This window comes from Aeribacillus sp. JST-2 (assembly GCF_056032925.1).
The window spans coordinates 57,672-115,013 of sequence record NZ_JBVVUU010000005.1 but is presented as its reverse complement, the minus strand read 5'-3'; the positions used below and the strand labels follow the sequence as shown (position 1 = coordinate 115,013).

At 41.2% G+C, this 57,342-nt stretch carries 61 protein-coding genes, 1 riboswitch and 1 other annotated feature (2 of these 63 running past the window's edge); of the genes, 44 read left to right on the top strand and 17 right to left on the bottom strand.

Going from position 1 to position 57,342, the window contains the following annotated elements; genetic code table 11:
* Positions 1-1,321 carry the 3' portion of an ATP-dependent chaperone ClpB gene (gene clpB, locus AC0KTX_RS04640; protein WP_474251070.1) on the top strand. 1,268 nt of this gene lie to the left of the window's left edge, so the window shows 1,321 of its 2,589 coding nt (coding positions 1,269-2,589); its start codon lies off the left edge, out of view; it ends in the stop codon at positions 1,319-1,321.
* A 35-nt stretch (positions 1,322-1,356) separates the two neighbouring features.
* Here the strand turns inward: clpB and AC0KTX_RS04635 are convergent, their stop codons facing one another.
* The gene (locus AC0KTX_RS04635; RefSeq protein WP_474251069.1) at positions 1,357-1,548 is read right to left on the bottom strand and encodes a YjzD family protein; all 192 of its coding nucleotides are present in this window, start codon (positions 1,546-1,548) and stop codon (positions 1,357-1,359) included.
* A gap of 147 nt (positions 1,549-1,695) precedes the next feature.
* On the opposite strand from AC0KTX_RS04635, the gene AC0KTX_RS04630 reads away from it, so the two are divergent.
* From AC0KTX_RS04630 to AC0KTX_RS04620, 3 genes are all read left to right on the top strand, one after another.
* The gene (locus AC0KTX_RS04630; RefSeq protein WP_474251068.1) at positions 1,696-2,433 is read left to right on the top strand and encodes a hypothetical protein; all 738 of its coding nucleotides are present in this window, start codon (positions 1,696-1,698) and stop codon (positions 2,431-2,433) included.
* A gap of 89 nt (positions 2,434-2,522) precedes the next feature.
* On the top strand, positions 2,523-3,329 hold the full coding sequence (locus AC0KTX_RS04625) for a hypothetical protein (protein ID WP_474251067.1): 807 nt from the start codon (positions 2,523-2,525) through the stop codon (positions 3,327-3,329).
* A 171-nt stretch (positions 3,330-3,500) separates the two neighbouring features.
* A complete protein-coding gene (locus AC0KTX_RS04620; protein ID WP_474251066.1) occupies positions 3,501-4,451 on the top strand; it encodes a BMP family ABC transporter substrate-binding protein in 951 nt (316 codons plus the stop codon).
* A gap of 61 nt (positions 4,452-4,512) precedes the next feature.
* Here AC0KTX_RS04620 and AC0KTX_RS04615 read toward each other — a convergent pair whose 3' ends face one another.
* The gene (locus AC0KTX_RS04615) at positions 4,513-4,779 is read right to left on the bottom strand and encodes a hypothetical protein (protein ID WP_474251065.1); all 267 of its coding nucleotides are present in this window, start codon (positions 4,777-4,779) and stop codon (positions 4,513-4,515) included.
* Positions 4,780-4,945: 166 nt separating this feature from the next.
* On the opposite strand from AC0KTX_RS04615, the gene AC0KTX_RS04610 reads away from it, so the two are divergent.
* The 5 genes from AC0KTX_RS04610 (at position 4,946) to AC0KTX_RS04590 (ending at position 10,786) form a co-directional block, all read left to right on the top strand.
* Positions 4,946-5,878, top strand: coding sequence for a beta-ketoacyl-ACP synthase III (locus AC0KTX_RS04610; RefSeq protein WP_474251064.1), 933 nt, complete (start codon positions 4,946-4,948; stop codon positions 5,876-5,878).
* Positions 5,879-5,943: 65 nt separating this feature from the next.
* Positions 5,944-7,185: a beta-ketoacyl-ACP synthase II gene (fabF, locus tag AC0KTX_RS04605; RefSeq protein ID WP_474251063.1), complete on the top strand. Its 1,242-nt coding sequence runs from the start codon at positions 5,944-5,946 to the stop codon at positions 7,183-7,185.
* 199 nt (positions 7,186-7,384) lie between these two features.
* The gene (locus tag AC0KTX_RS04600; RefSeq protein ID WP_474251062.1) at positions 7,385-8,170 is read left to right on the top strand and encodes a DUF2268 domain-containing putative Zn-dependent protease; all 786 of its coding nucleotides are present in this window, start codon (positions 7,385-7,387) and stop codon (positions 8,168-8,170) included.
* Between the two features lie 97 nt (positions 8,171-8,267).
* Positions 8,268-9,929, top strand: a complete 1,662-nt coding sequence (locus AC0KTX_RS04595; RefSeq protein WP_474251113.1) for a peptide-binding protein — start codon at positions 8,268-8,270, stop codon at positions 9,927-9,929.
* A 107-nt stretch (positions 9,930-10,036) separates the two neighbouring features.
* Positions 10,037-10,786, top strand: a complete 750-nt coding sequence (locus tag AC0KTX_RS04590; protein ID WP_474251061.1) for a DUF3603 family protein — start codon at positions 10,037-10,039, stop codon at positions 10,784-10,786.
* A 123-nt stretch (positions 10,787-10,909) separates the two neighbouring features.
* Here the strand turns inward: AC0KTX_RS04590 and trpS are convergent, their stop codons facing one another.
* Positions 10,910-11,899: a tryptophan--tRNA ligase gene (gene trpS, locus AC0KTX_RS04585; protein WP_474251060.1), complete on the bottom strand. Its 990-nt coding sequence runs from the start codon at positions 11,897-11,899 to the stop codon at positions 10,910-10,912.
* Between the two features lie 45 nt (positions 11,900-11,944).
* Positions 11,945-12,159, bottom strand: a binding site (T-box leader).
* A 340-nt stretch (positions 12,160-12,499) separates the two neighbouring features.
* Here trpS and spxA point away from each other — a divergent pair.
* Positions 12,500-12,895, top strand: a complete 396-nt coding sequence (gene spxA / locus AC0KTX_RS04580) for a transcriptional regulator SpxA (RefSeq protein ID WP_474251059.1) — start codon at positions 12,500-12,502, stop codon at positions 12,893-12,895.
* Between the two features lie 38 nt (positions 12,896-12,933).
* On the opposite strand, the gene AC0KTX_RS04575 is transcribed toward spxA, so the two are convergent.
* Complete coding sequence (locus AC0KTX_RS04575; RefSeq protein WP_474251058.1) at positions 12,934-13,596, bottom strand: TerC family protein; 663 nt, start codon at positions 13,594-13,596, stop codon at positions 12,934-12,936.
* 265 nt (positions 13,597-13,861) lie between these two features.
* On the opposite strand from AC0KTX_RS04575, the gene mecA reads away from it, so the two are divergent.
* The 5 genes from mecA to pepF all read left to right on the top strand — a co-directional run bounded on the left by mecA (position 13,862) and on the right by pepF (position 19,946).
* Positions 13,862-14,521, top strand: coding sequence for an adaptor protein MecA (gene mecA / locus AC0KTX_RS04570; RefSeq protein WP_474251057.1), 660 nt, complete (start codon positions 13,862-13,864; stop codon positions 14,519-14,521).
* A 102-nt stretch (positions 14,522-14,623) separates the two neighbouring features.
* Positions 14,624-16,135, top strand: a complete 1,512-nt coding sequence (cls, locus tag AC0KTX_RS04565) for a cardiolipin synthase (RefSeq protein ID WP_474251056.1) — start codon at positions 14,624-14,626, stop codon at positions 16,133-16,135.
* A gap of 446 nt (positions 16,136-16,581) precedes the next feature.
* Complete coding sequence (locus AC0KTX_RS04560; RefSeq protein WP_474251055.1) at positions 16,582-16,716, top strand: hypothetical protein; 135 nt, start codon at positions 16,582-16,584, stop codon at positions 16,714-16,716.
* Positions 16,717-16,863: 147 nt separating this feature from the next.
* Positions 16,864-18,048: a competence protein CoiA gene (locus AC0KTX_RS04555; RefSeq protein ID WP_474251054.1), complete on the top strand. Its 1,185-nt coding sequence runs from the start codon at positions 16,864-16,866 to the stop codon at positions 18,046-18,048.
* 86 nt (positions 18,049-18,134) lie between these two features.
* On the top strand, positions 18,135-19,946 hold the full coding sequence (pepF, locus tag AC0KTX_RS04550; protein ID WP_474251053.1) for an oligoendopeptidase F: 1,812 nt from the start codon (positions 18,135-18,137) through the stop codon (positions 19,944-19,946).
* Between the two features lie 50 nt (positions 19,947-19,996).
* Here pepF and AC0KTX_RS04545 read toward each other — a convergent pair whose 3' ends face one another.
* From AC0KTX_RS04545 to AC0KTX_RS04525, 5 genes are all read right to left on the bottom strand, one after another.
* Positions 19,997-20,170: a hypothetical protein gene (locus tag AC0KTX_RS04545; protein ID WP_474251052.1), complete on the bottom strand. Its 174-nt coding sequence runs from the start codon at positions 20,168-20,170 to the stop codon at positions 19,997-19,999.
* 347 nt (positions 20,171-20,517) lie between these two features.
* Entirely contained in the window at positions 20,518-21,417 is a 900-nt protein-coding gene (locus tag AC0KTX_RS04540) for a ClpXP adapter SpxH family protein (RefSeq protein WP_474251051.1), read from the bottom strand.
* Positions 21,377-21,796, bottom strand: coding sequence for a globin domain-containing protein (locus AC0KTX_RS04535; protein ID WP_474251112.1), 420 nt, complete (start codon positions 21,794-21,796; stop codon positions 21,377-21,379). The genes AC0KTX_RS04540 and AC0KTX_RS04535 overlap by 41 nt, the downstream gene beginning before the upstream one ends.
* 203 nt (positions 21,797-21,999) lie before the next feature.
* Complete coding sequence (locus tag AC0KTX_RS04530) at positions 22,000-22,614, bottom strand: lytic transglycosylase domain-containing protein (protein ID WP_474251050.1); 615 nt, start codon at positions 22,612-22,614, stop codon at positions 22,000-22,002.
* On the bottom strand, positions 22,611-23,204 hold the full coding sequence (locus tag AC0KTX_RS04525) for a CYTH domain-containing protein (RefSeq protein WP_474251049.1): 594 nt from the start codon (positions 23,202-23,204) through the stop codon (positions 22,611-22,613). Before AC0KTX_RS04525 ends, AC0KTX_RS04530 begins: the two co-directional genes overlap by 4 nt.
* A 134-nt stretch (positions 23,205-23,338) precedes the next feature.
* On the opposite strand from AC0KTX_RS04525, the gene AC0KTX_RS04520 reads away from it, so the two are divergent.
* The 12 genes from AC0KTX_RS04520 to thiD all read left to right on the top strand — a co-directional run bounded on the left by AC0KTX_RS04520 (position 23,339) and on the right by thiD (position 34,202).
* Positions 23,339-23,710: a UPF0738 family protein gene (locus tag AC0KTX_RS04520; RefSeq protein ID WP_474251048.1), complete on the top strand. Its 372-nt coding sequence runs from the start codon at positions 23,339-23,341 to the stop codon at positions 23,708-23,710.
* Positions 23,711-23,724: 14 nt separating this feature from the next.
* Positions 23,725-24,378, top strand: a complete 654-nt coding sequence (gene yjbM / locus AC0KTX_RS04515) for a GTP diphosphokinase (protein WP_474251047.1) — start codon at positions 23,725-23,727, stop codon at positions 24,376-24,378.
* Positions 24,375-25,166 (top strand): NAD kinase, encoded by a 792-nt coding sequence (locus AC0KTX_RS04510; RefSeq protein WP_474251046.1) that lies wholly within the window; start codon positions 24,375-24,377, stop codon positions 25,164-25,166. The genes yjbM and AC0KTX_RS04510 overlap by 4 nt, the downstream gene beginning before the upstream one ends.
* Positions 25,167-25,185: 19 nt before the next feature.
* Positions 25,186-26,082, top strand: a complete 897-nt coding sequence (locus AC0KTX_RS04505) for an RluA family pseudouridine synthase (protein WP_474251045.1) — start codon at positions 25,186-25,188, stop codon at positions 26,080-26,082.
* Between the two features lie 111 nt (positions 26,083-26,193).
* The gene (gene mgtE, locus AC0KTX_RS04500; RefSeq protein WP_474251044.1) at positions 26,194-27,546 is read left to right on the top strand and encodes a magnesium transporter; all 1,353 of its coding nucleotides are present in this window, start codon (positions 26,194-26,196) and stop codon (positions 27,544-27,546) included.
* 28 nt (positions 27,547-27,574) lie between these two features.
* Positions 27,575-29,425, top strand: a complete 1,851-nt coding sequence (locus AC0KTX_RS04495) for a monovalent cation:proton antiporter family protein (RefSeq protein WP_474251043.1) — start codon at positions 27,575-27,577, stop codon at positions 29,423-29,425.
* Between the two features lie 58 nt (positions 29,426-29,483).
* A riboswitch (TPP riboswitch) is annotated at positions 29,484-29,593 on the top strand.
* A gap of 56 nt (positions 29,594-29,649) precedes the next feature.
* Entirely contained in the window at positions 29,650-30,279 is a 630-nt protein-coding gene (gene tenI / locus AC0KTX_RS04490) for a thiazole tautomerase TenI (protein WP_474251042.1), read from the top strand.
* Positions 30,266-31,381, top strand: coding sequence for a glycine oxidase ThiO (thiO, locus tag AC0KTX_RS04485; protein WP_474251041.1), 1,116 nt, complete (start codon positions 30,266-30,268; stop codon positions 31,379-31,381). Before tenI ends, thiO begins: the two co-directional genes overlap by 14 nt.
* Before the next feature lie 6 nt (positions 31,382-31,387).
* A complete protein-coding gene (gene thiS / locus AC0KTX_RS04480) occupies positions 31,388-31,591 on the top strand; it encodes a sulfur carrier protein ThiS (protein ID WP_474251040.1) in 204 nt (67 codons plus the stop codon).
* A 6-nt stretch (positions 31,592-31,597) separates the two neighbouring features.
* Positions 31,598-32,365 carry a thiazole synthase gene (locus AC0KTX_RS04475; protein ID WP_474251039.1) on the top strand — a complete coding sequence of 256 codons (768 nt, stop codon included), beginning with the start codon at positions 31,598-31,600 and terminating at the stop codon, positions 32,363-32,365.
* Positions 32,362-33,375, top strand: coding sequence for a ThiF family adenylyltransferase (locus AC0KTX_RS04470; protein ID WP_474251111.1), 1,014 nt, complete (start codon positions 32,362-32,364; stop codon positions 33,373-33,375). Before AC0KTX_RS04475 ends, AC0KTX_RS04470 begins: the two co-directional genes overlap by 4 nt.
* 14 nt (positions 33,376-33,389) lie before the next feature.
* Positions 33,390-34,202, top strand: coding sequence for a bifunctional hydroxymethylpyrimidine kinase/phosphomethylpyrimidine kinase (thiD, locus tag AC0KTX_RS04465; RefSeq protein WP_474251038.1), 813 nt, complete (start codon positions 33,390-33,392; stop codon positions 34,200-34,202).
* Positions 34,203-34,377: 175 nt separating this feature from the next.
* Here the strand turns inward: thiD and fabI are convergent, their stop codons facing one another.
* The gene (fabI, locus tag AC0KTX_RS04460) at positions 34,378-35,157 is read right to left on the bottom strand and encodes an enoyl-ACP reductase FabI (protein ID WP_474251037.1); all 780 of its coding nucleotides are present in this window, start codon (positions 35,155-35,157) and stop codon (positions 34,378-34,380) included.
* A 409-nt stretch (positions 35,158-35,566) separates the two neighbouring features.
* Here fabI and AC0KTX_RS04455 point away from each other — a divergent pair, with 409 nt between their 5' ends.
* From AC0KTX_RS04455 to AC0KTX_RS04440, 4 genes are all read left to right on the top strand, one after another.
* Entirely contained in the window at positions 35,567-35,956 is a 390-nt protein-coding gene (locus AC0KTX_RS04455) for a CotO family spore coat protein (RefSeq protein WP_474251036.1), read from the top strand.
* An 88-nt stretch (positions 35,957-36,044) separates the two neighbouring features.
* On the top strand, positions 36,045-36,386 hold the full coding sequence (locus AC0KTX_RS04450) for a DUF1360 domain-containing protein (RefSeq protein ID WP_474251035.1): 342 nt from the start codon (positions 36,045-36,047) through the stop codon (positions 36,384-36,386).
* 20 nt (positions 36,387-36,406) lie between these two features.
* Positions 36,407-37,180, top strand: a complete 774-nt coding sequence (locus tag AC0KTX_RS04445) for a sugar phosphate nucleotidyltransferase (RefSeq protein WP_474251034.1) — start codon at positions 36,407-36,409, stop codon at positions 37,178-37,180.
* Positions 37,143-38,429, top strand: a complete 1,287-nt coding sequence (locus AC0KTX_RS04440) for a glycosyltransferase family 2 protein (protein ID WP_474251033.1) — start codon at positions 37,143-37,145, stop codon at positions 38,427-38,429. Before AC0KTX_RS04445 ends, AC0KTX_RS04440 begins: the two co-directional genes overlap by 38 nt.
* Positions 38,430-38,467: 38 nt before the next feature.
* On the opposite strand, the gene AC0KTX_RS04435 is transcribed toward AC0KTX_RS04440, so the two are convergent.
* From AC0KTX_RS04435 to AC0KTX_RS04425, 3 genes are all read right to left on the bottom strand, one after another.
* Positions 38,468-38,665, bottom strand: coding sequence for a hypothetical protein (locus AC0KTX_RS04435; RefSeq protein ID WP_474251032.1), 198 nt, complete (start codon positions 38,663-38,665; stop codon positions 38,468-38,470).
* 25 nt (positions 38,666-38,690) lie between these two features.
* Positions 38,691-38,855, bottom strand: a complete 165-nt coding sequence (locus AC0KTX_RS04430) for a hypothetical protein (RefSeq protein WP_474251031.1) — start codon at positions 38,853-38,855, stop codon at positions 38,691-38,693.
* A 125-nt stretch (positions 38,856-38,980) separates the two neighbouring features.
* Positions 38,981-40,060 carry a glycosyltransferase family 4 protein gene (locus tag AC0KTX_RS04425; RefSeq protein WP_474251030.1) on the bottom strand — a complete coding sequence of 360 codons (1,080 nt, stop codon included), beginning with the start codon at positions 40,058-40,060 and terminating at the stop codon, positions 38,981-38,983.
* 163 nt (positions 40,061-40,223) lie between these two features.
* On the opposite strand from AC0KTX_RS04425, the gene AC0KTX_RS04420 reads away from it, so the two are divergent.
* Together AC0KTX_RS04420 and AC0KTX_RS04415 are read left to right on the top strand one after the other, a co-directional pair.
* Positions 40,224-41,252 (top strand): mannose-1-phosphate guanylyltransferase, encoded by a 1,029-nt coding sequence (locus AC0KTX_RS04420; protein ID WP_474251029.1) that lies wholly within the window; start codon positions 40,224-40,226, stop codon positions 41,250-41,252.
* The gene (locus AC0KTX_RS04415) at positions 41,249-42,352 is read left to right on the top strand and encodes a glycosyltransferase family 4 protein (RefSeq protein ID WP_474251028.1); all 1,104 of its coding nucleotides are present in this window, start codon (positions 41,249-41,251) and stop codon (positions 42,350-42,352) included. Before AC0KTX_RS04420 ends, AC0KTX_RS04415 begins: the two co-directional genes overlap by 4 nt.
* Here AC0KTX_RS04415 and AC0KTX_RS04410 read toward each other — a convergent pair.
* Positions 42,342-43,304 (bottom strand): GDP-L-fucose synthase family protein, encoded by a 963-nt coding sequence (locus AC0KTX_RS04410; RefSeq protein WP_474251027.1) that lies wholly within the window; start codon positions 43,302-43,304, stop codon positions 42,342-42,344. The genes AC0KTX_RS04415 and AC0KTX_RS04410 overlap by 11 nt on opposite strands.
* Positions 43,305-43,311: 7 nt before the next feature.
* The gene (locus tag AC0KTX_RS04405) at positions 43,312-44,493 is read right to left on the bottom strand and encodes a glycosyltransferase family 2 protein (protein ID WP_474251026.1); all 1,182 of its coding nucleotides are present in this window, start codon (positions 44,491-44,493) and stop codon (positions 43,312-43,314) included.
* A gap of 173 nt (positions 44,494-44,666) precedes the next feature.
* Between AC0KTX_RS04405 and gmd the strand changes: the two genes are divergently transcribed.
* Genes gmd through AC0KTX_RS04365 form a run of 8 tightly spaced genes read left to right on the top strand, consistent with a single transcriptional unit; the run spans position 44,667 to position 53,084 of the window.
* Complete coding sequence (gene gmd, locus AC0KTX_RS04400; protein ID WP_474251025.1) at positions 44,667-45,641, top strand: GDP-mannose 4,6-dehydratase; 975 nt, start codon at positions 44,667-44,669, stop codon at positions 45,639-45,641.
* Between the two features lie 12 nt (positions 45,642-45,653).
* Positions 45,654-46,292 (top strand): acetyltransferase, encoded by a 639-nt coding sequence (locus tag AC0KTX_RS04395; RefSeq protein WP_474251024.1) that lies wholly within the window; start codon positions 45,654-45,656, stop codon positions 46,290-46,292.
* An 18-nt stretch (positions 46,293-46,310) separates the two neighbouring features.
* Complete coding sequence (locus AC0KTX_RS04390) at positions 46,311-47,432, top strand: DegT/DnrJ/EryC1/StrS family aminotransferase (RefSeq protein WP_474251023.1); 1,122 nt, start codon at positions 46,311-46,313, stop codon at positions 47,430-47,432.
* Entirely contained in the window at positions 47,429-48,463 is a 1,035-nt protein-coding gene (locus AC0KTX_RS04385) for a glycosyltransferase family 4 protein (RefSeq protein ID WP_474251022.1), read from the top strand. Before AC0KTX_RS04390 ends, AC0KTX_RS04385 begins: the two co-directional genes overlap by 4 nt.
* Positions 48,460-48,960: a hypothetical protein gene (locus AC0KTX_RS04380; protein ID WP_474251021.1), complete on the top strand. Its 501-nt coding sequence runs from the start codon at positions 48,460-48,462 to the stop codon at positions 48,958-48,960. Before AC0KTX_RS04385 ends, AC0KTX_RS04380 begins: the two co-directional genes overlap by 4 nt.
* 26 nt (positions 48,961-48,986) lie before the next feature.
* Positions 48,987-50,621 carry a glycosyltransferase gene (locus tag AC0KTX_RS04375; protein WP_474251020.1) on the top strand — a complete coding sequence of 545 codons (1,635 nt, stop codon included), beginning with the start codon at positions 48,987-48,989 and terminating at the stop codon, positions 50,619-50,621.
* Positions 50,622-50,645: 24 nt separating this feature from the next.
* Entirely contained in the window at positions 50,646-51,356 is a 711-nt protein-coding gene (locus tag AC0KTX_RS04370; protein ID WP_474251019.1) for a sulfotransferase family 2 domain-containing protein, read from the top strand.
* On the top strand, positions 51,357-53,084 hold the full coding sequence (locus tag AC0KTX_RS04365) for a glycosyltransferase (RefSeq protein WP_474251018.1): 1,728 nt from the start codon (positions 51,357-51,359) through the stop codon (positions 53,082-53,084).
* Between the two features lie 21 nt (positions 53,085-53,105).
* On the opposite strand, the gene AC0KTX_RS04360 is transcribed toward AC0KTX_RS04365, so the two are convergent.
* Positions 53,106-53,876, bottom strand: coding sequence for a sulfotransferase family 2 domain-containing protein (locus AC0KTX_RS04360; RefSeq protein WP_474251017.1), 771 nt, complete (start codon positions 53,874-53,876; stop codon positions 53,106-53,108).
* Between the two features lie 106 nt (positions 53,877-53,982).
* Here AC0KTX_RS04360 and rfbC point away from each other — a divergent pair, with 106 nt between their 5' ends.
* The 3 genes from rfbC (at position 53,983) to rfbD (ending at position 56,457) form a co-directional block, all read left to right on the top strand.
* Positions 53,983-54,546 carry a dTDP-4-dehydrorhamnose 3,5-epimerase gene (gene rfbC, locus AC0KTX_RS04355; protein WP_474251016.1) on the top strand — a complete coding sequence of 188 codons (564 nt, stop codon included), beginning with the start codon at positions 53,983-53,985 and terminating at the stop codon, positions 54,544-54,546.
* Positions 54,543-55,520, top strand: coding sequence for a dTDP-glucose 4,6-dehydratase (gene rfbB / locus AC0KTX_RS04350; RefSeq protein WP_474251015.1), 978 nt, complete (start codon positions 54,543-54,545; stop codon positions 55,518-55,520). Before rfbC ends, rfbB begins: the two co-directional genes overlap by 4 nt.
* 94 nt (positions 55,521-55,614) lie before the next feature.
* The gene (gene rfbD / locus AC0KTX_RS04345; protein ID WP_474251014.1) at positions 55,615-56,457 is read left to right on the top strand and encodes a dTDP-4-dehydrorhamnose reductase; all 843 of its coding nucleotides are present in this window, start codon (positions 55,615-55,617) and stop codon (positions 56,455-56,457) included.
* 182 nt (positions 56,458-56,639) lie between these two features.
* Here the strand turns inward: rfbD and AC0KTX_RS04340 are convergent, their stop codons facing one another.
* Positions 56,640-57,342, bottom strand: partial view of a sulfotransferase family 2 domain-containing protein gene (locus AC0KTX_RS04340; RefSeq protein WP_474251013.1) — the 3' portion only. The gene runs 26 nt beyond the window's last position; 703 of the gene's 729 nt are visible here — the last part of the coding sequence; its start codon lies off the right edge, out of view — the gene reads right to left on this strand; its stop codon occupies positions 56,640-56,642.

Here is a 57,342-nt window from a genome sequence, read left to right as displayed (position 1 = left end):
AATAGAAGAAGCGGCATTGAAAAAAGAAACAGATGAAATAAGCCAAATCAGGCTGAAAGAACTGCAAAAAGAGCTTGCCAATTTAAAAGAAAAAGCGGACGAAATGAAAGCAAAATGGCAAATTGAAATGGAAGGCATTCAAAAGTTAAGACGGTTAAGAGCAGATTTGGAAAAAGCACGCAGAGATTTGATCGATGCCGAAAATGAATACGACTTAAATAAAGCGGCTGAACTGCGCCACGGAAAAATTCCGGCGCTTGAAAAACAAATCAAGCAGCTTGAAGAAGAAATGCAAGGAAAAGAAACAAATAAAATGCTCCGCGAAGAAGTAACCGAAGAAGAAATTGCCGGCATTGTGGCAAAATGGACTGGCATACCTGTTGCGAAGCTTGTCGAAGGGGAACGCGAAAAGCTTTTAAAACTTGAACAAACATTAAAAAAACGCGTCATTGGCCAAGATGAAGCCATTGAATTAGTAGCGGATGCCGTTTTGCGGGCGCGAGCCGGCATCAAGGATCCGAACAGACCGATTGGTTCTTTCCTGTTTTTAGGCCCTACAGGAGTCGGGAAAACGGAGCTAGCCAAAGCGCTTGCGGAAACGCTTTTTGACAGCGAAGAGGAAATAGTTCGAATTGATATGTCTGAATATATGGAAAAGCACTCCGTATCAAGGCTGATCGGCGCACCTCCCGGTTATATCGGATATGAAGAAGGCGGACAATTGACGGAGGTCGTCCGGAAGCACCCTTATTCCGTCATTTTGCTTGATGAAATAGAAAAAGCTCATCCGGAAGTGTTCAATATTTTGCTGCAAATGCTTGATGATGGCAGAATGACCGATTCGCAAGGGAGAACGGTCAATTTTAAAAACACGGTGATCATCATGACATCCAACATCGGGTCCAATTATTTGCTATCCGGGGTAAATAACGAAGGGGAAATCACAGAGGAAGCAAAAAACAAAGTCATGGATGAACTCACCATGCATTTTCGCCCGGAATTTTTGAATCGAATCGATGATACGATTTTATTTAAGCCATTGACGATGAAAGAAGTGAAAGGGATCGTGCAAAAACTGTTAAAAGAGCTTCAGGATCGCCTTTCACATAAGTCGATTATCCTCGCCATTACGGATCAGGCAAAAGAATATATAGCGAAAAGGGCATTTGACCCGGTATATGGAGCCCGCCCGCTGAAACGGTTTATTCAAAAATATGTTGAAACTGAACTTGCAAGAGAAATCATCGCCGGAACGATTCATGACCGCGACCATGTGACGATCGACGTTGAAAATGAAAAGATCATTTTAAAGAAAAAATGAAAAAACCCTTCCCGCTTTTGGGAAGGGTTTTTAAATTAATGGTCTTGGGAAGCCTCCGTTGGGATCAACTCGGCGATGACAAAAAGAATCACGGAAAAAATGACAGCAATGACAGCAGCGGTCGAAACATGAAATTCGCTTCCGGTCATTGAAGATATGACATAACTTGCCATATTGATTAATAAAAATGTCCAAAAAAATGTTGCTGCATATCTCACTTTCTTCACCTCATTCATTCTTCTTCATTTATATTATCATAGAAAAATTCTGATGAAAACGGTTGTTCCTTGATTTTTTTCAAGGGTTCTTCTATCCATTTCAACATATCGCACATACATTATAAAAAGATGAACCGAAGGAAAGGTGGTGGGCAAATGGAAGGGGTCACAGAGAGATTTTTTCAAATTGAAGGTGAATGGAATTGTTTGCATCTGCCGGAAAAACCAAATGGATTTGGCATTTTTATAATAGGGGATCGAAACCATTATGTCGAAAGCAAATCAAGCTACTGGCTTGAACATTACGGACGCCGAAAGCTTTTGAATACTTTAAGATCTAATGGGTATACATTGTTTAATTCCAATCTTTACGGAAGGCATTGGGGGAGCCCTGATGCAATGCTTTTAGCGAAACAGCTTTATCACCTGGTCATGAAACAAGAAATTTTAAACAAGAAGATTCATATTCTGTCAGAAGGTATGGGGGCGCTCATCGCTTTGCGCTTGATGGAAGAAATACCGGAGCATATTCGTTCAACCGCAATGATGAATCCTTGCCTTGATATAACTGCTCATTTGCAGCAAGAAAAGGAAAATAAATTTTTCTATAAACAATTGATAAAAGAACTCTCTCTTGCCTACAAACTGGACGAATCGGAAGTTAGTCAGTATTCCTTTGCCCAAATCGATGATTTTCAAGCAACCATACCTGTTCGGATATGGCAAAGGATGAACGGGGGGGATTATGCATATACATTACACAGCAAAAAATACGAAGAATGGAGAAAGCATATAAACGCTCCAATACAATTAACATTTCATTTTTCAGAAGACTTTGATCGGATTCAGCAAATGATCAAACATTTCTTTAAAGAACAAGAAAAGATTTTATAGGATTAGTCCGATCGTACATTTGTATTTAGGACTAATCTTTTCTTTTTTTGCATACGATACAATACCAGTTTTCGGTATGGAGGGATTTGATGTCAGTTGTACAACGAATATTGATCATTGGTGTTCAGCAGTTTATCGGATTTCATTTAGGCATGAAGTATTTGGAAAAAGGATGGGAAGTAGACGGTGTGTTCATTGAACCGAAAGATGTGCGGCAAAAAAAATTGGCTGAGGAAGAAATGATGTGGCTCGGGAGAAACGCTTTTTTCCGTTTATGGCACCGGGATGATTGGCTTGAACACATCATTGGGCGCAAATACCGCTTGATTTATGATTGCGAGACTTTTACTGAGCATTCAGGAAGAAATGAAACGGGGAAACGATTTGAAAAAACGATAAAAGTTTTAGAAAAGAAAGAGGCGCCTATTATTTTTTTGTTTTCTTGCGAATATTGCGATGATCAACTGAAATGCAAGCTGGAACAACAATTGCAAGAACTAGGAATGCCCCATTTATTTGTTCATGTACCAACCGTTTTTGGCGCTTGGCAGCCGCTCAATCATTGGATGACAAAATGTATGCTTGAGAAAACGGAAAACGCAAATGAGAACGTATTTATTTGCGACCTTCTTCATATTGAGGAAGTCATTCAAATTTTGCTGGAAATAGACGACGAGCTTATTTTTGAAAAAAATGTTTTCATTTCTTCGAATGATGAGGGACGAGTGAAAAAAGTGATGGATTTTCTCAAGTTGGATCGTTATTCGTACAGCCCCCCTCCTGCTCAGGAAATGAAGGTTTTAGTTCCAAGAAAAAAAGCGAATATCGAAACGTCATTAAAAAAATTGGATGATTTTTTCGCTGAAATCTCCTTAATATTGGATTTGGAAGAATAATTTGTCTTTACTTCAATCCTTTTGTATAGCAAAATATAAAGTGGATTTATTGATTTGACATTTTTCGATAAAAATCGACGCCGACGAAAGTTGAAAAATAAAAGATTCGTTCGTTTTGCTGTAAAGAATCAAAAAAGCATTTTAAAAGAGGAAAGGATGGAGTTGTATGGAATGAACAAGAATATGATCATGATTTTCGTTCTTTTTTTGCTGCTTGTCGGTTGTGGACAAGTGCCAAAGGAAGGAAACTTAAAAAAAGTAGGCTTGCTCGTTCCAGAGACAATCAATGACCAGGTTTGGGGAACAAAAGGCTACAAAGGCTTATTGGAAATCCAATCGAAACTTGGGGTTGATGTTTTTTATAAGGAAGGGATCAATTCTGAAGCGACCGTAAAACAAGCGGTTGAAGAATTCCATGAAAAAGGTGTAAATTTAATCATTGGGCATGGAAGTGAATATCAAAATTTTTTTAGGGAGATTCAAGATGAATATCCTGATATTCATTTTGTTTTTTTCAATGGCGATGCCAAAGGGAAAAATGTTACAAGTTTAAACTTTGAAGCGCATGCAATGGGATTTTTCGCTGGAATGGTTGCCGCACACATGACCAAGACAAATCATGTCGGAATCATTGCTGCGTTTGAATGGCAGCCGGAAACAGAAGGATTTTATCAAGGTGCACTTTATGAAAATCCGAACGTCAACGTCCATATTGAATATGTCGGCGGCTTTGACAAGGTCGATTTAGCTTTGCAAGAGTTGAATACATTAATTGAAAAAAAAGTAGACGTTGTATATCCTGCAGGCGACAGATATAACGTTCCTGTCATAGAACAAGTAAAGAAAAAAGGAATTTATTCCATCGGCTATGTTTCCGATCAAAGCGACCTCGGGTCTCAAGCGGTTTTGACCAGTACAATACAACATGTTGATAAGCTTTATTTATTGGTGGCAAAAAAATTTAATAAAGGGGAATTGGAGAACGGGAATTTATTTTTTGATTTTCAAGATCATGTGATTGATTTAGGAAAGTTTAGCCCGCTGGTGGATAAACCTTTTAAAAATAAATTGCTAAAGCTTGTGGATGAATATAAAAAGACAGGAAAATTGCCGAACGAATAGGGGCTATAAAGGTTCTCCGTCAAGATATGAGGAATGGGATGCAGATTGGCAAGCATCCCATTTACTCTTTAAAAAATTTTTTTATTTGGCCAATGATCGGTGATATTTCGTTGATGACGGGTTTGAGCTCCACTAGTTTCGTGACAATGTCGTCCACCTGTTCCATTAACTTTGAATAATCAATATGATTGCTTTGCTGTTTTCTCTCCTTTTTCCTATTATGATCCCCGCTTTCACTTTCAATAGGTTGAATTGGTGCTCCGAACATTAATTGGCTGAAAAAATCCGGCTGTTCTTTTTTCACCTCTTTTTCAGGCTGATGATCCATGAACATCCCCGCTTTCTTTTTTCTCTATAGTATGTTTATGTATGAAATACAGGATTGCATGGACTTATGACCAATCATTCGTGTTGATCTTCAGAAAAAAATAAGATAAAATTAGTACCAAGTCATAATATTTGCTGTTAATATTTGTCTAAAGGAGATGTGCTGTATGAAAGCTGGAATCGTCGGCATCGGCTGTTATACACCTGAAAACATCGTTACAAACCATGACTTAGAAAAAATCATGGATACTTCTGATGAATGGATTCGGACGAGAACTGGAATCGAAGAACGGAGAATTGCACCGGATGATATGAAAACGTCGGACATGGGAGTAAAAGCCGCACTTGAAGCCATAAAAGATGCGAATCTTTCAGCTGAAGAGATTGATATGATTTTAGTTGCAACTGTTACACCTGATCAATCATTTCCATCCATGGCATGTGTGCTTCAAGAAAAGCTCGGTGCAAAACGCGCTGCTGCAATGGATATAAGTGCGGCTTGTTCCGGCTTCATGTATGCGATGGTAACAGCAAAACAATTTATCGAAACAGGTGTATACAAAAATGTTCTAGTGGTTGGGGTGGAAAAGCTGTCCAAAATCACCAACTGGGAGGATCGGTCCACAGCCGTCTTGTTCGGAGACGGTGCAGGCGCCGTTGTAATGGGGCAAGTAAGCGAAGATAAAGGCATTCTGTCCTTTGAATTAGGAGCGGACGGCAGCGGCGGCAAGCATTTATATGAGGATGGCCACATTGTAATGAATGGGCGTGAAGTATTTAAATTTGCGGTGCGGCAAATGGGCGAGTCAAGCATCAATGTGTTGGAAAAAGCCGGGTTGTCAAAAGAAGATGTTGATTTTCTCATTCCACATCAAGCCAATATTCGCATTATGGAAGCAGCCAGACAGCGCCTTGAACTGCCGGTTGAAAAAATGTCCAAAACGGTTCATAAATACGGAAACACTTCCGCCGCTTCCATTCCAATTTCTTTATATGAAGAAGTGAAAGCAGGTAAAATTAAAGATGGCGATATCATCGTAATGGTCGGCTTTGGCGGAGGCTTAACTTGGGGCGCCATTGCGTTAAAATGGGGAAAATAGCAACTGGTGATGAAAATGAATTCATTTTTTTCGTAACTATCCGAAAAAGGTGAGGTGCTATATTCATGGAAAAACGAAGAGTAGTCGTGACGGGCGTTGGAGCTGTAACTCCGCTCGGACTAACTGCAAAAGAAAGCTGGGAAAACGCGTTGAAAGGCGTTTCTGGGATTGGCGAATTGACTAGGGTAGATAAAGAATTGTTTTCGGCCAAAGTTGCCGCCGAAATCAATGGGTTTCAACCGGAAAACTTTATTGATCGCAAAGAAGTGCGCAGAATGGATCGGTTCACGCAATTTGCCTTGGCGGCATCTTTCATGGCGGTGGAGGATGCCGGATTAAAAATTACAGATGAAAATAGAGAGCGCGTTGGTGTTTGGATCGGTTCAGGCATCGGCGGGATGGAAACCTATGAACAGCAGTTTGAAACGTTTATGGAAAAAGGCTCGAGACGAGTCAGTCCTTTTTTTGTACCGATGATGATTCCTGATATGGCGGCAGGCCAAGTGTCGATTGCATTAGGTGCAAAAGGGGTGAACTCCTGTACAGTAACCGCTTGTGCAACCGGTACAAATTCGATTGGCGATGCTTTTAAAGTAATTCAACGAGGCGATGCCGACGTCATGATTACGGGAGGAACGGAAGCGCCATTAACTAAAATGGCTTTCGCCGGTTTTGGTGCTGCGAAAGCATTATCGACAAACCCTGATCCGAAAACGGCGAGCCGCCCGTTTGATAAAAACCGTGACGGTTTTGTGATGGGCGAAGGCGCCGGCATCATTGTCATCGAAGAGCTTCAACATGCTTTGAAACGCGGGGCGACGATTTACGCAGAACTTGCTGGATATGGTGCAACAGGTGATGCGTTCCATATTACACAACCTGCTCCCGGCGGGGAAGGCGGAGCAAGAGCTATGAAAATGGCCATTGAAGATGCCGGTTTAACGCCGGAAGATATTGACTATATTAATGCCCATGGAACAAGCACGGAGTATAATGATAAATTTGAAACGCTCGCCATTAAAAGCGTGTTTGGAGACCATGCTTACAATTTAACCGTGAGCTCAACAAAATCAATGACAGGGCATTTACTTGGAGCAGCAGGCGGTGTTGAAGCAATTTTTACCGTGCTGGCAGTGAAAGAAAACATCATTCCGCCGACGATCAATTATGAATCGCCGGATCCTGATTGTGATTTGGATTATTCTCCGAATGCGGCAAAGCAAAAAACAGTGCGCGCAGCGATGAGCAATTCGCTCGGATTTGGCGGGCATAATGCAACACTTGTCTTTAAAAAATATGAAGGATAACCAGAATAAACCGATGCTGCCTGTATGAGGCAGCATCGGTTTTTTTTGCAAATGTTTCGCATCAATTTCGATCGCCATTAAGATATGATCAAAATTCATCTTTTCACAAGGAAAAAAGCTGACTTTCCATCTTTTAATTTAGGCGAAAACACAAAACCTCTTCCTTTTTTTGAATATGGTAAAGAAGGGAGGTGGTTTTTTGGGAGTTATTACTACCGGCAAATGGATAAAAGAAGCGAATGGCGATCCGTTGGCAGTTTGTGAAAACTTAGTAAATTATTTCCCGAATGTTTCGAAGGAAGAAATCCATTCTTTTCTTACCGAATACGGAATGCCACGGTTCAGAATGGACGGAAGTTGGATGGAAAAAGCAAAGGAAGCAAGGTTATGGAAGAAAACGAATGATTATTTTTTGCAATTGAAACGAAATTGGAACGGTTCAGATGTGCCAATTTTTATATTTCCAGTTGAAGAGGGAAGAGGTTTATTCATGAGAACGTTTGATCGGCGCTCTGGCATATCTTTTAATGACAAAATGTTTTTGTTTTTGTCTCCGGAAGTGGAAGATGAAGAGCTGATGGCTTTATTGGTTCATGAATATCATCATGTTTGCCGGCTTCAAAAAAACGAAGAGCAGGACGAACATTTGACCCTTATTGACGCAATCATCATGGAAGGGCTTGCGGAACATGCCGTATTAAATAAAGTGGGCGAACAGCATGTAACCGAATGGTGCAAAAAATATCCGAAAAGACAGCTGAAAAGCTGGTGGAAAAGATTGGTTGCCCCTCATCAGCATGCAAAACAAGATGAACCGATATTTAACCAACTTTTGTCAGGAAAAGGCTTTTACCCGCCAATGCTCGGTTACGCAATAGGATATGATATCGTTGATGATTATTATAAGAAAAATTCATTTTCAATAAAAGACAGCTTCCAATTGCCGGCTAAAACCTTTGTGGAATTGTATGAGGCAGAGGAATAAACGCCTCTGCCTTATTTTTTCATCATAAAATGGACAAACCAAGAATAAGAATCCAGTAAGGAAAATCTTTTTTGAAAAAGATGGGGGAATAGCTTTGGTGCAAAAATGGAAATGGGTTGCTGCCGGTATTCTTGTATTAGCGGTCTTTTTATTTGTCAGCTGTTCCGACAAAAACGAGGAAACGAATAAACGCTTGCCAAGGAGCATGGAAACGATGACACAATCGGAATACAATCAATCCGGGATGGAGCATAATCCTTTCATCATCGGTTCTCCCCAATCTCCGCAAATGTTTAACCCGCTTTTTTCGTTGGATGAGACAAGCTCTGAAATCGAAAACCTGATTTTTGATGGATTAGTAAGGATCGATGAAAACCTGCAGCCGAAACTGCATTTAGCAGAGGACATTCAACAATCGGATGGCGGATTGACATATACAGTGAAAATTCGCAAAGGAGTCAAGTTTCATGATGGGGCGGCATTAACGGCAGATGATGTCGTATTTACTTTCAGCATTCCGTTAAGCCCTGAATATGATGGCAATCGCGGTTCAGATTTTGAAATGATTAAAAGTGTCCAAAAAATGGATGATTATACGGTGCAATTTCGATTAAACCGAAGAAACCCCTCTTTTTTGCCAGTAACATTGACTTATGGGATATTGCCGAAGCATTTATTGAAAAAGACTCCCATTTATCAGCTTGATGAACATCCTCTCAATTTCGAAAAGCCGGTTGGAACCGGTCCATTCCGGTTCGTCAAATGGGAGAAAAACAACTATATAGAATTTGCCGCCAACGATCAATATTTTTTGGGAAAACCCTTCATACAATCCATTAAATATCAAATCGTCCCAAACAAAACCGATCTCATTCAACAAATACAAAATGGGGAGATTCATTATGCATTTGGATTCGATCATAAGGATGCCAAAATGATCAAAAAAAGGAGAGGAATCAATATTCAATCGCAGTGGTCCCATTCATATGCGTTTATCGCCTGGAATCAGAGAAAGGAATTATTTCGAGACAAACGGGTAAGACAGGCGCTGGCGATGGCAATTGACAAAAAATCTATAATCCGCCATATTTTACGCGGAGAGGGAAAAAAAGCTGATATTCCAGAAAGTCCTGTTTCAAACGTATATACGGAGGAAATCGAAGCCCTTCCGCATAAACCCAAAAAAGCAAAACAAATTTTGAAAGAAGCGGGCTGGAAAGATACAGATGGGGACAAGATATTGGATCAAGATGGCAAGAAGTTTTCCTTTACACTAAAAACCAACACGGAAAACGGTATTCGAATGGAAGTGGCAAAAGAAATTAAAAAACAATTAAAGAAAATTGGAGTGGAAGTACAGACCGAATTTGTCCAATGGGAACCGTTAATTGAACAAATATCGCCGCCAAATTGGGATTATGACGCTGTCATTTTAGAATGGTCTTTATCCGCTTTTCCAAACCATTTTCAAATTTTTCATTCCAGCCAGCGAGAGAACGGCCTAAATTTTGTTTGGTGGGAAGATGCCAAAGTTGACCAATTGCTTGAGGAAATAATGAAAACAACCGCCCCGGGGAAAAGAAAAGCACTAAACAAAGAACTCTTTCAATTGATCGCTGATGAACAGCCATACACTGTCCTATACTATCCGAAGGAATATCGGGTGATTCCGAAATATCTAAACGGTTATACGTTTCATCACAAAAATCCCTTTTATAAAATCAATGAATGGGCGTTTGCCGAGAATTTTGAAAAATAGGATGATCGATTCGGAAAAAAGTTTTCCTTTGAAAAGAAAAAAATGGAATAAAAAAATCTCCCCCTGCCAATAATGATGACAAACAGTCTTGAAGTGGGGGTCTTGACATGTTGTACTTGCACGATGTATGGGTGAATTGGTTTGAAGGAGAAGAAAATGGTTATAATGTTTGCTATTTTCATGAATGGAGAAAGGATGATAAGATTGAACTATTGGATCAAGTGCCTTTAATAATGGTCGATCAAGACTTATATGATTATATTGAAAACGATTTAGACGAATTGCCGGAAAAGCTATTAAAAGAAGTGCATCAAAAAGCGTATGTGCGGAAAAATCATGAAAGAATTCAGCTTGACTATTGTTTTATTGCAACAGACGGCAAAGGGATATTGGCAGTAGATACAATCGGCTATTTGACGCCAGTTCGGAAAAGCCGCCTCATCCCTAGGCAAGAACAGCTTGTACTGGATATGGTAAAAGACATAGAGCCGGATTCATACGGGTTTTCGTTTGATCATAAAAAAGAAAAACAATACCATCTGCTTTCTCTTGCACCTAAATTTATGTCTGGTTTGACACGAAAGGAACGGCAGTTGAAACAACTTTTGTTTATGGCACTTGACCAATTGCAATCAACTAAAAACACTGCTGAAATGAAATATTGGTATACGGAGTGGAATCCGCATAAATACGAAGAAATTCAATCGCTTGCGTTTGAAGAAATATGGCAAATGCTTTATGACGAAGCCATCATCGGCTGGTCGGAGAAGCATGAACAGCTTTGTGAACGACTGATAAAGGGACAGCCTTTCTTTGAAAAGCTTTGGGAAATGGAACAAGAACCAAAAGTGAATTAACAACAGGTACTTCTGAAAGTTTCTAAAAAACACCCACAGAATTTTTCTGTGGGGTTAACAGTTTTTCGGCTTTTTTTTTCAAATGCATATGCTTACGCCCGCTTTCTCAAAATGGTAGCCTATTTATCGTTTTTTTCTGCCTAGTCCCATTGCGTTCTCCATTTTTTTCAACATTTTCGAAGCTACCTTGTTTGCTTTCTCCGCCCCTTCATCCAAAATGTCATCTAGTTTGTCCGATTCAATTAAAGAATAATATTTTTCTTGGATCGGCTTCAGCGCGTTGATGACAATTTCAGCTAAATCCGCTTTCAATTCTCCGTATCCTTTTCCTGCGTATTTTGCTTCCAAATCTTGAATCGAAATACCGCCGAGAATGGAATAAATGGATAAAAGGTTTGATACTCCAGGCTTTCGTTCTTTATCATACCGGATGACTCCGTCTGAATCGGTTACGGCGCTTTTAATTTTCTTTTCTATTTGTTTCGGATCGTCAAGAAGCGAAATAAATGATTTTTGGTTTGGATCTGATTTACTCATTTTTTTCGTTGGATCTTGCAGCGACATGATGCGGGCGCCGACTTTCGGAATGCGGACTTCCGGAATCGTGAAAATTTCGGCGTATTTTTTATTAAATCTTTCAGCCAAGACCTTCGTCAATTCCAAATGCTGCTTTTGATCTTCGCCAACTGGAACAAGATCGGTGCTGTATAGAAGAATATCAGCCGCCATCAGCGGCGGATATGTTAACAGGCCGGCAGAAACCGCTTCTTTTCCCCTTGATTTATCTTTAAATTGCGTCATTCGTTCAAGCTCGCCAATGTATGAGACGCATTGCAGCATCCAGCCGGCTTGGGCGTGGGCTGGTACTTCAGATTGGATAAATAAAGTTGATTTTGCCGGATCAATTCCCACAGCCAAATAAAGAGCGGCAAGGCTGCGAATATTTTTTCTCAACTCCAATCGATCTTGCGGAACGGTAATGGCGTGTTGGTCGACAATGCAAAAGAAGCAATTGTATTCGTCTTGCAGCTCAACGAATTGCCTCATCGCTCCAATGTAGTTTCCGAGCGTCAACGTCCCGCTTGGCTGAATTCCTGAAAAAATCGTTTTCATTGATCAAATCACTCCTCTTTAAGAATATAAAAAATCCATCCGTCCGTTAGGGACGAATGGACCGCGGTGCCACCCTAATTATTTCACAAAGCAACTTGTGAAATCACTTTCGCCTTTTATCGCAAGACAAACGCCCAACCTACTTATTTTCAGCTGGGTGCTCAAAAGCCCATTCCATACCGGACAGTGTTTGTTTCCACCAACCACAAACTCTCTGATGACTGCTTTCGGCATGTACTCTTCTTTTTCATCGCACGATTATTCATTTAAACGAAATTATAAAAAAACTTTCCGTTCTTTTCAAGTATGTGACTTTTTAAAGCGAAACTGATATTTTAAAAATGTTATCAGGAAGGTGTTTCAGCATGCACCGAGAAATCTTGGAAACATTGCAAAAGTTCACCGCTAATTGAGAATTTTAATATGAAAATGATCCTCAATTGACAGTTGTAACATTTTTGTAAGGATGCAGAAGAAATTTTTTATATGCGAATTTGTTTTTTTATAGTATAATAATCAATAGCAATTCCTTCTTTAAATTGATTTTAATTTAATATTGAACGATACACCTTTTTTGGTGACAAGGAGAGTGAGAATCAGATGGTAACTTTGTATACATCTCCGAGCTGCACATCATGCCGAAAAGCAAAATCTTGGTTGGAAGAACATCAGATTGAATATAAAGAGCGGAACATTTTTGCGGAGCCTTTAACAATTGATGAAATCAAAGGGATTTTAAGAATGACGGAAGATGGTACGGATGAGATTATTTCTACCCGTTCAAAAGTATTTCAAAAGTTGAAAGTGGATGTCGATTCGCTTCCGTTGCAAGATTTATACGATCTCATTCGGAAAAATCCGGGAATTTTGCGGCGCCCGATTTTGATTGACGAAAAAAGACTGCAAGTTGGGTATAACGAAGATGAAATCCGCCGCTTTTTGCCAAGAAAAGTCCGGACGTATCAATTGCGGGAAGCGCAACGATTGGCAAACTAAAACGGAGAGACAGCCTTCCGGAATGGATTCCCGGGAGGCTAAGTTATTTTTTTGGCCATGTTGCAAAGAAGAGCGTAAAACAAAATCAATAAAGAAGTTAAATAAGGAAGGCCTTGCTTCAATGCGCCATGGCCGAAAAATGAACCGATGATATCATCTGCCACCATCATGCGGCCGGCCGTGAAGGCTAAAATTGCGCCGCCGGCATAGATGAGCGCCGGAAAGCGGGACATGGCTGATATCATGAATTTGCTTCCCAAGATGATGACCGGAATTGAAATGACAAGACCAATGACAACAAGAAGAACATTTCCTCCAGCTGCACCTGCTACTGCAATCACATTATCAAGTCCCATAAATAAATCTGCCAAAACGATGGTCTGAATCGCTTTCCTTAATGAATGATGACTTTTGATGGATGTATGTTCTTCACCTTTTCTTGTTAATAATGATGAAGCGATAAACAGGAGCAACACACCGCCCGCAAACTCAAGAAAAGGTATTTTCAGTAAATGGACAGCTAAAATTGTCAACAAAATACGGCAGCAAATGGCCAGCAGTGTGCCGAACAAAATTCCTTTCTTTCGCTGTTCTTCAGGCAAATTGCGGCAGGCGAGAGCAATGATGATGGCATTATCGCCTCCTAATAATAGATCAATGCCGATAATGAGCAAAAGTGAGAAGATAAATGGCTCTTCCATAATCAACCTCTTTTCAAACGAATTGCTTGTACATTTATATGAAAAATCGAAGCGATTATGCCTTTTAGGTAAATAGCGGTTTTTTCTAATTTCAAGACTTTTTTTATTTCTTTATGAAGAAATTTATCATAAAATAGTAATAGACATTGAACAACTAGATGCTCACGGATAAATATCGTAAGTTTGGGTATAGTGAAGAAAAGTGCAATTCATTCGGGGGTTTATTGTCCCTTCGAAAATCTATACAGAAGGGAAGGTTGTTCAAATGGAAATTGAACGAATTAATGAGCATACGGTGAAATTTTACATCTCCTATGTTGACATAGAAGAGCGTGGTTTTGACCGCGAAGAAATATGGTACAATCGGGAACGGAGCGAAGAGCTGTTTTGGGAAATGATGGATGAGATTAATGAAGAAGAGGATTTTCCGATGGAAGGTCCACTTTGGATTCAAGTCCATGCAAATGATAAAGGCTTGGAAGTGGTGGTGACGAGAGCCCAGCTTTCAAAAGATGGCCAAAAGCTGGAATTGCCCATTATGGATGATAAACTGAAGGAAATCCCAGTTGATGAAAATATAGAATCCTTGTTGGACAAACATTTTAATTCGTCAGGAAGCTCCCATTTTGAAGAAGATGAGACAGTCGAATTGCAATTCGTCCTGAAATTCCAGGATTTTGAAGATTTGATTGCTCTATCAAAGCACCATTTGGAAGGGTTCCAAAACAGCTTATACGTTTATGAACAACAGTACTATTTATTCATTGAATTTTTCGATGCAGAAGACGAACGGGTTGAAGATTTGTTAAGTATCATTCTTGAGTATGGGCAAGAATCAAAAATGACCATTCATGTATTGGATGAATACGGTCAATTAATCATGAAGGACAATGCCTTGGAACAAATCAAATCGCACTTTTCTTAACATTGCCGATTTCAATTTGAAATCGGTATTTTTACTTGATAAGATGAATGCAATACATGAAAACTGTATCTCCACGGTTGAACAGTTGACTGGAGGGACTGTATGAGGAAAATTTTGCAGCTTGCTGTTTTTGTTGTTGGCTTCGCCATCGTGCTTTTTTTGATAAACCACTTTTGGGAGAAGGAACTGTTAGGAGCTCTCTCCATTTTGTTTACCCTTTCCATCATTTTTATTGGATTAGTTATTTCTTTGGAAAACCGCCATCCGACCCAAACTTTGACGTGGCTTGTTGTTCTTGGCAGTTTTCCCTTAATCGGCTTTTTCTTCTATTTGTTTTTCGGACGGAATATAAGGAAGCACAGATTATTTAAGAAAAAAGCGCTAATTGATGAAAAAGCATTCGCCCAATTTGAAACAGGCTTTCGTACATATGAGGAAAAAATTGGGAGAATGAGAAACCACCAGCGCCTTTTATTTAAGCTTGCCAACAAACTCGGACATAGTCCAATCTCCTTTCATACGAAAACGAAAATATTGACAAACGGAATTGAAACATTTGACCAAATTTTTGCAGAATTGAAAAAAGCGAAAGATCATATTCATTTGGAATATTACATTGTCCGGCATGATGTGATTGGCCAAAAGTTGAAAAATTTGCTGATTGAAAAAGCAAAAAGCGGCGTGGAAGTCCGCTTTTTGTACGATTCAGTCGGCAGCTGGAAGCTTTCAAAAAAATATAAACAAGAGCTGATGGAAGCCGGAGTGGAAATGGTGCCTTTTTTGCCTGTGACGCTTCCGTTTTTATCAAACCATATCAATTTCCGCAATCATCGTAAAATCATCGTCATTGACGGAAAAGTCGGCTTTGTCGGGGGACTGAATATCGGCGATGAATATTTAGGCAGAAATCCATACTTCGGTTTTTGGCGCGATACGCATATGATGCTTGAAGGAGAGGGTGTTCGAACGCTTCAGCTCATTTTTTTGCAGGATTGGTATTATATGACGGGCCAAAAGCTGCTGACGGAACGATATATATTGACCCGAACGGAATGGGAGGATCAGGAAGGCGGCGTCCAGTTGATAGCAGGCGGCCCTGATAACAAATGGGAAGTCATTAAAAGCTTGTTTTTCTCGATGATTGTGTCAGCCAAAAGTTCGATTTGGATCGCTTCGCCATACTTTATTCCGGACGAAGATATTAAATCCGCTTTAAAAATCGCCGCCTTAAGCGGAATTGATGTTAAGTTGCTGGTTCCCAAAAGACCTGATAAGCGAATTGTATTTTATGCTTCCCGCTCGTATTTCCCTGAGCTGCTTGAGGCGGGTGTGAAAGTGTACGAATATGAAAAAGGGTTTATGCACAGCAAAATCATTATAGTCGATGGTGAGCTGGCCTCGATTGGAACCGCAAATATGGACATGAGAAGCTTTCATTTAAATTTTGAAGTCAATGCCTTTTTATACAGGACGGAAAGCGTTGAAACCCTTGTCAATGATTACTTGCGCGATCTAGAAAGCTCTCAAGAAATAATTCTGGACGAGTTTCAGCTGCGCCCTTTTTACATTAAGCTATTGGAATCCACCTGCCGCCTGTTGTCTCCGTTGTTGTAAGTTTTCGCATTCAAAAGGAGAGTCCTTTTTGAATGCGTTTTTTTCATCTGGTTCTACATCTACATTTCAAAATGGATTTGAAGCCTGATGAGAAAAATAATTGGACCCCCCAAAAAATCTATATCGTTTAATAGCCGGTTATTCCGTGTTCAAGCGAAAAATGAAAAATTATCATCCTGGCATGAGTGGTCAGAAGGACGTTGTGAAAGCAGGAAATTGTAAAATAGAAAAAAATCCGAACAATTGCTGCAAGAGTGGAATTTGGATGAAAAACAAAAATTGAAGCATATGTCAAAAGAAAACTGTGCAAGACGAAATTGTTGCTTGCAATAGCGAGAAGAACCAGGCTGCTCTTATTAGATGAACTGGACCCGCTTTTAAGAGTCGATAGTGAAAAGCATCGTTTCATATGTTGATTTTGACCGCCAAACGTGTGATCGCTACACATGAAATCGACGAAATGGAATCATTGTTCGATGATGTGGATGATCATGAATGATGGAGAATTTGTTGGGAAAGAGAACGTGGAACGGCTTCGGGATGAAGAGGGGATGTCCGTGGGCAATGGTTTAAACATGTAAAATGAAGCAAGGGAGATAGCTTCCATTTTTTATGAATGGCGGACAGAGCATGGACAAAAAAGCCGGGTTTTGCCGGCTTTTTTAAAGGATTTTTTATATCGTTGGCGAATAGGTATCGTAGCAGTTTAGAAAGGATGTGATAAAGAAATGTTTGTGGCCGTTTTGCCGAACGGTGAAAAAGTGAATGTGACAGATTCTTTTTGGTCGAAAAAGGAGCTTGAAACGTTAAAAAAAGAGCAATCTTTTGTTTGCCCCGCCTGCAGGAAGGAGGTGCAATTAAAGGTCGGCACGATGAAAATTCCTCATTTCGCCCATCTGTCATCCTCTTGCTCAGCAGATGCTGAAGCTGAAAGCTGCTATCATTTGAACGGAAAAAAACAGCTGTATAGGTGGCTTCAGAAACAGCAATTAAAGGCAGAACTTGAGAAATTTTTCCCATTGATCAAACAGAGAGCGGATCTATTTACGTTTTTTCAGCAAAACAAATACGCCATCGAATACCAATGTGCAACCATTTCGTGGGAACAGGTTAAAAAGCGGACGCAAGGCTATCAACAAGAAAAAATCATCCCGCTTTGGATCCTTGGGTGGAATCAAGTAAAGCAAGTTGGTCCTCAAATATACCGCATTACTCCATTTCATTGGCAGTTTCTGAATCCTTTGCAAAACAAACAACCGTTGATCATCAGCTATTGCTCTGACATGAACATGTTCATGCTGCTTTTAACCCCCGTCCCTTTCACCAAACAACTCGTTTTTGCCTCGATTGTCAGGATCACTCCAGATTTCTTAAGGTTTCAAGATTTTTTTACAGGAAAAGAACTTTTGATGAGACCGTTTATGGAACAGTGGCTAAAAAAAATCGACCGCTATCGGCTGAAACCTCCATCCAAAACATCGAAACAAGAACGGATGCTGCAAAAAATGGTGTATGAAGCAAGCGGCTTGTCATTGTCGCAGCTTCCGATTGAGGTGTTTGTCCCGCTTAGAAGCGGTTTTATGATCGATGAAGCGGTTTATATATGGCAAAGCTACGTTTTATTATTTATTCATAAATTACACAGAAATGAAGCGTTTCATGTTGAAAAGCTTGTTTGGTTTTTAAAACATTTGCGAATAAATGGAAGAATTTGCCCCGTACCAGTTGACATAAAAATACCGCTGCTAGAATATTTGAACGTTCTTGCCCGTTTGCAAATTTTAGAGCCGATCGGCCCCTATTCTTTCCGCAAAGCGTCATCTGTTTTTAATCTCGATGATCGGAAGATACGGGAAAAGCGGCTCAAACAATATTTCCTTCAGGAAGGTATGTTTTACGGCCCTGTCGAATAACATAAACATAGTTCTGTTTCTTTGCGTTTCGGCAAAAAATCCAATATGATGAAAATAATCTATTACATTAAAGGGGGAAATCGTCAATGTCCAATGAAACAGCTGTCAAAAGGCTGCCAAAACGGGAAGAGGTTCCTGTCGAGTATACATGGCGGCTCGAAGATATTTTTCCCACAGATGATGATTGGGAAAAAGAATTTACGGAAGTGAAAGAAGCGATTCCGAAAATTGCCGAATACAGAGGGAAGCTTGGGGAATCCGCTGACATTCTCTTTGAAGCGCTGAGCTATCAAGATTCTGTCATGGAACGTTTAGGAAAGCTTTATACATATGCCCATATGCGCTATGACCAAGATACGACAAACTCATTTTATCAAGGGCTTCATGACCGGGCGACGAACCTTTATACACAAGCTTCGAGCATATCGTCCTATATCGTCCCGGAAATTTTGTCGATAGAAGAAGGGACGCTGCAGCAATTTTTGCAAGAGCATGAAAAATTAAAGCTGTATGCGCATGCGCTCGATGAAATCAACCGCCAGCGTCCTCATGTACTTGATGCTGAGCAGGAAGCGATTTTGGCGCAAGCGGCGGAAGCTTTGGGAACCGCTTCAAATACGTTCGGAAAATTAAACAATGCTGATTTGGAATTTCCGGCGATAAAAGATGAAAAAGGGGAAGAAGTGGAAGTGACCCACGGCCGCTATATCCAGTTTATGGAGAGCGAAGACCGCAGAGTGCGCCGAGATGCGTTTTATGCGTTGTACAGCACTTACGGAAAGTTTAAAAACACATTCGCCAGCACTTTGAGCGGAGCAGTGAAAAAAAACAATTTTTATGCGAAGGTTCGAAAATATGAAAATGCCCGCCAAGCGGCCTTGAATGCCAACAATATTCCGGAAGAGGTTTATGAAAATTTAGTAAAAACCATTAACGAACATTTGCCGCTTCTTCATCGTTATGTGAAACTTCGTAAAAAAGCATTGAAGCTTGACGAACTGCACATGTATGACTTATATGCGCCGCTTGTACAAAACGTTGAAATGAAAGTAACATATGAGGAAGCGAAAGATCTCATTTTAAAAGGCCTTGAGCCGCTGGGAGAGGAATATATTTCTATCTTAAAAGAAGGGTTTGACAACAGATGGATAGACGTCATTGAGAACAAAGGAAAAAGAAGCGGAGCGTATTCTTCCGGGGCGTACGGTACAAATCCTTATATCTTGTTGAACTGGCAGGACAATGTCAACAATTTATTTACCCTTGTCCATGAGCTCGGCCATTCGGTGCACAGCTATTACACAAGAAAAACGCAGCCGTATCCGTATGGGGATTATTCGATTTTCGTTGCGGAAGTAGCTTCTACATGCAATGAAAACTTGCTCAATGAATACTTATTAAAAACGATCGATGATGAAAGAAAACGGTTGTATTTGTTGAATCACTATTTGGAAGGTTTTAGAGGAACGGTATTCCGGCAAACGATGTTTGCGGAGTTTGAATATGACATCCATTTAAAAGCGCAAAATGGCGAGCCGCTCACGCCAGAGCTTTTGACGAAAACGTATTATGAATTGAATAAAAAATATTTTGGCAATGAGATTGTCGTCGATGAAGAAATCGGTTTGGAATGGGCAAGAATCCCACACTTTTATTACAATTTTTATGTTTATCAATATGCAACAGGCTTCAGTGCGGCCAGTGCGTTAAGCAAACAAATTTTATCTGAAGGAGACCCTGCGGTTGAACGCTACATTGAATTTTTGAAAGCTGGAAGCTCCGATTATCCGATTAATGTGCTGAAAAAAGCCGGAGTTGATATGACATCCTCCAAGCCTATTGAAGAAGCCTGCAAAGTGTTTGAAGAAAAACTGTCGGAAATGGAAGAGCTTTTATGAAAAAGAAAGCCATTGAAAAAAGGATGGAGCCCCATCCTTTTTTCAATGGTTCAAAAGCCGCGGAAAGTATTTCGGTTGTTAAAAAGCAAAAAAGCGATGAAAATGGAGATGAAAAACAGCGGCGAAGTGACATAAACCGGGGCTAAATTCATTAATCCCAAAACATGATAAAAGAAAGTGAAAATAACCAATAATATGCTGGCGATCATCCAAAACATGTTCATTGCTCACCCTCCCGTTCCCGTTAATAAAGTTTATGCAATCCTTTCGATTGTCATGTTTTGTGACAAATTTGTGAATTGTTATTTTTCCTCTTGATCGGTTAGCGAAAATTTGATATATTTAAATCGTGAAATTGATCACAAACAAACATTTACCCCTTTGTTTGACCGTGAAAAATTTCTCCCATCCCCTTTGTTGTCATAAAGACAAAAAAGGAGCCGCAAACAAACAAATGTTTGCGGCTCCTTTTTTTAATATTTTAATAAAGGTAAGCGTTTACATTTCTAAACTTATAAAGGCAGAAAGCTCTTGATTTAAGCTTTCTGCCTTTATAAGAAACTTTCCTCTTTCATTCGATATACCGCCAAAACGTTCCGTATTTCACCGGCACTCGTTCAACCATTTGCTGCAGCTGCAGCCGCTTCATTTCCCTCTCCGTCTCTTTATGGCTCATGTTATAGACAACGGCAATTTCTTTTGTAGCAACGAATTTATAATGTTTTAAAAAGATTTCGAGCGGGGGGACTTGGGATGGCTTCGGTTTATCTCCAATTAATTCCCCTAAGATGTCGACATATGTTTCATAAGGATAAAGACCAGTAATTTTCAGCCCTTCCTTTTCTTCATTGCAATGGAAAAAAACAAGAGTGGGGATTTCTTGCACATCCATTTCCATCGTAAACTGAAAGTCGCATTGCAATGCTTTTTTCGCGCTCGGCGAATAAAGATCGCCTTGAAATTCATTCACATCCAAACCGGCTTGTTTGGCGATCTCGATCAGCACTTCTTCATCGGCGATATTTTGTTTCTGCAGAAAAACGCATTCCTGCAATTTTCTTAAAAAGCGGATGCCGGCTTTCCTTCCTTGCAATTCCGCCGCTTTTAAAGCAAGTGAAGCGGTATAAGGGGAAGAAATCGGATTTTCCAGCCACAGCGTACCATCACATGACATGCCGGAAAAACATGCTGTTTTTTCCCAAAATTGGGCGATCGTCGGTTTCCCTCTTTTCGTTAAATTTAACGTTGCGAGCTGTCCGCAAACGATGTGGCGCAAAGAAAAAAAGCGCCCATACTCAATTTGCAATTTCTTGATGAACGGCTCAAGAGCCCAGCATTCCGGACATAATGGATCAATGAATAAGTAAATCTCGATCGGTTTTTTCGGATGACTTTGGCAATGAGAGAAAAAATTTGCTGCGTTTGCCTCTTTACAGTTGTCCCGTTTCAATGGAATGCCCCTCCAACTCATCATCCTGTGAATTAATCATATGCTGGGCAGTCATCACGAGCCGGCCATAAAAGTAATCTGCTATTTCCCCTTTTAAACCAACTTCGTCCATCGCTTCGCGCATGCAAGAAAGCCATGCTTCGGCTCTTTTCGGGGTAATGGGAAAAGCTAGATGTCGGGCTCGCAGCATGGGATGTCCGTGCTCTTCCGTGTATAATGGAGGGCCGCCCAAAAACTGCGTTAGAAATTGTTTCTGTTTCCTCGCGGTTTCTGATAAATCCTCGGGAAAAATCGGTTTTAGAAGAGGATGTTTCTTAACTTTATCATAAAAAGCGTCAACAAGCATATGAAGCTTTTTCTCGCCAATCACATCAAACGGAGTGAAGGATGATTTTGTCATGGTGATTGCTCCTTTAAAATCATTCCAAAGATTTATTACATTTATTTTATCAGCATAGTTTGCGGATCTCAAACAAACCGCTTTGAAACATGGCGATGGCTGCTGTTCGCAAAGAAAAAGAAGGCGCCATTGGACGCCTTCCTGGACATGCTGCAATCATGCCTCCCGATGTTGACAAGGAAAATGGAGATGCGGGTAAAGGTTTAAGCAAAATATTGCCGTGTGATTTTTCTTACATAATTCTGTGTTTCCTTAAACGGTGGGATGCCGCCGTATTTGTCCACATTTCCTGGCCCTGCGTTATAGGCCGCCAATGCAAGTTGAATATTGCCGTTATAACGCGTGAGCATTTGCTTTAAATATTTTGTTCCGCCTTCAATATTTTGAAGCGGATCGTATGGATTGGTTACCCCGAGCGCTTTTGCCGTTGAAGGCATAAGCTGCATATAGCCGATAGCGCCTTTGGGGCTGACGGCATCCTTTTGAAATCCAGATTCTTGCTCAATAACCGCCTTAATTAGTTTTGCATCAATCCCGTATTTACGAGCAATTTTTTCGATTGCCTGCAAAAGATTAAACGATTTTCGATCATTGGTGCGATCGTGTTCTGCTTTATTTTCTGCGGAAGAAGGGGCTGCAGCCATTTCTTTTGTCGAATCGATTTGCACGCCTTGCTCTTGGAAAAAATCGAGGATATCTTTAAATGAAAGAGCAGCTGAAGACGGAACGGTTTTCTCCTGTTCCTGCCCAGTTCTTCCCGATAAGAGGCGCAGAACTTCCAATTCAAACAAAACGTTTAATGAATAATTTGTATTCATCGCCCATTCTCCTTTGAACGTTTGGCAAGATAAAGCCGTTTGATTTTATTTTCGGTTTTGCGGAGTGGAATGCCATGCATCTTTAAAAGGCTATAAAACATTTGCATCCCTTCCTTTTCATCTTTTGCTTCAAATTCTGCTTCAAAGTCTTCTTTATTTTCATATCGGCTATGATCCAAGACAATTAAACCGTTTTTATAAACTTTTTCGGCACGGAACGTGGTGAGAGAACCGAAGAGAACAAGCTTTTCAGGCTTTATCCCAAGCCGAGCAATTTTTTCCATTACCTCCCCCTCTTTCGGCAGGAGAGAAGTGCGAATGGCAGTTAGGGCTTCCTGTTCTGATAGAGGCTGGTGTGTTTCTAAAAGTCCTACACGTGCCGGTTCTTTTAGCGTCAGCACATATCGGTTGTTCTTCGCTCTGATTCTTAAAGCGATGCCAAGCTCTTTCAATTGGAAAAGCTCTGTATCAAAATAATGATTTTCCTGTTGGACAAAATCGTTTTCAGAAAGATGGAAAAAAGAGGTCAACCGGTCAAACTCTTCTTTTGTGAGCAAATTTTTAAATTCGATTTCGATCTGTTGGCTCATCCGTTCAATTCCTTTCCAGTTGCAAGCGAGAAATACATTTATCAATATGATACAATAAAATTAAATACAATTGTACATGTATTATTGTACATGTAATATTGTAAATGTAATGTTTGGATGGAAGGATGGTCATCTTGAAAAGAAAGATCGAAGTGCTAAAAGCGTTGATAACAGATGACAAGCTGCTGCTTGAAACGGAATCGGTTCAAGAAGACACCAGCAAGTGGATAGCCAAGGGGCATATTCTTGTTGATTCAGATCAGTTTTCTTTCTTATACATATTGGATGATGGCGACGATTTTATTTACATAAATATACCGGAGAACGTATGGCCGGATGTAAATCAGGCCAAAAAACAGCGGCTCCCAGTTTACGCAGTTGTCAACAACCGGGACATATTGCTTGATCATTTTTATCAAGAACTGGACTTTCTGCTGGAAAATATAAAAGGGAACGCCAATTATGGAGAGGAATTGGAGAAAAAGGTAGAGAACGCTTTTGACTGATTGGGGGAGATGGGATGAATTACAGCGAATGGGAACAATTTTTGGCGCCTTATAAACAAGCGGTTGATGAATTAAAAGTCAAACTAAAGGGGATCCGTTCTCAATTTGAGCTGAAAGGTGAGCATTCACCTATTGAGTTTGTCACCGGAAGAGTCAAGCCAGTGCAAAGCATTCTGGAAAAGGCGAAGCGTAAACAAATTCCCCTTCATCGATTGGAAGAAGAAATGCAGGATATTGCCGGCCTCCGAATGATGTGCCAGTTCGTTGATGATATTAAAAAAGTTGTGCAAATGCTGAGGGAACGACATGACTTGGAAATTGTTGAAGAAAGAGACTATATTTCGCACAAAAAAGCGAGCGGCTACCGCTCCTACCATGTTGTTGCCAGATACCCCGTCCAATCATTTGAAGGATTGAAAAAAATATTGGTGGAAATTCAAATACGAACGCTTGCCATGAATTTTTGGGCAACTATCGAACATTCGCTCAATTATAAGTACAGCGGCAAAATACCCGAGGATATTAAAATCCGCCTGCAACGTGCGGCGGAAGCAGCTTACCGGCTTGACGAAGAAATGTCGCAAATACGCGGGGAAATCCAAGAAGCGCAAGTCATCTTTTTACGAAAAATTGAACCAACTCTAAAAAAGGAGAATGGAGAGGAATGAAATTTGCGATCACATCAAAAGGCGATGACACATCGAATACACTGGCGCAAAAGATACGCACTTATTTGCTGGATTTTGACTTTCAATATGATGAAGATCAGCCTGATATCGTCATTTCGGTTGGCGGAGACGGGACACTGCTCTATGCGTTCCATCGCTATAAAAGCAGATTGGATAAAACGTCATTTATTGGGGTTCATACCGGCCACCTCGGCTTTTATGCCGACTGGCTTCCGCACGAAATTGAAAAAATGGTCATCGCCATTGCGAAAACCCCTTTTCAGCTTGTGGAATACCCGTTGCTGGAAGTGGTTGTCCGCCACAACGGGGGAAGCGAAGCGAGTTATCTTGCCCTCAATGAATGCACCGTGAAAAGTATTGAAGGCACTCTTGTAATGGATGTTATCATCAAGGGCCAGCTTTTTGAAACGTTTCGCGGTGATGGATTATGCATTTCAACACCAGCGGGCAGTACAGCTTACAACAAAGCGCTCGGGGGTGCCATCATTCATCCGTCGATTTCAGCCATTCAATTAACCGAGATGGCTTCCATAAACAACCGAGTGTTCCGGACAGTCGGGTCTCCGCTGATTTTGCCAAATCATCATACGTGTTTGTTAAAGCCTGTTAATGATGTGGATTTTCAAGTGACCGTCGATCATTTAACACTGCTCCATAAAGATGTTAAATCAATCCAATGCCGGGTTGCCAAGGAAAAAGTAAGGTTTGCGAGATATCGGCCTTTCCCGTTTTGGAAAAGAGTTCGCGATTCGTTTATAGCAGACTAAATAAAGGAAAGAATCGAAAATGGGAACCTTCCAGCTTCGTTTTATAGCACAAAAGAAAGATCATGGAAAACTGCTAAAAGATTTTTTACGGGAGCATGGCGTTTCAAAAGCGTTGTTAACCGATATAAAATTCAACGGCGGAAAAATGATTGTCAATGGCTATGAAAAAAATGTCCGCCACATTTTGCAAGCTGGCGAGGAAGTGCTCGTCCTTTTTCCTGATGAAAAAAGAAGCACTTCGATGCTGCCTGAAAAAGTGGATTTTAAAATTGTATATGAAGACGAGCATTGTCTTGTTGTTAACAAACCGCCGTTTTTAAACACGATTCCATCGAGGGAGCATCCGACAGGAAGTTTGGCGAACGGTCTTTTATACTACTATGATCAAAAAGGGGAAAACTATACCGTTCATATTGTCAACAGACTTGATCGGGATACGTCAGGATTGATGCTTGTAGCAAAGCATAGGTACAGCCACTCCCTTTTTGCCGGCGAGCAGCGAACAGGAACGGTCAAACGTGTTTACAATGCCATTGTCCATGGAATCGTTGAGAAGGATCAAGGGACGGTTAATGCGCCGATTTCAAGGAAAGAAGGAAGCATTATTGAGCGGACAGTAAGGGAAGATGGACAAGAAGCTGTCACGCATTATCGGGTTTTGGAACGTTTTTCTGACAAAACATTGGTCGAACTGCATCTCGAGACAGGCAGAACACATCAAATTCGAGTGCATATGGCATTTATCGGCCATCCGCTATTGGGGGATACTCTATATGGCGGCGAAAAAAAAGAGATTGACCGTCAAGCCCTTCATAGCCGGCAACTTTCCTTTTTTCATCCTGTTTTCAAACAGAGGATGGAATTTCGGTGCAAGCTTCCGTCAGATATGGAAAAAATATTGAAGCATGCGCGTTAAAAGTGCATGCTTTTGTTTATGGAAAATATACGACAAAAACCGTCTGATTTGTTAATATAGAAAAACATACTATAACATTTGTCCGTTGATGTCGGAAAGGAGGAGGATTGGATGGTGGAAAAGTCAGCCCTATGGGAAAATATGATTCATCATCTGAAAGAAGAAAATTTGGATGAATTCCGCTCGTATTTTTTCGAACTTCATCCTTATGATCGGGCAAAATTCTTTTTGAAATTAGATCAAACGGATAGAATGCACGTATACCATTTCCTTTCTCCTGAAGAAATGGCTTCTGTTTTTGAAAACGTAAAGGAAGATAAAAAAAGGCTTCATATGTTATTGAATGAGATGGATCCGGCTTTTGCCGCAAAAATGTTTGAGCACATGAATGTGGATGATGCGGTGGATGTGCTAAATGAGCTGAGCAAAGACCAAGTGGCGAGCTACTTGGCGATAATGGATGTACAGGTGGCGAAAAGCATTCGCGAACTTCTAAACTATGAACAATTTACGGCCGGAAGCATCATGACGACTGAATTCATCTCGATTCGGGCCAATCAGACGGTTCGTTCGGTCATGGAAAAATTGCGAAAAGAGGCTCCGGATGCAGAAACAATTTACTATTTATATGTAACGGATGAAGAAAAGCATCTGGCCGGAGTTCTCTCACTAAGAGATTTAATTGTGCATGAAGATGAGACGATAATTGCCGATATCATGAAAAAGAATGTTTATTCCGTCTCTGTAGGCGATGATCAGGAAGAAGCCGCACGAAAAATGAAGGATTACAATTTTTTAGCTCTTCCCGTTGTCGATTTTCAAAACCATCTTCTCGGCATCGTGACAGTTGATGATATCATTGATGTACTTGATGAAGAAGCTTCTGATGACTATTCAAAACTGGCTGCGGTTTCCGATGTCGATTCTTACGATTACAACTCTATTTCGGCCGCAAGGAAACGGCTGCCATGGCTCATCATTTTGCTCTTTTTGGGGATGTTGACAGCCAGTTTAATTGGCCGATTTGAAGAAACGCTGAACAAAGTGGCTGCTTTAGCGCTATTTATTCCTTTAATAGCGGGGATGGCCGGGAATACAGGAACGCAAAGTTTAGCGGTCGCAGTCAGAAGACTGGCGACAGAAGACGGCGCCTCTGAGAAGGTTTGGAAAATCGTGTTGAAAGAAGCAGGCACAGGCGTTATTACAGGAACGGTTTGCGGAGTTGTTGTGGCACTGATTATTTTCGTTTGGAAGCAGGAGTTATTTCTTGGATTGTTAGTCGGCATTTCTATTTTGGCCACATTAACTGTTGCAACGATTGCGGGGGCGTTGATTCCTCTTATTATGCACCGGCTGCATATTGATCCTGCCGTGGCCTCTGGTCCATTTATTACGACAATCAACGATATGATTAGTATCCTCATCTACTTTGGAATGGCAACTATGTTCATGAATTATTTATGATAGCATTTGAAAAAAGGAGGCGGATGATTTGGAGAACCATGCTGTAACTTCATTAGTCATTGTTCTTGTAGCAGCTTTTTTGACGCCGATTTTGCTGCACCGTTTCAGGCTTTCGTTTATACCTGTTGTTGTGGCCGAAATTATAATGGGATTAATCATTGGAAAAAGCGGGTTAAATCTTGTTGAACAAGATGTATGGCTTGCTACTCTTTCGACTCTGGGGTTTATTTTCCTCATGTTTTTAAGCGGGCTTGAAATCGATTTTTCCGTTTTTGCGAAAGGAAAGCAAAAAGAAAAACTGGCAAACGGGAAGGACGCTCCCAACACATTTTTCGCTGCGTCCGTCATCTTTGCAGGCATCTTTATTGTTTCATTGCTTTTGTCCTACTTGTTTATGTGGCTTGGTTTCATTCAAAACGCTTTCTATATGACCCTCGTGATTTCAACGATTTCTCTAGGTGTTGTTGTTCCAACATTAAAAGATGCGCAAATTATGAAATCAAACATCGGCCAGATTATTTTGCTTGTTGCCGTTATTGCTGACTTAGCCACGATGATTTTGCTGGCGGTGTTTGTTTCCTTAAACAGCGGCGGTGAAAACAGGACTTGGCTATTGCTTCTTTTGTTTGCGGCAGGGGTCGTTTTATTTTTTATCGGCAAACGATTCAAAAGCCGCTCCTTTATTGAAACCATGTCGAAAGGAACCATTCAAATAGGAACAAGAGCCGTTTTTACGCTCATCCTTGTTCTTGTCGGTCTTTCCGAAACACTCGGAGCCGAGAATATTTTAGGAGCTTTTCTCGCCGGAGTGCTTGTTTCCCTTCTCTCGCCAAATCCAGATATGGTGCAAAAACTTGATTCCTTTGGCTACGGTTTTTTGATTCCGATCTTTTTTGTTATGATCGGTGTCGATTTAAACCTATGGGAACTGATCAAAGACCCGCAATTATTGATTTTAATCCCTTTGCTTTTTTTAGCATTATTTATTTCAAAAATCCTGCCGGTGTTTATTTTGAGAAATTGGTATGACACGAAAACAACGGTCGCTTCGGCCTTTTTGTTAACGTCCACTTTATCGCTCGTGATTGCCGCTGCCGAAATCGGGGTGAAAATCGGCATCATCAATGATGGAATGGCCGATGCATTAATTTTAGTAGCGGTTTTGACAAGCATCGTTTATCCGATCGGTTTTCAAAAACTTTTCCCTAAGAAGCTTGCTGAGCAGCCAAAGCTGAAAGTGGCGTTTATCGGCGCCAATCAAATGACACTGCCTGTCACAAGGGAATTAGATAAACATTTATATGAAACAACGGTCTATCATACACAGCAAGATAAAATTGATAAGGTGATAGCTCAATCGCTTTTTAAAATTGAAGAATTGGAAGACTACCGCTTAGAAACTTTAGAGGCCCGCAAGGTATTTGATGCAGATATTCTTGTCGTAGCGACTGGCAAAGAAAAAAGAAATGCAGAAATAGCAGCATTTGCCAAAGAATACGGCGTCAAACGGGTCATCGCCAGTGTTTCTTCTCCTGAATTGGATGAAGCGTTGAAGGAAAAAGACATTGATGTATTCTCTGTCATGCTGTCGACAAAAACGCTCCTTAGAGCCTTAATCGAAACGCCAAGTATAATGAAAATATTGACGGACAATGATTCCATCCTTTATCAAATCAACATGAACAACTATAAGTATGATGGAACAAAAATCCGTCATTTCCCGTTCATAGGCGATTGTATTTTCGTCCGTATTTTCCGCGGCAAAGATTCCATCGTCCCTCATGGCGATACGGAGCTGAAAACCGGGGATCGGCTGATTGTAACCGGATCGCGCGAATATGTGAACGAGTTGAAGCAGGAATTACAATTTGGTGAATAATCTTTTAAAAGAAAACATCTTATGATAACATGAAACTATGAAAATAAAATCATTACCAATGATCCACTAGGGGAGCCTTGTTGAAAGGCTGAGATTAAAGTGCAGACTTTAAGACCCTTTGAACCTGATCTGGGTGATGCCAGCGTAGGGAAGTGGAAGAGGGAAAAATGAACAAGTGTCAAAACAATCCCGCCGCCACTTTCCAATAAGGAAAGTGGTTTTTTATGTGGAAAGGAATGAATGCATTGGAGCTCCATGCAGTGACTGATGGTTCAAAATCGGTTGAACAACTTGCCGATATAATTTTATCTATTTCCGCTTCTGTTGATTATGTACATATTCGTGAAAAAGAAAAAAAAGCGGGTGAGATCATCCGCCTGATCGAGCTCCTGATAAAAAGCGGATTTCCCAATCAAAAGCTTGTGATCAATGACAGGCTCGATGTAGCCCTAGTGACGGGCATCCGCAATGTGCATCTTCCGGGGCGCGGGATCCCCGTTCAAAAAGTCAAAGGTGCTTTTCCGGACATCAGAACAGGAGTGAGTGTTCATTCATTGGAAGAGGCGGTAACAGCTGAGAAAGATGGAGCCGATTATATCATGTTCGGGCACATCTTCCAAACGAACTGCAAAAAGGGAAAGGCTCCGAAGGGAGTTGATGTGCTAAGGAAAATTACCGAATGCGTCAAAATACCGGTCATTGCAATCGGAGGAATTGAGCCGGGGAATATTAAGCAAGTGTTAGAACAAAGAGCGGCTGGAGCGGCTGTCATGTCATACATTTTTTCTAGCAGCGATCCTGAAAATGCCGCCAAGCTGCTGAGGAGAGGAGAGAAAGCAAGTGAAGGCTTTTGATGTCGGTATTGTCGGCGGAGGAATCATCGGGCAAGGAATAGCTTACCAACTGGCGAAGGAAGGGTTAAAAGTCGCCGTTTTTGAAGGGGGAACCATCGGCGGAAAAGCAACGTCTGCTGCAGCCGGAATGCTTGGCGCACATTCAGAAAATGAAGAAAGAGATATTTTTTATGAATTGTGTTTAGAAAGCCGAAATTTATATGAAACTCTTTCAGCAGAATTAATGGAGCAAACCGGCATTGACATTGAACTTATCAATGAAGGCATGTACCGCTTGGCTTTCACGGAGGAAGAAGCGGTTGAATTACAAAAACTGGCTGAGACAAATGTGGAGTTTGAATTTCATCCCCGAGAATATGCTTTCGAGAATGAACCAAGTTTATCAAAATCAATCAAAGGCGCTCTTTGGCTGAAGGGCGACGGTCAAGTGAAAGGATCGTCTGTTTGCCATGCCTTTCTGAAAGGCGCTCAAAAATTTGGTGCGAAAGTTTTTGAACAATGTCCTGTCATTGAAATAAAAAAAGAAGCCGGCGGATACAAGATTTCCACTCCTTCTGGATCATTTTTATCCAATAAAGTTATCGTGGCAAGCGGGGTATGGAGCGGTATTTTTTTTGAACAATTGGGATTAAACAATCCAATGAAGCCGGTGAAAGGGGAATGTTTTGCCGTCAAACCGAAAAAGATTATCATCAAGAAAACCTTGTTTTACGATCACTGCTACATTGTTCCGAAAAAGGACGGAAAGGTCATTATCGGAGCGACATCATATGAAAATGATTGGGATGCAAATCCAACTGTGAAAGGAATTTCTGGATTGATGACGAAAGTGCAAAAGCTTATTCCGTCCATAGGGGATGAGCCGATCGTTGATGCGTGGTCATCGCTGCGGCCGCAAACAGAAGACAGCTGGCCGTATTTTGGTGAGCACCCCGAATATAACGGAATCTATTTTGCCACCGGTCATTATCGGAACGGCATTTTGCTCGCACCGATCACTAGTTTAATCATGAAAGATATAATTTTGAACACGAAGAAGTATCAACGTTTTCTCAACGCTTTTTCATTAAATAGACTTTGTTCAGGCGCAAAGGGGAGGTGATGGTCTGTGAAGCTCCGCATAAACGGCCAGCAGATGGAAGTGCAAAACGATATTCAAAATGTTCAAGATTTGCTGGCCTCTTTTCAATTGCAAGACCGCATCTTAGTTGTGGAATTAAATGGGGAAATTGTTTCGAAAGAACAATACAGCACCCAAAGCATCCATGATGGGGATCAAGTGGAAATAGTCCATTTTGTTGGGGGAGGATGATATAATATGTTGAAAATAGGAAATAAAACATTTCAATCAAGATTGCTGCTGGGAACGGGGAAATATCCGTCATTAGAAATCCAAAAAAAAGCGGTCGAGGTATCTGAAGCGGAAATTTTGACGTTTGCCGTTAGAAGAATGAATATTTTTGACTCTTCGCAGCCAAATTTTTTAGAGCAGCTCGATTTATCGAAATATACACTGCTTCCCAATACAGCCGGGGCGAAAACGGCAGAGGAAGCGGTAAGAATCGCCAAACTCGCTAAAGCTTCGGGATTATGTGATATGATTAAAGTAGAAGTGATCGGTTGTGACAAAACGCTGCTGCCAGATCCAGTCGAGACATTAAAAGCATCTGAAATCTTGCTTAAAGAAGGATTCATTGTTCTTCCGTACACATCGGATGACGTTGTTCTTGCCAAGAAGCTGGAAGAATTGGGTGTTCATGCGATTATGCCCGGAGCATCCCCGATCGGATCAGGCCAAGGCATCATCAACCCGCTTAATTTATCATTTATTATTGAGCAAGCGAACATTCCGGTCATTGTCGATGCCGGTGTCGGCTCACCGGCTGATTGTGCATTGGCAATGGAAATGGGAGCCGATGGAGTGTTATTAAATACGGCGGTTGCAGGCGCTAAAGACCCGGTGAAAATGGCCAGGGCGATGAAACTGGCGATTGAAGCTGGAAGACTAGGATATGAAGCTGGCCGGATTCCGAAAAAACGGTATGCTTCTGCCAGCAGCCCAACGGAAGGAATGCTGACAACATAATGGAGCGGTACTCTCGTCAAAGATTGTTTTCCCCTATTGGTGATGAAGGTCAAAAAAATTTATTAAACAGCCATGTCTTCTTGGTCGGAGCAGGTGCGCTAGGCTGCGCCGCCAGCGAAATGCTGGCTCGTGCAGGAGTAGGCAAAATGACGATTATTGACAGGGATTATGTTGATTGGAGCAATTTAGGTCGGCAGCAGCTTTTTACAGAAGAAGATGCAAAACAGAAACTGCCAAAAGCAGTAGCCGCCAAAAAGCATTTAGAAACCGTTAATTCGGATATTTCCATTGAAGCAATTGTCGGTGATTTTTCCGTTCAGTTTGAGGAAAGACTAAGAGAAGTTGATCTGATCATTGATGGAACGGATAATTTCGAAACTCGTTTTCTCATTAACGATTTGGCGATGAAGCACCGTATCCCATGGATATACGGAGCTTGCGTGAGAAGCTACGGAATGACCGCTTCGATTGTTCCAGGGGAAACGCCGTGTTTGCGATGCTTGCTTCAGGCCATTCCTTCCGACGGAATGACATGCGACACCGTCGGCATCATCAGCCCAGCTGTGCAAATGACTGCTTCTTATCAAGTGGCGGATGCGTTAAAATATTTGGTCAGCGGGGAGATGTCCAAACAGCTTGTTTCATTTGATGTTTGGTCGAGGGAGCATTCTATCGTCAAAATAGAAAAATTAAAAAAAGCAGACTGCCCTTCTTGCGGCAAACATCCGACATATCCTTATTTGTCAATTGAACAAGGACTGAAAACCGCGGTTTTATGCGGACGAAATACGGTGCAAATTCGCCCGCAGCAAAACCAATTGATTTCATTTGCTGAGATTGTCAAGCGCCTGAAGCCGATTGTAAAAAATTTAAAAGGCAACGATTATTTAATTTCTTTTGACATTGATCAACATCGGGTCGTTCTCTTTCAGGACGGTCGGGCGCTCATTCACGGCACGAAAGAGGTTGATAAAGCAAAATCGATTTATCAACGTTATATCGGGGCTTAAACGGAGGTATGATGATGACAATAGCAAAAGCGTTGACAATCGCTGGTTCCGACTCTGGCGGCGGCGCCGGCATTCAGGCAGATTTAAAAACTTTTCAAGAACTTGACGTATTTGGCATGAGCGCCATCACTGCCATTACCGCACAAAACACGTTGGGTGTTCATGGGGTGTACCCGGTTCCGCTTGAAGGGATTGTGAAACAGCTAGATGCGATAGGAGAGGATTTGCCTCCTGATGCAGTAAAGACAGGCATGCTTTTTAATGAAGACGTCATTCAAACAGTGGCTCAATCCATTCAAAAACATGGATGGAAAAAGGTTGTTGTGGATCCGGTGATGATCGCAAAAGGCGGGCATCCGCTTTTAGAGCAGTCGGCAGTCAATGCGCTGATTCATGATTTAATCCCGCTTTCCTATATCGTGACCCCGAATATACCGGAGGCAGAGGTGATCACGGGAACGAAAATTCAATCTTTTGCTGACCGGAAAGAAGCGGCCAAAAGGATTCATCAAATGGGTGCGGCAAATGTAATTATTAAAGGCGGACATCAGCCGACAGGAAACGAAATCGTCGATTTATTGTATGATGGACATGAATTTTATGAATGGAAAGGTGCTTATGTCAACACCCGCCATACGCATGGAACAGGATGCACTTTTTCGGCTGCCCTGACAGCGGAACTGGCAAAAGGAAAAAGCGTGATTGATTCGGTGAAAACGGCAAAAGATTTCATCCATTTGGCGGTGGAAAATGCCCCGGGCATCGGCGGCGGGCACGGGCCAACCAACCATTGGGCATATAAAAGAAAAAAAGCTACTTGCAAATAAAAAGCCAGAACGACTGAACGTTCCGGCTTTTTCCTTGCATGAGTACAGTTTTTTTACAACTGGCGGCGAATGGGAAAAAGAAACGCTTTCTCTTTGTGAACATTTTTGGTTTCGTTCTTTTAAAGAATGATATCAAGAGGAAAAAGAGTGTTTTAAGCCTTTATTTTTACAAAGCCTATCCAATAATATTGTAACCTGAATCAACATATATCACTTCTCCTGTTACTCCCCGGGAAAGGTGGCTGAGCATAGCAAGAGTCATGTCGCCCACTTCTTCTTGCGTAACGTTTCTCTTTAATGGAGACTTTTCTTCAATCAATTTTAAAATCTCATTAAATCCCGGAATTCCTTTTGCTGCTAATGTTCGAATAGGTCCTGCCGAAAGGGCGTTTACGCGAATCCCGTATTTGCCTAAATTAAGCGCCAAATATCTGACGCTCGCTTCAAGTGCGGCTTTCGCCACTCCCATCACATTATACGATTCTACGGCGCGTTCCGCTCCCAAATAGCTCATGGTCACAATCGATCCGCCTTCAGTCATATAAGGTTTTGCTTCCCTTGCAACTGCAACGAGCGAATAGGCGCTCGTATCATTCGCAAAAGCGAACCCCTCTCTCGAAGTATTGATGAAGTCGCCTTTTAAATCTTCTGCATGGGCGAATGCAATCGAATGAACAATACCGTGAATAACGCCCACTTTTTCGCCAATTTCAGCAAATGCTTTGCGAATGCTTTCATCGCTGTTGACATCGCATTGTACAATAAGCTCCTGGGGGTAATTGTTTTGTTCCAACAGTTTGGTTAATTTTCCGAGAGAACGTTCCAATCTGTATGTATAAATCAAGTTTGCGCCAGACTTATAAAGAGATTGCGCCACACCCCAGGCAATGCTCCGTTCATTCGCAACACCCATCACCACAATATTTTTGCCTTTTAATTTTAGTAAATCTTCCATTTTATCCTCCATACCCTTATGTATATTTTTATATCTAACTATATTATAGCTGGTTTTAGCATCTGTTACTATCCCCCCGGCAAAATCGCTTCCCATTTAATGTTCGGGACTTGATTTTTCGATGAATAAAGATTGTTTGTTTCATCATAAGCCAATCGTCATCCAATCCCAAGTTCCCTAAACAATAAAAAAAAGCTGTTCTGTTTTTCATGGCTGCGTAAGTTTTTATAAGCGCTTATTCAATTTAGAAGGCTGCAAGCTTCCGAAAGCAAAAAGGGCTCTATTTCGGACTTTTTCATTGCCAAACAGAGGGGACAGGATTTTTTATGGAAAAACGGTCATGAATTCCTTCACTCCTATCATAAAATATGGAAGGAAATCATGAAAAATAGGGGTGGGGTGGCGACAAATGCTGATCAAAAAGGAGAAAATGGAGCCTTTATTGTATATTGTTCAGCCGAAATTGGAAAAGCCGGAAGCGGTTATGCAAACATCTGTTTTTAAAAAGATTTCGCAAACGGAACCGGAGGAGAAAAGCAGCCGACAGATGACACAAGAGGAAATTTACCAAAAGCGCAAAGAATTGCCGCAGATGTCCCTTCATGAAAAAATTGATTTTTTTTCCAATCTGCCTGGTCATGTTTACAAAAATGTGTGCCGAATTGAGACGAAAGAGAAAACATATGAAGGAATTATTTTGTCTAAAGAACAAGAAACGGTCGACATTCGCTCCTTTGACAGCAGCGAACCTATTCGATTGAAGCTTGAAGAAATCACTGAAATTAAAGTGCTAGGCTAACAACATTCACTCGGTTTATACCGGGTTTTTTGTTTGAACGTTTCAGAAATGAAAAACATATGTTGGTTTAAGAAAGGAGAATTGCCGGATGGATTGGAATTGGTTTTCTTTTGTTCTCATAACATTCGCGTCTTTTCGGCTGACAAGATTAATTGTTTTTGATAAAATTGCTTCATTTATCAGAACGCCTTTTTTGGAAACAGTCGAAGAAGCAGGTGAGGCAGGGGAAACGATAACATATTGGAAACCGAAAGGAACAGGCCTCCGATACTGGATTGGAGAGCTGATCAGCTGTTATTGGTGTACGGGAATTTGGAGCGCTTTGATATTATATTTAGGCAATGAATTCATGAGCTTCATTTTCCAGCCGGTTACGTTCATTTTAGCCATTGCAGCATTAGCTGGAATAATGGAACATTTGCTTGACTAGGCAAAAGGAGTGATGGGACTTTGAAAGGGGTTATTTTAGCCGGGGGGAGTGGGACGAGATTAAAACCTTTCACGAATGTGATCAATAAACATTTGCTCCCGGTTGGAAAATGGCCGATGATTTGTTGGCCGATTTTGAAGTTGAAAGAAGCGGGAATCGAGGATATGTTAATTGTGACCAATGAAAAAGATTTGCCGCATTTTTTCAAAATGATCGGAAATGGCAAAAACGATGATGTAACCATCCGTTACGCTGTCCAAGATGGGCCGTTTGGCATTGCTGATGCAATCAAAAAAGCAAAGGATTTCACAAAAGACGATCCGTTCATTGTGCTTTTGGGAGATAACATTTTTGAAATGAACTTGCGCTCTTATCTTCAACCGTTCGTTAAGAGCGGAAAAGATGTGCAGCTTTTTCTCAAAGAAGTGAAGGATCCTGAAAGATATGGCATTGCATTTTTGAACCGCGAAAAAAACCGAATTGTTGATTTGGTCGAAAAGCCTTCCTCCGGCAGATCCAATTTGTGCATAACCGGCATTTATTTATACAAGCCTTCTATTTATGAAATTTTGGATGAGATCAGCCCTTCCCCTCGGGGAGAGTATGAAATTACGGAAGCCAACAAGTATTTTTTGAAAAAAGGAACGATCGGTTTTACTTTCGTAAAAGGATTTTGGATCGATGCCGGAACACATGAGTCTCTGCTGGATGCAAATGTATTTATTTACAATCTAATGAATGGCAAGGTGGAAAAAGATGCAGCCGAAAGTTTCGGTCATCCTGACAAGCTATAATAAGCCAAAAACGGTAGGCAGAGCGATTGAAAGCGTCTTGAAACAAACGTATGATAACTGGGAGCTCTTCATCATGGATGATCATTCGAATGACCAAACACAACAAATTATCAAAAAGTACTTGGAGGATCCGCGGATACAGTTTTATGACAGTATGGTGAGAGACGAAGACAGATATAAATCGACTCGCTATGCCACGTTAATTAACGAGGCGCTGGCAAAAGCAACTGGCGATTATATTACTTATTTGACGGACGACAATTTGTACTTCCCAGACCGCCTTCAAATAATGGCTTCTTATTTAAACAATCATCCAACCCATGGAGTAGTTTATTCCCAGCAATTGATCCGGAGAATGGATGAAAAGGGAAAAACGGTAGATGAAAAGGTTCGCGGGACAAAGGGAATATTAACGAAACCGCAAAATCTCGTCGACCATTGCTCAATTATGCATCGAGCTTCCTTATTGCCCCTTATTTATGGAAAATACGGTTCATATTGGGAAGATTCACCTGAGCATTGGCATAACGGCGATGCGGCATTTTGGGCCCGCCTTACCGAATGGTCTTCGTTTTATCCTATTCCGAAAACATTGGATATATGCTTAAAAACGCCGGATTCTTTTCAAGAACTGAATGCCTTCCTTCCAAAGGAATTGCCTCCGGGATTGCTGGTCGTTTCCACTTCAGGAGAGATGTTTTTAATCGATGGGAAAAAGAGACGGAAAATTGAAAAAGCAGCTTTTCGCCTTTTTCATTACAACCACAATCGGCTTGTTAAAGTGCATGATCCTTTACTTTTTCAATATCCAATGGGAAATCCTATTACAGTACATTCATTTTCCAATGCAAGTGAGTTTCCGAATTTTCGCTTCTTAAAAGTGGAAAAGAAGTACTATTATACAGAAGGTGGTTTTTTAAGACCGATTGAAACGAAAGAAGCTTTCACAAGAATGAATGCCGACATAAGGGATTGCATTTTTGTTCAGTCGAGTTTTATCAAAAATTTTTCAATCGGCAAACCGATATCTACATCATATGATCAAAAGAAACCGATGCCGGAAGGAAAACTTTTTGTCTATAAACAACGTTTTTTTATCAGTGACCAAGGAATTTTTCGGCCGATTGAAAAACAAGTTTTTGTAAGGTTGAAATATAACAAAACTGATGCCATTCCGCTAAGCAAGAGAGAATTTTTGGCATTTCCAAAAGGCTCTCCATTTAACTGGGAAGTTGTCAAATGGCGGTAAAAAAATAGCACCTTATGGATGACCATAAGGTGCTTTTCTTATAGATGCATGCTTTCAATGGCAGCTATAGAATACGGGTTGCGGCACTCTCTAAGGGCCTCCCGGCATGACAGCCGGTCCGTCCGGCATTCGCTTAAGGTTTCCCGGTTTTGGCGAAGTTCATTGCGCAGCTGGCGCAAAATATTTCTTTCCTGTCTTAATTGTTCCCTGCATTGAATAAATTCAGGGCTTGGCATTTCTTTCCCCTCCTTAAAAATTTTTTTATAGTTCTCCGCGGCATTCTCTAAGTGCTTCTCGGCATTGTTCCCAATCGTCTCGGCAATCAGCGAGCCTTTGCTGGGTTTGAGTGATCAAGTTTCTAGTTTCTTGTTGAGCCAAAAGCGTCTGCTCCAATTTTTGTCGGCAATCTTCAACTGTCTGTGGCAAAGAGAACCCCTCCCATTGATAAAATAGTAGGAAGTGTTGAAAAGATTTTCTTCCTATATCACTATATATTCAATCTGTGTCAATTGGTATGGACAAATGTACAAAGAATTTTATACTTTCAAAGCCTATTCTTCGGTCAGGATTCCAAGCTGCTTTAGCATGTTGAGAAAAGACAGGCCGTATTTTTCAAGAGTAAACTCTTGATGAACTAATTGCATGCCGTTCTGAATAATGGTTTGCCGCAATTCTGTATCGGTTAACAGCTCTTTTGCTTCCGAGACGGCCTTTTTTAGATTATCCTTTGGAATAATTTTTCCTGTTCGGTTATGAAATACAAAACTTTTAATTCCGTCAGAATCTGTGCAAAGAACCGGGCAGCCGCAGCTCATTGCTTCTAAAGGTGCATATCCAAAACCTTCTAAAATGGAAGTGGAGCACAGAAATCCGGCTGAAGCGGAAATTTTTGAATAGTAGACAGGCATCTCTTGATGGGGAATGCAGAAAAACTGTTTTAGGTGATCTTGCAAATGGAGCTGTTTCACCCATTTCGCCAATTGTTTGCGTTGTTGATTTGTGCTTAAGTTAGGATCTTCAAACAGCCATAATTCCAATTCAAAATGTTCATTTAACAATTGTCTTCCTATTTGCAGAAACAAACGCCAATTTTTGTTTTCTTCGATTCTGCCGACCCAACCGATGATGGTTTTGTTTGGGATATCTACTTTTTTCCTGGAAAATAATTGTGTATCAAGGCCGTTATGAAAGCTGAATAACGGTTTATTCGGAAACGTTTTGTGGATTCTGGATAGAAGATGAGGGGTTTGCGGCGACATGATTGCATCGGCATTTTGTTCCACAAACGGTTTTGCTTTTTTGAACAATTCATCGACTTCCGTTCCAAACCCTTGAATATCATAAATGATCTTGCCGTCAAATCCGAGTGCGCGAATTTTTGATAGTAACAAGTAGTCCAAACAGACGACAATCAAATCATATTGTTCGCGCAACAGAAGCGTTTGAATCTCCTTTTTGTCATTTGTTATAAAAGCCGTCATCTGACTGTCTTTTACATTTTTCCATCCAGAACCCTTTGTTAAATAAAGAGCATGGCTTTCAATACCGTATTTTTTTAAAGCAAAAAAGCGCTGCCGATTTAATGTTTCGACGCCGCCGCCAGCGACGTAAAACGTAAACAAAATTTTCATTGATCATACGTCCTTTCCATACTAGCATTATGAAAAAAATTTTTGAATTGTTCGGATTGTACTGGCTTTAAAGGCCTATTTTCCTTTGAAACGGGCGTTTCTACAATCAATCTTTATTCAAAAATCGTACAATATGACGGAAAAAATAACCGAGGTGTTGACAATGAAGATTGTCATTATGGCAGGCGGCAAAGGGACAAGATTTTGGCCGTGGAGCACGACAGAAAAACCGAAACAGTTCATGTCGTTTTTAGGTGGGAATGAAACATTGCTTCAACAAACGTATAAAAGATTTTGCCGGTGGCTGCCGATTGAAAATATTTACATTATCACAACGGAGGAATATGCAGATTTAGTACGTGAACAGATAAAAATTCCTGAACAGCAATTATTGATTGAACCTGCACGAAGGGATACAGGTCCGTGCGCCGCATTGTGCGCCCGCACTTTTTTGCGGCAGCAAAGCGATGAAGTGTTTGCTTCCGTACCAGCCGATCATTTTATATCTAGAAGCGAGGGATTGAAAGATGCTTTTAAACTTGCTGAAAAAGAAGCGGAAAAAGACAAGGTGATAGTGACATTGGGGATAAAGCCGACGAGGCCTGAAACAGGATATGGCTATATTCAATGTGAAGAAAAAGATGGTGAATATTTGAAAGCGAAACGATTCATAGAAAAACCTTCCGCCGATCATGCGCAACAATTGTATAAAATGAACAATGTTTATTGGAACAGCGGTATTTTTGTTTGGAAACCGTCAACTGTTGCCTATTTTATGAAAAAATTTCAGCCCCAGCTTTATCAACTGTTTAAGGCGGAAGATGAACAAATTGAAAAAATCTATCGTTCGCTTCCCAATATATCAGTTGATTATGCAATTTTGGAAAAAGCGGATTCCATTCATACAATTCCTGTTCATTTCGACTGGGATGATGTAGGAAAGTGGAGCGCATTGGAACGATTTTATCCTGTTTCCGAAAGTGGAAACATTATTATCGGCGATGCGGCCACATCAGAGGTGGAAAACTGCATTATAAAGGTAGACCAAACAAAAGCGGTGATAGCAGGTGTAAAAGATTTGATCATAGCTTCAACGGCAGAAGGGCTTCTTATTTGTCATAAATCAAAAGAAAAGGAATTGAAGAATCTTTTATCGAATGAAAAAATCGGACAAAGAAGAGATGACGAGTGAATATTGCGGTAAATATGACCCGATTTCGGGCAGGGAAAATGGGTGGAATTGAACCATTTGTAACAAATTTGATAGAAGAAATGGCCAGAACATCGGATCATTATTTTTATTTGTTCCTCCCACAACATCAAAAACATTTGCTCCGCATTGAGGGAAGGAACGTGAAAAAAATCGGAATGGCGATGGATGATTCCGTCGATAACCTATTAAGGACATGGATCGGCGAATGGAAAATGGATTACTTGTTTTCTCCTTTTTTTGACAGCTGTCCAAAAGGGATCGACACACCGACGTTTATACTGGTTCCGGATTTACAGCATCAATACTTTCCGGAATTTTTTCATCCGACAGAACGTATGAAACGGGATCAAACGATAATCGATGCCAAAAAAAGCGGTGCCCGCATCATCACCATTTCCCATTTTTGTAAACAAACATTGATTGAAAAATACGGATTACATGACAGCCAATTGGAAGTCGTCTATGGAGATGCACCGAAAGAATTCCATGACCAATTAAGAAAACAAAAGCTGAACCGCATCCGCAAAAAATACAATCTTCCCGATGTTTTCGGACTGTATCCGGCAAATTTTTGGCCGCATAAAAACCATCCCAATCTTTTAAAAGCGTTGAACCTTCTTAAACAAACGGCAGGCCCGAAAATATCGCTTGTTTTTACGGGGTATGAACAGGCAAACTTTTCCTATGTCAAAACCATCAAAAAAATGGTGCAAGAGCTCGATTTGGAAGACCAAGTATCTTTTTTGGGATATCTTCCAAAAAAAGAGATGCCGTTTCTTTATCACGATGCAGACTTTCTCGTTTACCCATCGCTGTTTGAAGGATTTGGTATTCCATTGGTTGAGGCGATGCGGACCGATACGCCGATTGCTGCGGCAAACGCTGGAAGCATTCCGGAAATTGTCCAATCAGCGGCGCTTTTGTTCGATCCTTTTGATCCTAATGATATCGCAGAAAAAATGCAGCAAATGATGAAGGAAACAATCAGAAAATCTTTGATCGCCAAAGGGAAGGAGCGCGCCGCCTATTTTTCTTGGGAAAAAAGCGCGCAAACATTGCTTCAATTGTTTAACCGGTGAAGGTGGAGCCCGTCTTGTTCTGCCGATATTGCTCATACCATTCAATCGTTTTTTGCAAACCTGTTGGCAAATCGGTTTCTGCTGCAAAGCCAAATTTTTCTTTTGCCAACCGGACATCCAACTGTCTTCGCGGTTGGCCGTCCGGTTTAGTTTGATCCCAGAGAATTTCTCCCTCAAACTTCGTTAATTTCTGAATAAGGTTGGCAAGCTCCCGAATCGAAATTTCTTTTCCCGTTCCAATGTTGACAGGAAGTTCTTCATTGTAATGCTCTGTTGCCAAAACGATGGCGCGGGCTGCGTCCTCCACATAAAGAAATTCTCTTGTGGCTTCCCCAGATCCCCACAAAACGACGTGTTTTTTTCCTTGTTCTTTCGCTTCGATGCATTTTCGGATGATCGCCGGAATTACATGGGATGACTCAAGATCAAATTTGTCATAAGGGCCGTACAAATTGGCGGGGATTAAATGTATGGCATTAAAACCGTATTGCTTCCGGTAGCTTTGCGCTTGGACGAGGAGCGCTTTTTTGGCAATGCCGTATGGGGCATTTGTTTCCTCGGGATAACCGTTCCACAAGTCCCGCTCTTGAAAAGGAATCGAGGCAAACTTTGGATAAGAACAGACGGTGCCGATGGAAACAAACTTCTTTACTTGAAATCTTCTTGCCTGTTCCATCAGCTGAATCCCCATTATCAGATTGTCGTAAAAAAATGAAGCAGGCATTTTTTGATTGGCGCCGATGCCGCCGACGACAGCAGCTAAATGAATGACAACATCCGCTTTGAATTGCTTGAACATGTTGATAATATCGCATTCCTTGCGCAAATCGAATTCGCGGCTCCTCGGAACGAAAATGTTGGAACATCCCCGCTTTCTCAAATAGTTGACAACATGACACCCAAGGAATCCTGCACCGCCTGTCACGATAATGTTTAAATCCTTCATATTCATCTTTTATTCATCCTTTTTTAAAAATTCCGTCCGAAACAGCTTGTTGAATCCAGTTGATTGTTTCTTTTGTCCCTCTTTTAAAATGCAGATAAAAGTCCAGTTCTTTTCTGGAAAGAGGAAGAAGTTGTTTGAAAAGAAAATGCGGACGATTGAAATGCAATTCAATGGTTCCTGATTGTTCGAGTGTGATTGGAATGACATGCTCGTGAACACTTTTTTGGATTTCAGAACGGAAAACAGTCTTACCTTTGCAAATGACCGACAACCGGCATTTCGAAATTTTCTCCAATTCTCCTTTCAACAATATTGCATATACTGGTTCGGAAGGATCTGGATCGATCGTGGCATAGATGGTTTTTTTAGCGCATAAATTTTCCAATCCGGAAATTTTAGGACTTTTTCCGAAAACGTCATATTGCTTAAAAATCGCTAAAAACGCTGCCGCTCCTTGATGCCGGTAAAACGTAAGAAAAAAGGCCAGCCATTCTTTCGAAACAGAACCGTAATGTTTTTTAAGCGTTTTGATGATTTCCGGAAACCCGACGGTGAACAGTTTTGCTCCCGTTTTGCTTTCGCGGTAAAACCTCGTATGCGCCAAAAACTCATTGAGGAAACCGAATGGTACATTCATTTTCGCCAAGCGTATCCATAAATCATAATCCATGCAAAATTGCAGATCTTCGTCGACGCCGCCCGCGCGGATCAATGCCGATTTTTTGATAAAGGCTGCCGGCTGGCAGATGAAACAGGAATTGAATAATTTTCTCTTATCAAAAGGGTGCACGGGATAAGGACGGATGATTTCGTTCTTTTCGTTGGTAATGTATGCTTTTCCGTAAATAACGGAGCAGCTTGAATTTGTTTGAAAGGCGTTGGCGGCTTTTGTTAAGGCGTCTCTGCAATACGTATCATCAGAATTGAGCCAGCCAACAATGTCGCCGTTCGCCAATTTCAATCCTTTGTTTATGGCATGCGATTGCCCTCTGTCCGGTTCAGAAATAAAACGAAGTCTGTCATCTATTTTTTGGTAGTATCGCAAAATGTCTAGTGTTTCATCCGTTGAACCTCCGTCGATGACGATATGCTCAAAGCTTGGATAATCTTGAGATAAAACGCTTTTAATCGTTTCCTCTATAAACCTTCCTTGGTTGAGAGAAGGGGTGAGAATGGATATGTACGGCTTCCTCATGTTGACCTCCCAAAATGCGTTCCTTGGCAAACAATCGCCTATCTATTTATATGGGGGAGTTGGCACAGTTGTGATGAGAAAGAAATAGGCAAATAATTATACATTTTCTTTTTTACGACATATATTGTTAGCACGTAGCAGCAGGGAAATGGTTCAGGACAGGAGGTGAGATCTTGAAAAAAGCGTTCATTACAGGAATAACCGGCCAAGACGGTTCGTATTTAGCGGAATTTTTATTAAAGAAAGGATACAAAGTGTATGGGCTGAAACGTCGTACGGCGACGCCAAACATTGAAAATATCAGGCATATCAAAAAGGAGATTGAATTGATTCCTGGAGATGTTCAAGATTTGTATTCTCTGATTAAAGCGTTTAAAACTGTTCAACCAGATGAAGTTTACAATTTAGCGGCTCAATCATATGTCGGAACTTCATGGGATCAGCCGATCTTAACAGGGACTGTGACGGCGCTGGGAGTGTTAAATATGCTTGAAGCTGCAAGATTGACAGCGCCTGATGCGAAATTTTACCAAGCATCAAGTAGCGAGATGTTTGGAAAGGCGGTCGAAATACCGCAAAAAGAAACGACCCCTTTTTATCCGCGAAGCCCGTATGCTGCCGCAAAAGTATACGGCCATTGGATGACGGTCAACTACCGTGAAAGCTACTCGCTTTTTGCTTGTTCTGGCATTTTGTTCAACCATGAATCTCCCAGAAGAGGGTTGGAGTTTGTGACAAGAAAAATTTCCGATGGGGTGGCAAAAATTAAATTAGGTTTGGAAAAAGAGCTGAAATTGGGAAATTTGGAAGCAAAACGTGACTGGGGGTATGCAGGAGACTATGTTGAAGCAATGTGGCTTATGCTTCAGCAAGAAAAACCTGATGATTATGTCATTGCCACAGGGGAAACCCATACTGTCAAAGAATTTGTAAGCACCGCCTTCAGGCATGTCGGTCTTGATTGGCGGGATTATGTGATACAAGATCCAAAGCTTTTCCGGCCTGCAGAAGTGGATATTTTGTTGGGGGATGCTTCAAAAGCACAAAAAAAACTTAATTGGAAGCCAAAAGTGTCATTTGAAGAGCTTGTCAAAATGATGGTTGACAAAGATCTGGAAAAATATGAATTGATTCTGAAACAAAGCTAGTTGGGGGCGGAAATGAAAAGTAAAGTTGTCATTGTTGGTGCAGGAGGTCATGCCAAGGTGGTTGTCGATATTTTAAAATCGATCGGCCAATACAATATTGTCGGGTTAACCGATTCTTGTAAAATCGGTTCCAGCGTGCAAGGCATCAAGGTGATCGGTGATGACAGCATTCTTGCCCATCTGTTTGCAAATGGAATCCATCATGCATTTGTAGCCATCGGGGGCAATAAAAAAAGAAAAGAAATCTACCAGCATTTGAAATTATTAGGGTATCAATTCATTAATGCCATCAGCCCGTTCGCCTATGTATCACCCACGGCAAAATTGGGAGAAGGCGTTGCTGTTATGCCCGGAGCCGTCATTAATGCAGAGGCGTCAGTAGGCAATAATGTCATTATTAATACCGGCGCAACCATTGACCATGATACAGTGATCGAAAGCTTTTCCCATATTGCACCAGGAACGAATATAGCAGGAAACGTACACGTTGAGGAAGGAGCCATGATCGGAACCGGGGCACGGATCATCCCGAAAGTGAAAGTGGGAAAATGGACGGTTGTAGGAGCAGGAGCCGTTGTCATAAGGGATGTCAATGATTTTGAAAAAGTGGCTGGTGTTCCGGCGCGAAATATTGAATGGCCGCAAACGTGAAGCGGAAAGGTGAAAGTGATGGAAAAAACGTGGAAAATTCCTTTAGCATATCCTCTGTTAAATGGAAATGAAAAAAAGTATGTTTTAGATTGTCTTCAAACTTCTTGGATTTCATCCGTTGGAAAATATGTCGATCAATTTGAAAAAAGTTTTCAAGATTTTTGCGGAACAAAATATGCCATCTCCTGTGCAAACGGCACCGTGGCTCTTCATCTTGCGCTCCTTGCTTGCGGGATCGGGAAAGGGGATGAAGTGATTGTTCCGACCTTAACCTATATTGCGTCAGCAAACGCTGTATCCTACTGCGGCGCCCTTCCGGTTTTTGTCGATAGCGAAAAAGACACATGGAATATGGATCCGGCAAAGATTGAAGAAAAAATCAATGAACGTACGAAAGCGATCATTGCCGTCCATTTGTACGGGCACCCTGTCAACATGGAACCGATTTTGAAAATAGCTGAAAAATACGGGCTCATTGTTATCGAGGATGCAGCGGAAGCACACGGTGCAGAGTATAAAGGAAAAAAAGTGGGATCCATCGGGCATATCGGTTGTTTCAGCTTTTTTGGAAACAAGATCATCACCACAGGTGAAGGGGGAATGATCACCACCAACGATGATGCATTAAACGAAAAAATTCGTCTATTAAAAAACCAAGGAATGGATCAAAACCGAAAGTATTGGTTTCCTGTAATCGGCTATAATTACCGTTTAACAAATCTTCAGGCTGCCATCGGACTAGGGCAAATGGAAAACATTCAAGAGCATTTAAAAAAGCGCCGTGACATCTCTTCATTATATGACCGTTACTTAAAGCATCTGGCAAACTGCATCGAGTTGCCGAAAGAAGAAAAATGGTCGCGCCATTCTTTTTGGATGTATTCGATTCTGCTCAAGGATCAGGCGAAAGTGGATCGCGATCAATTAATCTCCCTCCTCGCGCAAGACGGAATTGAAACAAGACCTGTGTTTTACCCGATGCATACGCTCCCCCCTTATCAAGAAAAAGACAGTTATCCTGTGGCTGAACATATTGCGAAAAGAGGGCTGAACTTGCCGACGCATGGACTTTTAACAGAAGATGAAATTCGTTATATCGCAGAACGGCTTCATTATCATTGCCGGGGGTCAGCCACTTGAACATCTTGATTGCTTCGACGTTTGTACCGTTTGTGAAGGGGGGAGCAACGATGATGGTGGACGGTTTAAATGAACAACTGAAAGAATTTGGCCACCAGACGGAAGTTCTGAAAATCCCGTTTCTTTCTTGCTACCCGGCGATGCCTGCGCAAATGAAAGCGATCCGTTCTTTCAGGATAAGCGATAAATTTGACAAACTGATCGCCGTCAGAACGCCGAGCTATTTAATAAAACATCCTGAAAAAGTGATTTGGTTCATTCACCATCATCGGGGCGCATATGATTTTTGGGGAACGGAATATCAAGATATTCCGGATACGAAAAGCGGCCGGAACATACGGAGCCAAATCATTGAAGAGGACAACAAAGCGCTTCGGGAGGCTGAAAAAATTTTTGCCAATTCCCGCGAAGTCCAAAACCGTCTTAAAACGTTTAATCACATTGATGCGGAAGTCCTCTATCCGCCGCTTGCCAACAACCATTTCTACTGTCAAGAGTACGGCGATTTTCTTTTTTATCCCAGCCGTGTCGTTCATCATAAACGTCAGCACCTTGCCATTGAAGCGATGAAATATACCAAATCCAATGTCAAGCTCTTGATTGCCGGCCAAACCGAAAAAAAAGAAATGGCGGCATTTTTAGAAAAGATCATAAAAGTGAACGGCCTTTTTCATAAAGTGATGTTCATCAACAAATGGATTTCTGAAGGGGAAAAGATTTCCTTCATGGCAAATGCGCTCGCTTGCGTCTACATCCCGTTTGCCGAAGATTCTTACGGATATCCGACTTTGGAAGCTTTTTCTGCCAAAAAACCGGTCATTACCTGTATGGATTCCGGCGGAACGTTAGAATTAGTTCAAGATAATGAAACAGGTTTCATTTCTGCTCCTGATCCGAGAGAATTGGCAAACTGTTTCGATCAGCTCTATTTTGACAAAAAACTGGCCAAAAGGCTTGGAGAAGCAGGATATGAAAAGATGAAATCGATGAACATTTCTTGGGAGCATGTGATAAGGAGGCTGCTTCATTGAAAATTGCCATCGTTCAAAACTTGAACCCTTTTCAAAGCGGCAAAACGGAAATGATTTCCAACCTGCTGATGAATAAGCTGAAAGAATTCGGCCACGAAACGGAACTTATTCACATTCCTTTTGTTATTCAAAACGAAAAAGAACTGATCAGGCAATTGAAAACAGTGCAGCTCCTTCATCTGCAAACTTTTTTTGACAAGGTGATTGCCCTTGAAATTCCAGCCTGCTTCGTGCGCCATTCGAATAAAACGTTGTGGCTGGTCAATTCCGCTTCCTTTTTTCAAGAGATGGAAAAAAATAACATCAAGCAATCGCTCATCCGAAAATTCATTTCGTTCAGTCAAAAGTCCATTGGCAGCTGTTCCGGTCTTTTTGCGTTATCCAAAAAAGACTGTGCCTTTTTGAAAAAATATTTGGAAAAAGATTGTGAAATTTTGTTCCCAACTTCCAACCAAAAGGAAGAGTGGGAGAGAGTAGTAAAAAAACTCATCTTATAACGATATTTGATCTGGAGGTGTATATAATGGCTGCACCGAGAATATATTGGCTGTGCACACACCAAACGCTGCGATATGAGGAAGTTCCGCTGTTGATCGAAGCAGGTGCGGAAGTCATCCCCTGTTTAGGAGACAGATTTTGGCTAAAATATGACAGCCGCTATGATGATGAGACAGACCGGCTTTATCCTCATTGGCGGAAGTCGTGCACTCTTCCGACTAATATTGTGGAGAGGATCAGAAGAATCGACATATTAGGTAAAAAAGGAAATTTAACGGAGGAGGAAACGCAGTTCATCAACAAATGGATCGATTGCATTTTCGTATCCAACTATCCGGACATTCTTCAAAATATATCGAAATGGTTTCAAGGCTACATTGTGTTTCGTGTTTTTGGGCACGGTGATTACACAACCTATACAGAGCAAATGAACCGTTTGAAAGTGGACATCGGCCAAATCACAGCTTCCAATCGCTATGTATGGTGTCCGATTTTGAATCGGCTTGATGACAGGGAGGATGCCAGACTCGTCAAAAATAAATTTTATTTAAATGCTTTTGTTTCAAAAGACAGGCTTGAATTTGATTGGAAAAAATCGAACTCAAAACCGTTTTTAACGACGACGATTTCCTATTTGGACTCAAACCCTGCTGCCAGAGAAATTTTTGAGAACTTTGCCAAAGAGTTTGAACAGATCCCGTTTTTCGTTTTAGGGAAAAATTCAAAACAGGCGGTGAAAGGAATTTCCGGCAAAATACTCGGCCATTTGGACGATCAAGCGTTTTTTGCCAAAATTGCAGAAAGCCGCTTGTTTGTTTATATAGGTCTAGGTTCGAATTATCATGTGCACTACACGCCGATTGAAGCGATCAAGATGGGCGTTCCGATCCTTTTCCTTAAAAAGTCTGGACTTGCTGAAGAGGCGAGGGATCACGGGATTAGTCCTCATAAATTAAAGCAAATTGGCATGTGCGCAACTCCAAAAGAAATGAAAAATAAAGTTTTAGGCCTCATCCATAATATGCAGGCGCTGCAAAAGCTTGCCCATGAGCAGACAAAAGTCTTCGAAGGCATTTTCAGCCGTGATGCTGCGCTCAAGAGAACGAAGGAATTTTTTCAAAAGATGGAGCCTTTTATTCAAAAGAATCGAAAAGGGCAATATATCCCGCCTTCTTCCATCAACCTCTCGAAAAAAGATTTATTCCGAAGTGCTGACCTGCAAACCGATTTGCCTGCACATCCCGGACAAAAGATCGCATACAGTTTGGAGAAAATCAACGGGTTTACAGGAAAATTCATTTATGACCACAGCGGCCAATTTATCGGAAAGAGAGTGGAAAAAGGTTCAGATCTTCCGGGGATGATGATCGGGCAATATGTGCAAAAAATGCCCCCCGGGACCTATTCCTTTTCGATTGAATTAATCAGCAAACAACCCTTTGCCCCCTCCGCCGGAGTCATTTCGTTCGGCATATGGAATCCGGATTTTCAAATGGCCGGGGCGACAGAGTTGAAAGACATGAAGCAGGGAAAAAATGTCTTTACGCTTACTGTCCAAATTGAACCTTTAACAGCAGACTTGTTGAAAGAGCTGCGTTTGGTATGGAACGGAAATCATTCGTTCGAACTGACGAATTTAATGGTTGAGAAACGAAATTAAAGAAAATTAAACGGGTGGTGGACGATGAAGGGAAAGCAGCTTTTGATTTACCTCCATATCCCGAAAACGGGCGGAACGACGTTGACAAACGTCATTGAACAGCAATACCAACAGGTTCTTCATTATCAAGAAGAGGATGTCGCAAAGCTGCAAAAAGAGCTTCAGGTTGCGGAAGCTTTTTGCGGCCATATTCCTTTCGGCGCTCATCGCTATATCACAAGGCCTTTCACCTATATTACGATGTTAAGGGATCCCGTCGAACAAGTCATTTCATGGTTTTATTATCGCCATCAAAGCCCTTATTTCAAAAAATTTCCCGGCAGCCTTGATGATTATTTGCATGACGACCGGTTCAACTTGACATCGGAAAATTTGCAAACTCGTTTTATTTGCGGAGATGATCCGCCAAGTTTTAAAAGAGCAAAGGCTATTTTAAAAAACTATTTTTCGGTTGTCGGCATTACCGAGCTTTATACAGAATCATTGTTTTTAATGAAAAAAAATTTGAATTGGCGTGAGTTTACCATCACAAAAATGAATGTCAACCAAAACCGACCGTTAAAAAATGATCTGTCAAAAGCAACCATTGAAAAAATCCGGGAGAAAAATCACATTGATTTAAAAGTGTATGATTATGCAAAACAAAGGCTTTTACAGGAACTTGCCGGCTTTGATCAAAAAACAAAAAAAGAATTGGCATTATTTAAAAAAACATTGGAAGGAGACGGCTCTTGAATGGATTTCAAAAGAAACAAACAATTTCAGGAAACGTTTCTCAAGGAAGCGAATGATAAACTCATCAATATCCTTTCACAAGTATTCCAACTGGAAGGAGAAGATTTTGTTTGGGAGATGTACAAACAAATTTTGCACCGGGAGCCGGAACCGAAAGTGTTGTTGCATTTACTAGCTCAAGCACTCAATTTTGATGGAAAGTTTGCGTTTTTCCGCAATCTTTTGCATAGCAGCGAGGCAAAATTTTTATTGTGGCAACAGAATTGGCCAGGGGTTGTCAAGGAAGAGGTTACGATTTTAAAGCTTTTAAGAGAAATGATCCATCAAAAACAGGATGCCGATTTTATCAAAGCGTGTTACCGCCATATTTTGTTGCGACACCCGAAAAAGCATGAACGGATGGAAATCCGAAGCCAACTGCAAAATGGCGCATCCCGTTTGAACATTATCTTCAGTCTCATCCAATCCCAAGAATGCCGCGAATTGTTGGCAGACATTACATCATCATCTGTTGGGAAACAAGTTGGAGATGTTAAAGGGAAGACAAAAGATGCCGGTCATTTGACAAATATCGGGATATTCATCGGTTATTCAATCAAAATTTACGATTTTGCCGGAGAAGGGATCGGCCGATTTGTATTAAGGCTTGTCGAAGGAATCATGCAAAAGCAGGATAACGTTGTCATCACCATTGCTGCGGAAGCGCTAAATTTCCCTGTTATTCATCAATCGTTTCAATATTTGCTGCGCTCGTATCCCGGGCGCCTCCGCCTTGTTAAATTTGAACGCATCGAATGGTTAAATGAAAAAGTTGCCGTTGATGTTTGGATTGTTCCGTACGTTGGTATGGAGCCGGCTGCTTTTTTAAAGCGTCCGTTCATCCTTTGCCTGCATGACCTTGTCTATATGCATTTCCATGAAATCTATGAAAATAATAAAGCCTTTTATGACCGGTTCCATCAGATTGTCCAAAACGTCGCCAAAAATGCGAAAAAGACCGTGTTTCATTCCGAATTTACAAAAAATCACGAAGGAATCAAATTTTTGCAGCTTCCTCCCAATAAGACGGCAGTCATTCGGCTTGCGGCGCCAAAAAAAGAGTATGCTGCGGTCAATCCTTTACAGGAAAAGAAGTTTCGACAACGGTATCAACTGTATGGCCCGTATATCACGTACCCGACGGTTTTTCGCTGGCATAAAAATATTGATAGGCTGATTGAAGCGTTTATGCAATTTAGCCGAAAAAACAAGGAAGCAAGCATGCAGCTTGTTTTTACAGACCATTATGTCAACAGTCCTGTGTCTGGGAAAATTAAACATTTGCTTGAAGCGGAGCAAGAAGAAAATATCAAAAAACGCATTAGGTTTTTAGGACGGTTGCCATGGTCAGAAGTAGCCCTTCTTTACAAATATGCCATCGGCACGGTCATCCCGACACTGTTTGAAGGAAGTTGCCCGTTTCAAATGCTTGAATCATTGACAATGGATACACCGGTTGCCGTCAGCGATCTTGAAGTTGTCCGGGAGATTGTTGCAGATTTGGATGCCTTGAACACTTTCAATCCTTACAAAACGGAGGAAATCGAAGCAGCGATTTTCCGATTATGGAAGGATCAAGGGCTGGCAATTGCCAAACAAAAAGAAGCCATTCGGCCGGCTTTGGAGCGGACTTGGCTTGACGTATCAGGCGATTATTTGGCGATCGCAAAGGAGATCATGGAATCGTAAGAAGAATCCTAACGATCTCCTTTATTGTCCGTTGTTTGCGAGGTTTGTTTTCTTGAAAACTTTTAATCTCTTTTTTGTGCGAATATCGAAAGATTCAATTTTTTCGATTAAACGTTGCTTGGCAAATTGATACAGTTTCATGTCCCATTCATTGTTTTGTTGAATTTGCGTGCGAATGTCTTCAGGAAGTTCGTGTTTTTTCGGCCTTTGATTGGTAACATTTGCTTTTGTATAGACGGTATTTCGCCATTGGAATTGCTCTTTCATAAGAAAAAGAGACTCATCAAACATATCCGTGATGCCAACGACCGAAAAATAATTTTCCAAATTTTCTTTTGCTTGTGCAAGATCATCTTCTGAAAGCGGCGAACCAAACTTTCTCCCTAATATATAAACGGTTTGCAAGTTTTGGGTAAGGGGCGACTGTTGATATTCTTGCAAACTCATGTTGGAAACTTTCGGATGCAAACTATGCCATGGTATGCTGCGAATAAAATAATACTCGGAGATGATGCGGTCAACAGGGTCTCTGAGTATGGTAATATAGGTGCTCGGCTGTTGGAAGAATTGGTGGACGCCGAACGGAAAATGTCCTTGAATGCATTGAACTTGTTTTTCAGCCAGCTCGGCAAGCCGTGATGATAAATGTTTTCGATCGACATAAACGTCGAACACATTTTGTTTCGGATAATTTTTTCTGATAATTTTTTTTAAAGTCGTTCCGCCGGTTTTGGGCATATGAAGGTGGATTAATAAAGGGGCTTCTTTTTGAATATGAATAACTGTTCCCAACTTTTCATCAGTCCTTATCTAAGTTATATCATTAAAATATTTTGGTAGATGGAAAAAAGTTCTAGGCCATCTTTTTAAAAACGACAAGAATAGAGGAGAAAGGCAAATGAAGGTGTACAGCACGATGTTCCCGGATGTATTTTTGTTTGAGCCTGATGTGTTTTTTGATGAGCGCGGCTATTTTATGGAAGCCTATAATGAAAAAACATTTCGGAATCATGGTCTATCGTTCGCATTTATTCAAGACAATCAATCTTTTTCCGACCGGCCGGGAATTTTGCGAGGGATGCACTACCAGCTTGAAGACAAAGCGCAGACGAAGTTGATTCGGGTTGTGAAAGGAGCCATTTGGGATTGTGTCGTTGACCTTAGAAAGGGATCGCCTACCTATAAAAAGTGGCAAGGCTTTTTATTATCTTCGGACAACAAAAAGCAGCTTCTCGTCCCGAAAGGATTTGCACACGGTTTTTGTACAATGACCGAAAAAACGGAGGTTCTCTATAAAGTGGATGAATATTACTCGCCGGAACATGAGCGTGGCTTTTGCTGGAATGACATGGAACTGAACATTCATTGGCCTGTGAAAAAACCGATTCTATCCGTGAAAGATGCAAAGCTGCCGCCGTTAAGCAAAGCGGAAATGAATTTTTTCTGGAGGGGTGGCTCATGAATATTCTTGTGACAGGCGGTGCCGGGTTTATCGGCAGTCATTTTATCCGTTATATGCTGGAGCGCCATGATGGAAAAATTGTGAATCTGGATGCATTGACATATGCAGGAAATCAAAAAAATTTGCAGGCTGTTGACAGCCAACCGAATTATTCCTTTGTAAAAGGGAATATCCGAGACAAAAAGCTCGTTCAACAAGTGATCTTGAAGGAAAAAATTGATGTGATTGTCAATTTTGCCGCAGAAACGCATGTGGATGCCAGCATTGACGATCCGTGTTTGTTCGTTTGCACCAACGTGCTCGGAACGCAAACGCTGCTTGAGGCTGCCAAAGATGGCGGGATTCAAAAATTTGTGCAAATTTCGACTGATGAGGTATATGGATCGTTAGGCAAGGAAGGACTTTTTTCGGAAGAATCCCCGCTGAAACCGAACAGTCCGTATTCCGCCAGCAAAGCGGCTGCTGATCTTCTCGTCCGCGCATATTTTAAAACATTTGGATTAAATGTCAATATTTCCAGATCATCCAATAATTACGGTCCTTTTCAATTTCCTGAAAAGCTGATTCCTCTCATGATTACAAATGCATTGGAAGGCAAAAACTTGCCAATATACGGAACGGGAGACAATGTAAGAGATTGGATTCATGTGAAAGATCACTGCGCAGCTATCGAGTGCATCCTTCATAACGGAAAACCCGGAGAAGTGTATAACGTCGGTTCGAGCAACGAACGGACAAACAATGAAATTGTACAAATGATCGCTGCGGAATTAAACATACCGCCTGAAAGGATTGTCCATGTACAAGACCGGCCTGGACACGATTTCCGTTATGCATTGAATGCTGAGAAGCTTAAAAATGAATTGGGATGGCGGCCTTCCTATTCCTTGGGACAAGGACTGAAAGAAACCATTCAGTGGTATGTGGAGAATGAATCATGGTGGAAACCGTTAAAGGCAGTTACAAAGCTGTGACGACTCATGTTAAGGCGGTAATTGAACATTTATTTGGATCAAGAACAAAATCAATCGCTTTTGACAAACAATCGAAGAAACAGGAGGAAAATCGATGAAAATTATTGTCACCGGGGCGCAAGGCATGCTGGGGACAGATGTAACAAAGCGTTTGCTGCAAAAAGGTTTTGACGTCTTTGCTTTTGGAAAAAAAGAGCTGGATGTCGAGAATTTTCAAGAAGTGGATGAGATGGCGAGGCTGATAAAACCCGATGCCGTTATTCATGCAGCGGCTTTCACAAAAGTGGATTTGGCTGAAAGAGAAGAAGAAAAGGCTTTTTCCGTAAACGGAATCGGCACAAGAAATGTTGCGGTTGCCAGTGAAAAAATCGGCGCCAAGCTCATGTTGATCAGCACTGATTATGTATTTGACGGCACTCTTTCCCGTCCATACCGCGAATTTGATTGCCCCAATCCTCTTAATGTATACGGTCAATCAAAACTTTTGGCAGAAAGGTTTGTGCAGCAATTTCATACCAAATGGTTTATTATCCGTACATCATGGCTGTTCGGCAAGCATGGCCGCTGCTTTGTCGGGACAATGCTGGATTTGGCAAAGGAACGAAAAGACATTCATGTTGTGAAGGATCAAATCGGTTCGCCAACATATACTGGAGATTTATCGGAAAAAATGATCGAACTGTGCCAAACGGAAAAATACGGCATATATCACATCACCAATACCGGTGCTTGCAGCTGGTTTGAACTGGCGAAAGCGGTTTTCACGGAAGCAGGGATCAACGAAATAAACATCATTCCTTGTACAACCGATCAGATGAAAAGGGCTGCGCAGCGGCCACATTATTCTGTCTTGGACAATCTCGCATTAAGACTGAACGGTTTTGCCTGTATGCGCTCATGGGAAGATGCTTTGAAAGCTTATTTGAAAGAAACATAATTTTTTTCATTCGACATGGTGTGACTGAAGGAGAACAGTCCTGAATTTTGGGGGAGCCAAAAAGAAATGGTTGAAACATACGATCGGCCGGTTTATTGCCAGCTCTTGCTGTTGCAAACGATGGAAGAGGATGATGATTTCAGTTTATAAGCCAAAGAAGGGCGCGCTTGAATAGGCTGCCCTCATGCTTGATCCAAGTAATGTTTTAATGCTTTTTTATCTTGTATGGACAGTTCGCTAAGCTGCTCGTTTAATCTTTTTTTTGCCGCGTTGTATAAGGCGAGATCCAATTCATTTTTTGACTCAATCAGTTGAATGAGCGATTCGGGAAGATCGGCAGCTTTCGGTCTCGATGAAGTTTGGTTGATTTTTTCATAATAAATGTTTTTCCAACCGAAATGTTTTTTCATGAGGAAAAGAGATTCATTGTATTGTTCGGTAATGCCGACCACTTGAAAATGCTGCTGCATATTTTTTAAGGCCATCTCCAGATCAGGCTGTTTTTGTCCGGAAAGGAATCTTGTTTGATGATTGTTGACGGGGATATGGAATTCCGAATATGATTCCTCAACAAATTGTTTGAATGTAACCTCCTTTGCCAAATGATGAAGGCGGTTTTGCGGCCGCTCCAAAATATAATAGTAAGTTGAAATCACCCGTTCAACAGGGTCTCTCAGCAACGTAATATACGTAAAGAGCCGGTTTGAAAAGTATTTGTGGATGCCAAAACGATTATGGCCGTAGACAGCTTTTATTTTGCCATTATTCAGCCTCTCCTTCAGCTTATTTACGTCAACACCTCTGGAAATGTGATAGATTTCATTTTTCATGTATTGTTGATCGATTATTTTTCTTAGCGTTAACCCGCCTGTTTTGGGGATATGC

Excerpts from the sequence above, each read along its gene's own strand:
- pepF (WP_474251053.1), top strand. The coding sequence starts at position 18,135 with ATGTCCAATGAAACAGCTGTCAAAAGGCTGCCAAAACGGGAAGAGGTT.
- AC0KTX_RS04625 (WP_474251067.1), top strand. The coding sequence starts at position 2,523 with ATGTCAGTTGTACAACGAATATTGATCATTGGTGTTCAGCAGTTTATC.
- AC0KTX_RS04530 (WP_474251050.1), bottom strand. The coding sequence starts at position 22,614 with ATGAATACAAATTATTCATTAAACGTTTTGTTTGAATTGGAAGTTCTG.
- AC0KTX_RS04390 (WP_474251023.1), top strand. The coding sequence starts at position 46,311 with ATGGAAAAAACGTGGAAAATTCCTTTAGCATATCCTCTGTTAAATGGA.
- AC0KTX_RS04435 (WP_474251032.1), bottom strand. The coding sequence starts at position 38,665 with ATGCCAAGCCCTGAATTTATTCAATGCAGGGAACAATTAAGACAGGAA.
- AC0KTX_RS04365 (WP_474251018.1), top strand. The coding sequence starts at position 51,357 with ATGGATTTCAAAAGAAACAAACAATTTCAGGAAACGTTTCTCAAGGAA.
- AC0KTX_RS04545 (WP_474251052.1), bottom strand. The coding sequence starts at position 20,170 with ATGAACATGTTTTGGATGATCGCCAGCATATTATTGGTTATTTTCACT.
- AC0KTX_RS04425 (WP_474251030.1), bottom strand. The coding sequence starts at position 40,060 with ATGAAAATTTTGTTTACGTTTTACGTCGCTGGCGGCGGCGTCGAAACA.
- fabF (WP_474251063.1), top strand. The coding sequence starts at position 5,944 with ATGGAAAAACGAAGAGTAGTCGTGACGGGCGTTGGAGCTGTAACTCCG.
- mecA (WP_474251057.1), top strand. The coding sequence starts at position 13,862 with ATGGAAATTGAACGAATTAATGAGCATACGGTGAAATTTTACATCTCC.
- AC0KTX_RS04610 (WP_474251064.1), top strand. The coding sequence starts at position 4,946 with ATGAAAGCTGGAATCGTCGGCATCGGCTGTTATACACCTGAAAACATC.
- AC0KTX_RS04620 (WP_474251066.1), top strand. The coding sequence starts at position 3,501 with ATGAACAAGAATATGATCATGATTTTCGTTCTTTTTTTGCTGCTTGTC.
- rfbB (WP_474251015.1), top strand. The coding sequence starts at position 54,543 with ATGAATATTCTTGTGACAGGCGGTGCCGGGTTTATCGGCAGTCATTTT.
- spxA (WP_474251059.1), top strand. The coding sequence starts at position 12,500 with ATGGTAACTTTGTATACATCTCCGAGCTGCACATCATGCCGAAAAGCA.
- thiD (WP_474251038.1), top strand. The coding sequence starts at position 33,390 with ATGACAATAGCAAAAGCGTTGACAATCGCTGGTTCCGACTCTGGCGGC.
- AC0KTX_RS04560 (WP_474251055.1), top strand. The coding sequence starts at position 16,582 with ATGAAATCGACGAAATGGAATCATTGTTCGATGATGTGGATGATCATG.
- AC0KTX_RS04510 (WP_474251046.1), top strand. The coding sequence starts at position 24,375 with ATGAAATTTGCGATCACATCAAAAGGCGATGACACATCGAATACACTG.
- yjbM (WP_474251047.1), top strand. The coding sequence starts at position 23,725 with ATGAATTACAGCGAATGGGAACAATTTTTGGCGCCTTATAAACAAGCG.
- fabI (WP_474251037.1), bottom strand. The coding sequence starts at position 35,157 with ATGGAAGATTTACTAAAATTAAAAGGCAAAAATATTGTGGTGATGGGT.
- mgtE (WP_474251044.1), top strand. The coding sequence starts at position 26,194 with ATGGTGGAAAAGTCAGCCCTATGGGAAAATATGATTCATCATCTGAAA.
- AC0KTX_RS04540 (WP_474251051.1), bottom strand. The coding sequence starts at position 21,417 with ATGAGTTGGAGGGGCATTCCATTGAAACGGGACAACTGTAAAGAGGCA.
- AC0KTX_RS04375 (WP_474251020.1), top strand. The coding sequence starts at position 48,987 with ATGGCTGCACCGAGAATATATTGGCTGTGCACACACCAAACGCTGCGA.
- AC0KTX_RS04525 (WP_474251049.1), bottom strand. The coding sequence starts at position 23,204 with ATGAGCCAACAGATCGAAATCGAATTTAAAAATTTGCTCACAAAAGAA.
- AC0KTX_RS04420 (WP_474251029.1), top strand. The coding sequence starts at position 40,224 with ATGAAGATTGTCATTATGGCAGGCGGCAAAGGGACAAGATTTTGGCCG.
- AC0KTX_RS04410 (WP_474251027.1), bottom strand. The coding sequence starts at position 43,304 with ATGAATATGAAGGATTTAAACATTATCGTGACAGGCGGTGCAGGATTC.
- AC0KTX_RS04455 (WP_474251036.1), top strand. The coding sequence starts at position 35,567 with ATGCTGATCAAAAAGGAGAAAATGGAGCCTTTATTGTATATTGTTCAG.
- tenI (WP_474251042.1), top strand. The coding sequence starts at position 29,650 with ATGTGGAAAGGAATGAATGCATTGGAGCTCCATGCAGTGACTGATGGT.
- AC0KTX_RS04370 (WP_474251019.1), top strand. The coding sequence starts at position 50,646 with ATGAAGGGAAAGCAGCTTTTGATTTACCTCCATATCCCGAAAACGGGC.
- AC0KTX_RS04405 (WP_474251026.1), bottom strand. The coding sequence starts at position 44,493 with ATGAGGAAGCCGTACATATCCATTCTCACCCCTTCTCTCAACCAAGGA.
- AC0KTX_RS04450 (WP_474251035.1), top strand. The coding sequence starts at position 36,045 with ATGGATTGGAATTGGTTTTCTTTTGTTCTCATAACATTCGCGTCTTTT.
- AC0KTX_RS04475 (WP_474251039.1), top strand. The coding sequence starts at position 31,598 with ATGTTGAAAATAGGAAATAAAACATTTCAATCAAGATTGCTGCTGGGA.
- AC0KTX_RS04575 (WP_474251058.1), bottom strand. The coding sequence starts at position 13,596 with ATGGAAGAGCCATTTATCTTCTCACTTTTGCTCATTATCGGCATTGAT.
- AC0KTX_RS04395 (WP_474251024.1), top strand. The coding sequence starts at position 45,654 with ATGAAAAGTAAAGTTGTCATTGTTGGTGCAGGAGGTCATGCCAAGGTG.
- AC0KTX_RS04630 (WP_474251068.1), top strand. The coding sequence starts at position 1,696 with ATGGAAGGGGTCACAGAGAGATTTTTTCAAATTGAAGGTGAATGGAAT.
- AC0KTX_RS04590 (WP_474251061.1), top strand. The coding sequence starts at position 10,037 with ATGTTGTACTTGCACGATGTATGGGTGAATTGGTTTGAAGGAGAAGAA.
- trpS (WP_474251060.1), bottom strand. The coding sequence starts at position 11,899 with ATGAAAACGATTTTTTCAGGAATTCAGCCAAGCGGGACGTTGACGCTC.
- rfbC (WP_474251016.1), top strand. The coding sequence starts at position 53,983 with ATGAAGGTGTACAGCACGATGTTCCCGGATGTATTTTTGTTTGAGCCT.
- AC0KTX_RS04505 (WP_474251045.1), top strand. The coding sequence starts at position 25,186 with ATGGGAACCTTCCAGCTTCGTTTTATAGCACAAAAGAAAGATCATGGA.
- AC0KTX_RS04440 (WP_474251033.1), top strand. The coding sequence starts at position 37,143 with ATGCAGCCGAAAGTTTCGGTCATCCTGACAAGCTATAATAAGCCAAAA.
- AC0KTX_RS04615 (WP_474251065.1), bottom strand. The coding sequence starts at position 4,779 with ATGGATCATCAGCCTGAAAAAGAGGTGAAAAAAGAACAGCCGGATTTT.
- rfbD (WP_474251014.1), top strand. The coding sequence starts at position 55,615 with ATGAAAATTATTGTCACCGGGGCGCAAGGCATGCTGGGGACAGATGTA.
- AC0KTX_RS04555 (WP_474251054.1), top strand. The coding sequence starts at position 16,864 with ATGTTTGTGGCCGTTTTGCCGAACGGTGAAAAAGTGAATGTGACAGAT.
- cls (WP_474251056.1), top strand. The coding sequence starts at position 14,624 with ATGAGGAAAATTTTGCAGCTTGCTGTTTTTGTTGTTGGCTTCGCCATC.
- AC0KTX_RS04535 (WP_474251112.1), bottom strand. The coding sequence starts at position 21,796 with ATGACAAAATCATCCTTCACTCCGTTTGATGTGATTGGCGAGAAAAAG.